This is a genomic window from Plectonema cf. radiosum LEGE 06105 (assembly GCF_015207665.1).
Taxonomy (GTDB): Bacteria; Cyanobacteriota; Cyanobacteriia; order Cyanobacteriales; family Nostocaceae; genus Rivularia; species Rivularia radiosa_A.
Genome location: NZ_JADEWL010000029.1, coordinates 1 through 56,017, shown reverse-complemented (window position 1 = coordinate 56,017; position 56,017 = coordinate 1). Strand labels below are relative to the sequence as shown.

The following is a 56,017-nucleotide window of genomic DNA, read 5'->3' as shown; positions in this document are numbered from 1 at the left end:
CCCCATCTCCTTGTCCTCAACTAATTGGCGATCGCCCAAAAAATTCGACAAAGTTTTTCATTCGTTGGGATAATTCGGAATTCATCGCTTCATGTCGATAACGCCATTCCCAGTTACCTTCTCCTTTACTAGGAATATTCATTCTGGCATTGGAACCTAATCCCAAAATATCTTGTAAAGGAAAAATCGCTACATTGGCAACAGAAGCCAAGGCTAAACGAATCATATCCCAATGTACACCGTCGGGACTTATAGAACCTAAATAGAAACATAAATTGCGTTTTTCATCGTCGGTCGCATTTTCGTACCAACCGACGGTAGTATCGTTATCGTGAGTACCAGTGTAAATCACACAATTATGATCTTCGATTTTAAAGGGTAAATAAGGATTGCTAGCATCTCCACCAAAAGCAAACTGTAAAACCTTCATACCGGGAAAATCAAATTTATCCCGCAATGCTTCTACATCTGGGGTGATAGTTCCCAAATCTTCCGCTAATACTGGTAAAGTACCAAGTTGCTTTTTAATAGTTTCAAACAACTTATCTCCAGGTGCTTTGATCCACTCACCGTTTACTGCTGTTTCTTCACCTAAAGGTACAGCCCAGTAAGCTTCAAATCCCCGGAAATGGTCGATACGAATAATATCAACATAATCGAGCATCGCTTCAAAACGCTGTACCCACCACTTGAATTTTTGCTTTTCTAATTGCTTCCAATCGTAAACTGGATTACCCCACAATTGACCAGTAGCGCTAAAGTAATCTGGTGGTACACCAGCCATCAACGCGGCTTCTCCAGTCTCCTTATCCAAACAAAAAATATCTGGATTTCCCCAAACATCGGCGCTATCGTGAGCGACATAAATCGGAATATCGCCGACAATCTGAACACCGCATTCGTTGGCGTATTTTCTCAATTCCGACCATTGATTATAAAATTCAAATTGAAGAAATTTGTGGTAAAAAACTCGGTCTTCTAATTCTTGCTTAGCTTTTTCTATGGCTTTAGGTTTACGCTTAGCGATTTGTTCATCCCAACTATTCCAGCTTGCGCCATCTGTACTATCTTTGAGCGCCATGAATAAAGTATAATCATCTAGCCAATAAGCTTTAGAATGGGAAAATTTTTCAAATGCTTGTTGCTGTTCTTTGGTGATATTCGCTTTAAAATTAGAACACGCTTTTTTCAATAAAGGTATTTTAGTTGATTCTACTTGCTCGTAATTTACATTATCCAACGGAAATTCAGGTAAGTTAGTGAAATCATCATCCGCAAGTAAATCGCGATCGCGCAATTTTTCCGGGCTAATCAACAGTGGATTACCCGCTAAAGCTGAATAGCACATATAAGGAGAATTACCAAAACCAGTTGGCCCTAAAGGTAAAATTTGCCAATACTGCTGATAACTATCTTTAAGAAAATCAATAAAACGGTAGGCTTCATCACCCAAATCCCCAATCCCAAAGCGACTGGGAAAACTAGTAGGATGAAGTAAAATACCGCTGCTTCTCGGAAAAGACATAAATAATCCTGACTATAGAAAAAGCTTATCCAATCGAATCTATCACAATGTTAGTTGTTAGTGGTTAGTGGTTAGTTGATAACTGATAGTTGTTGGTGGTTAAGAGTTAAGAGCATCAGAATGATTTCCGGAGGATATTAAGGAAGTCTAAATAAAATCTCAAATCTCAAATCTAAAATCCCAAATTTCATGAATTATCGCAATCCCGCTCCAACAGTAGATATCATCATAGAATTAATTGATAAACCACATCGACCAATAGTATTAATTGAACGTCATCATGAACCTCTCGGTTGGGCTATTCCTGGTGGTTTTGTTGATTATGGGGAAGCTGTGGAAACCGCAGCCAGAAGGGAAGCTTTGGAAGAAATTGGTTTATCCGTAGAGTTAATCGAACAGTTTCACGTATATTCCGATCCCAAACGGGATTCACGTAAGCATACGATAAGTATTGTATTTATTGCGATCGCAAAAGGTGAACCAAAAGCTGGGGATGATGCTAAAGATGCAGCGATTTTTGAATCTTGGCGGATTCCTGATAATTTATGTTTCGATCACGATCGCATTTTGCAAGATTATTGGCGATATCGGCATTATGGAATACGACCAAGGATTTAAAATTTTAGATTTTAGATTGATTATCTTTTTAGCCGGGAATTATCTTTCCCGGTAGAATGCTGGGCTTGTTCGCAAATTTTCGACATTTTATTTTTTAGTCACCTTTAATACAAAAAAAACGAGATTATACTGAGTAAATTGTATTTAAAGGTGCATGATGAACGCTGAAGAACTTTTAACAAAATATGCAGGTGGCGATCGGAAGTTTAAGAATATAAATTTGAGAGGATTGGATTTAAAAGGTGCTGATTTAAGCGGAATCGATTTACAAGGAGCAGATTTGGCTGGATGCAATTTAGATCAAGTGAACCTGAGTAAAGCAAACCTCAATTCTGCAAATTTAAGTAGAGCATCTCTATTGAAAGCCAACTTAAGTGGAATAAATGGTTGTCATGCGAATTTTACGTTAGCAGAACTTGCTGATGCTGATTTGAGTAAAGCCGAACTATGTAAGGCGGAATTTAAAAACGCTAATTTGGATAATGCTAATCTTACCAATACTCAATTAAATGATATCGAGTTCAATAAAACATCATTATTCAAAGCGAATCTTACAGGAGCGAAATTATTTAATTCAAGTTTTATTCAAGTAAACTTGGCTGAAACTGATTTAACTCAAGCAGATTTAAGCGATGCATTGCTTAAAAATACTAATCTTCAAAAATGCAAACTCAGGGGAGCAGATTTGAAACAATGCGATTTATCAGGGGCAAATTTAGCTGATGCTGATTTGGTAGGAGTATATTTAAAAGATGCAAACCTGACAAAAGCTTGCTTACAAAATGCAAACCTTCAAGGAGCCGATTTACAAAACGCTAACCTCACCAAAGCCAACTTAAATAACGCCAACCTAAGAAAAGCCGATTTAACTAATGCGAATATTTATGGGGCGACATTTGAAAATACAGACCTAACTGGTGCGATAATGCCAGATGGGGAAATATATCAAGAATCGGCAGCATCTTATTCTCAGGTAGAATCTATGACTCGTAAAGTTATTAAAACTGATAACGCACCCGCACCAGTGGGACCTTATAATCAAGCGATTATGGCATCGGGTGAAATGATTTTTGTTGCGGGACAAATTGCGATCGATCCGAGAGCGGGAAGTGTGGTTTACACTGACGATGTGACGAAGCAAACGGAACGAGTAATGGCTAATCTGGAAGCTATTTTAACGGAAGCTGGTGCGACATTTGAAAATGTTGTCAAAACCACTGTATTTTTAAAAAATATGGGTGATTTTGCGGCGGTAAATGCAGTTTACGCAAAATACTTTGATGAAGCATCCGCTCCCGCTCGCGCTTGTGTTGAAGTTTCTCGTTTACCAAAGGATGTTTTGGTTGAAATTGAATGTATCGCAATGCTTTAAAGTTTAATTTAGTTTATAGCAGTGGACATCTCGGTTAGCTAGCCCGTCAGAAGCCCCACAACTGAATCCGGTACTCCGGATCAGTGTGGGATGAAGACGGGGCGGTGACGAAACCATCTCCGACCAAAGTTGACTGCAACTCAACCAGGAAGTGAGATGGTTGAGGAATCGCCAAACTATGCGCGGACACATAGACCACTTCTCTTTCTAATGGGATGGACTTTGTTGACATTAACAACCTTGTTTGCAACACCAGGATAGTTGGCTAACTTGACTCCAGTTCCTAAGTTTTGCATTCCAACAACTCGATAAACACTGTTTTCAAACATCACGTAATCGTTGGGGTTGTAACGATAACGTTGCCTCTTAATGCGTCGTTGTCCGCGAGAAACTTTTAACCCACGATAAACTCTCAGGTTTTCTCCGTTTAAGTTTTTATTGCGGGTACGTCTACCAGAATTCAAGATAGAACCACTGACTTTTTCTCCTGTACGTTTATCGATGTATTTGGCATCATAAAACTGTTCCATCGACCTTTTGTGACGACGAATTTGCTCAATCATTAAAGGTTCTATAATGCGCTGAGTCTCACCTCCAGCAATAATGAAAGCATCATTGTGGTGAGTTTTTTCGAGCTTCAATACTAACCGCTTCAAGTCCGTTTCATAGCCAAAAGCTTGTTCTGCACCCAGTTCTTCTAATATTCGTTTGTATATAGTAGACATGAAAGTTTCTGCTTTGAATGACTTAACTTTTGGTTGCCATCCGTGCAAAATCTTTCCTTTTTTGTGATTGGGTGAACTATGGCACTTATCACAAAGAGTAATCAAGTTACTGGGTCGATTGCTTCTATCTGGCGGATTTTGCCAGTACCCGATGTGGTGAACTTGAAGAACTTTATCAGCACTCTTATTTTTACAATCAGGATTTTGACACTTGTACCCGTCCCTATGACGAATATAGTTTGTTAAGTTTCTGTATCCTAGCTGTTCTCCTTGCTGGTATTCTTCACCTTGAATGTCTGGGTTTTTAATTTTCTGAATGTCAAATTTAGCTGTCTCCACCGTTATTTTGGTAATGGGTAGCCTAGATTTAACACGCTCTACGAACCGCAAATGAGCATCTAGCTTGTGCTGAATTGATCGAGCTAACCAGCCTTTTTTACATTTGCGATTATCAAACCGTTTTGCACGATGACGCAATCTATTGCGGCGAGTTCTGCGGTATTTCTGCTTTTCAGTGATGCGCTCTGACACCCCATCTAAAAGTTCTATTTCTCCACCCATCAATTCTTCTTTCTCATTGACGGCGCTAAACCCAACGTGTTTATATCCAGCGTCAATCCCTAACGAGATAGGTTGCTTGTAACCACTGCTGCCATAAATCAACTGAATCGTAAACGGATCTCTTCCTACAATTTTGGCTTTGCCAGATTGTAAAAGAATTCGCGCTTTTCTTGGGGTTGTGGGCATTAACGGTTGTCCGTGTTTGTTGATAACTAATGCTTTCATTTTTTTTGTTTGAACTAATAATGAGTTCGACCCTTGCAGGTGGTTTCCTTTGCCAATGTTTTTCCAAGGTTTCACGCTAGTAACACTTTCCCTCTACCAGTAGAAATGTTTAATCACTAACCGCAGTGTCACGGGACTAGGAAACGGGTTGCTAGCCCTATGTCCCGGAGTGCCTATACATTCTTGGGAAACGTAGTAACCCTTGCATATCGGGCTACTCAAGCTAATGACGCGCTTCTTCTTCAGAAGCCCACACCTACCCCGAAGGGGAGGTGTGTGGAGTCGTCACGACTTACTATTTGTCATAAAGGCAACAGGGAATAGGGTTGGGGGGAACATATACAGCATATTTCATCTTTATAAGGCAAATTCGGACAGGCAGGGATGCCCATCCGACAAGAGCTTCATAGCATAAAAGTGTACCTCATTTATCTGCAAAATGCTGTAAATGTCCGAATAAAAACGCCTACAGCTATTATTGAAATAACTATTGTTTTTACGGCAACAAAATAAGGATAATTTTCCGAAATAAATCTATTTAAAATTGATTCTATAAACAAGTAGATTTGGCGAATACATTTTAAGGTGGGTGTTACTCACCTTTTTTTCGTAAATTCGATTAATTCTTGAACTTAAATCTGAGAAGATGTTTTGAAAGATAAAGTATGAAATTAGACATTTTAAAACATCCTCTGAAACTATTACCAAATATACTTAGTTAAATAGCCATCTTGAAAAGAAAAGTGGTGTGATTTGTCAGGTTTTTAGGATAAATATTTGTAAAATAAGATAAATCTGATCAAAACCCGATTTCTGTGATTGTCATCCTAGTCTCTACATAATTTACAGCTATGATTATTTGATTAATGTGAAACTTAAACACAAACATGATTGAAATGACTACTAATAATATTCAACCTTGGCAACAAAATACAATAGTACATCATAGTCAAATTTTGATGTTGAGTTTCGAGCGTTGGACTGGACATACTTTGTTAAATTGTACAGGTTCTATTGAAGAAGTAACAAAAGCATTATTTGAAGCTGATTTTGCTTTGGTATCTCATGGTATAGAAGCAGATCCAATTTTTAACTACGGTAATCGCAAAGCGTTACAACTATGGGAACTTTTTTGGGAAGATTTTACCTCAATGCCTTCACGTCAATCCGCACAGGAAGTAGTTCAAAAAGAGCGCGATCGCCTTTTAGCTGAAACTACTATTAAAGGTTTTACTCGTTATTCGGGGATTCGTATTTCCAGTAGCGGTAAGCGTTTTCACATAGAAAAAGGTATGATATGAAACCTTTTGGACACAGAAAATCAATATTTTGGTCAAGCTGCGATGTTTTCTAATTATAAATTCCTCGATTAATTTTCAACTAAAGTCGCATCAACACCATACTTTTTCAGCCTTCTTAATAACAATTGTCCTTGATGTTTATATATGGGATAGTCAAGGGTAGCGGGTAAATTATTCATTAAATTTCGCGCCATTTTTTTGTTACAGCCACAAACAAAAGCGATAATCGCAGCCGCTTTGAGTATGACATCTTGGGATGGTGCTTCTTTGACAATTAATTTACAATTGGGAAGTTGGCGATCGCCATTTTCAATTTTTTGTAAACTATCAAAATTTCCCAGAATAACAATTCTATCGCCAGCTTCTAAAGGCGATTTATCCCAGTAACTAGGCATGATTTTAGGATGGGATTGTTTATATGTTTGGTAGAGAATAGGTACGACTTCATAACCATAAGCAATTTCAAACAAGAAATATCCATTTAAGGTATCTCCTTGTTTAATCGTGTATTCTGCAACTAAAATAGTTTGCTCGTTCATCCGCAACATATTACGAATGTGTTTACCAAAAGCATTACTTACAAATATTTCGGCTGAAAGTTCATAATCATTAATTACTTTTGCGTAAGGTAAATATTCCTTAATTTCGTTGGTTTTATGATAGTCAAAAGTGCGAATAATTAAGGTACAGTTAGGATTTACTTGATAAGCTTTTAAACTAATATTGATATTGTCATCTTCATTATCGGTGACAACAACAACGCTTTTAGCATTGGCAAGATTTACTTTTTGTAAATTATCAAGAAAATTACCAATTAATAATTGCATTTGTGATAAAACATGACCTTTTACCTTTTTATCATTCATTGCAAATACTGGTTGCTGCCATTTTTGTAGAAAATCTGCAATTTTCTCTCCCAGTTGACTTAAACCAATTACCACAATATGGTTACGTTTAGGATAAATAAATAACTGCTGAAATTTTTCGTTTAATACCCATTGAGTTAACCAAGCTTGTAATACACCCATCAATAGGATACCGCTGAGCATATAGAAAAAATTTATCAATCTTTCTAATATCTCTGGTTGTAAGATTGTTTGTTTATCGTCTCTCAAATAAACAGCATCATATCCCCCCAAAAGCATCACAGCAGAGGTATATAAAGCTTTGAATGGATGGTATTCTAAAGTAATAGTTAGAATTACAACACCAATAATTAATAAAATCAACCAAGTTAAGAATACGATGCGGATAATTGGTTGATTGATTTGCTGTTTAATCCATTCTTGTAAAGCCAGAGCTTTTTGCCCGCCTTTTTTTCTAGATAAAAAATCAATGATTTTATGCTTCAAACTACTATCTTTTTCTGAGGGTAAAGAAGAAGATTCACCATATAAATTAACTAACTTATTATTAACTTCTATATAAATAACTTCATCATTGGGATGCAAGATTAAATTAGGTTTCCATTTGTGAAATAAAGTGGGAAGCTGTTTTCTCGCGGGAATATGACTGAGTATTCGACAATCTTTAGTATTAATTTGATGTAATTGACGACTCCGCCATTTATGATAGGGATGAATTTTAACTTTAAATATCCCCACCCATTCATCTTCCAATTGAAAAAAACCGCGATTTTCATCTCCTAAAGCACGAGTTGCAATTACTTGTGCTGGTAATTCTGTTGCATCACAAACTATTAAATTATTTATATTTAGCTCGTTTTTATCATGTAAATTCTTTTGGGATGAGCGTACAATTATACGAGCTTGAAGATTAAGTTTACTTATCTCATGGGCTACTTTTATATTTACTAATTCATCATCTGTAACTATCAATATCGCTCGACATTCTTTGATATTAGCTTGTTGTAAAATATCTAATTCTTGAATATCGCCAACTAAATAATTATTTTTAATAGAATTTGCTATCCCATCAACTTCCCATTTAATCCTTTCTTGTTTATCAATTGCAATTACAGATACACCAAAATTTTTGAGTAGCTTGACACAATGTTGACCTAAACTACCCAAACCACAAACTATAAAATGTGAAGATTGAGCAAATTGATTCTGTTGTTCAGATAGCGACATTTAGGAAACCTATATGATTTTTGGCTTCGAGTAATTAATAGTGATACGTGTATTTCGATTTACAATCGAACAATAATTTGATGAAATTGGATAAATGCAATAACTAACTCAAATAAAAAATATATTTTTTGTGATGATTAATTGTTACAAATACAACAATTAACTTTAAATATAGGAAGTATGCCAAAAATATTATATACAAGTATTTTTTGATAATTTGATGTTTGAACTACGCTAATAATAAAAACATTTAATAATTAAATTAATTCACCATAATTTAAATAATATTCATTTAAATGAGATTTAATCTCATATTAAAAAACCATCGCAATGGTCATATAGGACATCATATTTTGCTGTTGAGGGAATAGGGGGAATCTCCTAATGGCTACAGCTATATATGTAGTCGAAATATCATAAATAAAAAAACCCGGTCTTTTTCAAAAAAACATCCGGGTTTTTAAAATTGTTATATACCTGATAGAATTACGAAAATTATGGTTTAATTATCCTGAATAATTATCCAATATTCAAACTGGAAACTTACTGAAATCCAAAATCTTCTTCTGTTGTTATTGGTATTTCCGTTTCAGAAGGTGATTCTCCAGAAAATTCAATTTCACGATTTTCTGAAGTTTCTGAAGGCTGTTCCCCTTGATCATTACCAGGAATAACAACAGACGACTCAGAAGCATCTTCAACTGCTGTTGCTGGTTGCTGTTGATTTTGAGATGAAACAATTTCTTGCATCAACTGCTCAATGACTTCTGTTTGTTCAATGTTACCTTGTTTGCGATATTCTTTATGAGCGCGTTTAAGAACTTGTTGAGCTTTCTTCAATTCTCCTTGCTTGTAAAAAGCTACTCCCAAATTGTAATATGCAGAAGGATTATTTGGAATGCGACGAATCGCTTGAATATAAGTCTCAATCGCTTCGGGAGTTTGACCTCTAAGCGCTAATAAACCACCTAAATTATTATAGGCTGCAATATTCTGGGGATTTAACAGTAACACTTCTCGGTAAGCAGAAATCGCTTTAGCTGTATCTCCTTGTTGCTGCAAAGCTATTCCTAAATTAAAGTAAGCATTGGCATTATTCCTGTCAAGATGGATTGATTGCTCGTAAGCCGCGATCGCCTCTTCTTTTTGTCCTTGTTGATACAATACCAATCCCAGATTATATTGAGCATTAGCCATTGTCGGCTCAACTATTAATGCTTGACGGTAAGCGGTAATTGCAGCTTCATTTTGTTCTTGTTTATGCAACGCTAAACCCAAATTATAATAAGCTTCTGCTAAGTCGGGATTAAGACGAATTGCTTCTCCATACTCTTGTACCGCTGCATCCAAACGATTTTGCCGATAAAAAATATTACCTAAATAATTCCGTGCTGCACCAAGATTAGAATCGCGATTTAAAGCAGCCCGTAAAGCTGATTCAGCCCCTTGTAAATCGCCCCTATTATAACGCATAACTCCCTGCTGAAACAAGCCAGCAGCTTCTAAATCTTGAGTGAGAGCGGTTTGTGCTAAAAGCTTATTTCCCGGTAAATCCGCGATCGCAATTCCCACGAAGGTAGCACAGGAGCAAAATAGTAAAGGAACAGCAGCGCGAATAATACGCTGAATATTTGCAAATTTTTGAGACATTTTAGGCTTTCCCTGCACTTATTACTAGATGCTGTTTAAGTTAGAATGCCCATGATGGAGAGTAAAATTGAAGTTCTTTGAATAATTTTTGAGTAGTTGACACTCCCCACGTCTAAAGCCGGGGGATTCTTGAAGACTCCATAAACGAAGTTTCAATGGTGCTGGCAAAAACACCCTAGACGCTCAAAACAACTACCAGCACATTCTTGTATTGCAATTGCGCTTACTTTTTATTTTTTTTACGCTTTCCGAGTCCATCACAACGCCAATTAGGTACGCTCAACATCCTGCCATTATTTGCCCTTTAACTATTCCAAATCAAGTTGGATATGTCCGTTGCCGGGATTGCTCCGTACTAGGATGTTTCAACACGTAGATGGTTATTCTTACTTGCTTTTTCTGACTACGATTATATCACTGTGGCTAAACCCACACAATCGTTTTGAGGGATTTTTAAATCCCTACCGACTTATCCCCATGTCTGAAGCCAGGGGCTTGCGTCTCGTTCTTTGGTCAAAGGTCAAAGGTCAAAGGTCAAAGGTCAAAGGTTAACTATCAACTAACAACTAACAACTATCAACCATCAACTGTCAACTGTCAACTGTCAACTGCTTCAGGTAATATCAACATGGCATCACCGAAGGAATAAAAACGATATTGAGCTTTTATTGCTTCTTGATATACACTCAATAATCGTTTTCTCCCAATTAAAGCGCTTACCAACATTAATAAACTCGAACGTGGTAAATGAAAATTGGTAATCAAACCTTGCACTACTCGCCATTTATAACCAGGATATATAAATAAATTGGTTTCACCACAAAATGGCTGTAATTCCCCTTGTTTTGCTGCTGCTTCCAATGCACGTACTACCGTTGTTCCAACTGCAATAATTCTTCCACCTTTGGCTTTAGTAGCACGGATTTGCTCTACTGTTTCGACTGGTACTTCAATCCATTCTTTATGCATTTCGTGAGTGGTGACATCTTCTACTTCCACGGGACGAAATGTACCTACTCCCACGTGTAAGGTGACGAAAGCTCGATTAATTCCGCTTTGTTGCAATGTTTCTAATAATTCTGGAGTAAAATGCAATCCCGCTGTGGGTGCTGCAACTGCTCCAGGATGTTCTGCGTAAACTGTTTGATACTGTTGGCTTGCGGCATTACTCGCCGTAATATAAGGCGGTAAGGGTATTTCTCCAAATATATCTAATAGCTGCAATAAAGATGTTTGGGGAGGTAAATCAAATTCTAGCAATCTTCCTCCTGTGGCTTCGTCTGTCTGCAAAACTTTCGCAACTAATTTTTGACAAGCTTCTGAATTATCTTTCCTCGACTCAAAAATAATCTCGCTACCTTGTTTGAATCGCTTTCCCGGTTTAACTAATGCTAACCAACAATTGTGCTGCAATTCCTCCAACAGCAACACTTCTATTTCTGCTCCCGTAGATTTACGTCCGTATAGCCTCGCTGGTATGACCTTGGTATCATTCATTACTAGTAAATCCTGGGGACGAAGAATTACTGGTAAATCGCGAAAAATGCGATTTTGAGGTAATTTTTGTATCCCAGTATTAAGTGAATCTACGACCAATAAGCGGGAACTATCTCTGGGAACAACGGGGTTTTGAGCAATTAATTGGGGAGGTAAATCATAGTCGTATCCATCTAAGGAACGGTCTAAATTAACGTCTGTAGTAATTTGACTTGAAGGGTAAATAGCTTGAGATAAGTAGGTTTCCGACTCAGAAGAATTGGGTTTTCCCGTAAAAGGTGGTTGCTGCATTGATATTTATAGTTTTTTAAGATTAAAAATCTAAATTATAGTTTATAAAAGAAATCTACATTATTAACCCTAAGTGATATTAAGCATATGAGGAATTAGAGTATATTTAAGTAATACGGAAAATAGAAGATAAAAATTGGGTAAACCTCCCCATCTAAAAACGGGGGCTTTTACCCTACCGGAGTTGGGGGTCTATATATCAATAATAGAAATGTAGAGATGTAAAGTTGGCTTTGATCCCAAGCACTAAGATGGAATATTTGTATTACCTGGCAAATGCCAGTTTAACTTTAAGGGTAGTTCAATATTTGCACGCTAGACCCCGGATACCCGTTTCCTTCATCACCGTAATTCATCAGATAGATGGTTGGGTGGTTAGAGTCAAACTTGATTATCAGATTTCTCCTGATTTAGATGGTGATATCCGGTCTTTTTTGAACGAGTTAGGAATTCGTTACGAACCTCCAATGCGAGTACAAATGGCGCTTTGGAGTTTGGAAGCACAACAAAATCCGGTTGAAGTCATGCGTCGTTATCAAGTCGCTATTGTTTCTCACGGTAGCCCCGACAAAGAAGAAATTGAAGCATTCCGACAACAATTTGTCAGAGGATTGGGCTACTGTCCGGAAACCCTAGCATGAGAATTGTTGCTGTATGCAACTCTTATCGCTAGGTGGTTATTAATTGATAATCGGTAATTTATCTATTTGTATTTATCACGAATATTACTCATTGTCAATTGAATACTCAAATGCTGCGGCAATGTATTCTTCTAAGGTTAAATAATATCCCGATACCGATAAACTGGCTAAAGAATTTGTTCTAGTTATTTTTCTCTGACAGCAAACAATAGCCACATCAAATTGACAAAGATAGTCTGCTTTTTCAGGAAACTTTGCCAGAAACATTGCAGCAGTGCGGCAAAGTTTAACTTGTTTTTTTCGTGCGATCGCCATTCTTCCTTGAGCATCCCAACTACCCGGAGAACGGGTTTTGACTTCGACGAATGCTAAGGTAAGGGTACCCAAATTATCTTCGCTTTCGGCAATAATATCAATTTCTCCCCAACGACAGTGCCAGCGACGATGTAGAATTATCCAACCCGTAGATTTGAGCCATTGGGTTACAAAGTCTTCACCTAAAGCTCCAATATCGGGATAATGAGAGGAAGAATGGTTCGTCATGAGCAGCTAAATTATCATGATTTTTACTAAAAGCAACTGGATTAAGGTAAGTATATTTAGTTTATTGTTTTGGGGAATAGTTTGTATTTTGCCGTCACATCTAACTTCTCAGGCTTTTGCATTGGATTACGACAAAGAAATTTTAATCGAAGCTGATTTCTCCAATCGCGATTTAACGGATTCTAGTTTTACCAAAGCGAATCTTCGGGATAGCAACTTTAGTAATTCTAATTTGCAGGGTGTGAGATTTTTTGCGACTAATTTGGAGTCAGCAAATTTAAGCAATACCAACCTCAGATATGCGACTTTAGATTCAGCACGTTTAGTTAAAGCAGATTTGAGAAATGCAGTGTTAGAAGGTGCATTTGCATCCAACGCGAGATTCGACGGTGCGATTATCGATGGTGCTGATTTTACCGATGTGCTATTACGTAACGACGAGCAAGACAAATTGTGTCAATTAGCCAAAGGTACTAATCCTACCACAGGGCGCAATACTCGCGATACTTTATATTGTTCGTAATTAAGTATATGGAATCATCAGGGAATAGGGAATAATAACTAATTATCCTCAGATGATATATAAAAACCCGACTTTTCAAAACCAATATCAGAAGTCGGGTTTTTAGATTACTTATTTGTAACAGCAGACAATACTTATAAAAACCCGACTTCTCAAAACGGACATCAATTAGATTAAGATTCTCCGATAGAAAAACATCGCTGTTGATCTAATTCTTTCAAACGTTTTTTTTCAGCCATAAAAGCTTGATAATAAGATTGATATTGTTGCGGTTCGGTTTCTGGATTGGTTTGCTCCCAAAGTTCGTAAAAGTGACGGAAGCGTTTTTCTCGCAATCCTTTTTCCATGCTCAGAGTTGCTCTTAAAATTTGCAGAGGAGTGCGAATTATTTGCTGTTGGGCTGTTTCATTTAAGTGGAATAAATGAGACACTAATTCCATTTCTTCGGGGAATTCTGAATATCTATCTTGCAAAGTTGAGATTAATTCTTTTGAATAATTTGGATTAGAAATATCTCCTGATTGAATTTCGACAATTTGTTGCCATAAAAATCGGTGATGAGACAAGCTAAATTGTAAATCTCTGGCTTCTAAACTTTCAATAATCGTTTTCCGGTATTCTGGAGAATGTAAATAAATTAGTAATAATAAACCTTCCGCTTCTTCTAAAAGACTGTATTCTTTAGGAATTGGTTTGAGAGCATTCCCAGAATTATCTTTAAGTTCACGGTTTGAAGATGGAGGTGTATAACTTTTATTTTTATAACTTCCTCCTCCTTGTTTATGATGAGGAGAAATTTGAGTTAATAAATTTTCTATTCGTAATGGAGTAAGTCTGGTGTCTCCCAAACTGAGTATTTCCGCACAACGAGAAACATAATAATCTCGCGTATCAGTATTATCTATATTCTTTAATAATTTAACCATTTGCTGACAGACTTTTTGAAAATCTGTAGCTTGTTTTAAATCGCAATTTGTAGTAATTTGTTCAATCTGCCAATCTAACCATAAAGGTGCATTTACTAACAGTTGTTGATAATCTTCTGAAGTATGACTAAACAAATATTCATCAGCATCTTTCCCATCAGGAATATTGAGAATTTTGAGTTGAACTTCACCCTTATAAGCTAAATCCGCAACTTCACCGATTGCTCTTTCTGCTGCAAGAGTTCCAGCTTTATCCGCATCAAAATTGAGAATTAACTGTTTAGAATCGCTGTAACGCATGGCTAAACGTACTTGTTCAATACTTAAAGCCGTACCCAAAGAAGCAACAACATTATTAATTCCAACTGCATGAAGAGCGATAACATCAAAATAACCTTCCACCACCACAGCTTGGTCAAATTGGGAAATACCAGATTTCGCTTTATCTAATCCGAATAAAGTTCTACCTTTATGAAAAACTTCGGTTTCGGGTGAATTTAAATATTTGGGTTGTTCATCACCTAAAGTTCTACCACCAAAAGCAATTACTTTCCCGGTAATATCATGAATAGGAATCATCAAACGGTTGCGAAAAGCATCATAATAACCTCTACCTTCTGCACGAGATTTAATTAATCCTGCTTTATCTAATAACTGTACCGGATACCGCTTATCTTCAACTAAATAGCGATACAAAATATCCCAACCAACCGGAGCATAACCTAACTCAAACTTTTTAATAGTTTCATCTGTTAACTTGCGCTGTTGTTGAAGATATTCTAAAGCAACTTCCCCACTTGGTTGCCATAAAGCGTGTTGATAAAAACGCGAAGCCACCTCAAGAACTTCGTATATTTGTTTACGCTCCGATATTTGACGCTGTAATTCTTGTCGTTGTTCGGGTTCTAAAGTTTGTACAGGTACTTGATAGCGTCGTGCTAAATCTAAGACAACTTCAGCAAAAGAGCGTTTATCCAACTCCATCATGAATTTGATTACATTCCCTCCAGCTTGACAGCCAAAACAGAAATACATCTGTTTGCTAGGACTAACACTGAAACTGGGAGTTTTTTCATTGTGGAAAGGACACAATCCTAAAAAATCCTTACCACGCTTGCGTAAAACAACTCGTTCTGATATGACATCAACAATGTCAGCCCGTTGTTTGACTTCTTCAATAGTATCTTGGTGCAAGCGGGGGATTTGCATAATTTGATGGTTGTTAGTTGATGGTTGTTAGTTGTTGGTTGTTAGTTGATGGTGGTTGGTTGATGGTTGATAGTTGCCTTTTGCCTCTTGCCTCTTGCCTTTAACCTTTAACCTTTGACCTTTAACCTTTGACCTTTAACCTTTATATCCTTGTCCCCAGTACCAGAATGGTGTAAACAATCTTTTACGATAACTTTTAATCAGAGGAAATACTGAAGATGGGACGTATTTTTATTTCAGCAGGTCACGGGGGTAAGGAAACAGGAGGTATAGATCCAGGTTTTATTGCGGGTGGGACAACTGAAGCCAAGGAAATGATTTTACTACGAGATTTAATTTTAACGGAATTAAGGGCGCGTGGGTTTGAAGTTCTTTCGGTTCCAGATTCTTTGAGTGCTAGAGCGAGTATTGAGTGGATAAATTCCCGTGGTAATCGTAATGATGTAGCGGTGGAAATTCATGCCGATTCTGCTTCTAGTCCTGCTGTAAACGGCGCTAGTGTCTATTATATTGCTAATAACGAAGAACGTAAAAGCAATGCCGAAACCCTGTTGATGGGGCTGCTACGTCGGGTTCCGCAGTTAAATAGTCGGGGGGTGAAGCCGGATACTGCAACTGGGATGGGACAGTTGATATTTACTCGTCAAGTTGCGATCGCGTCTTTGTTAATGCAAGTTATTTTCCTGACCAGTGCCCAAGACCGTGCTTTATTACAAACCCGTCGTCGGGAATTTGCGGTGGGGATAGCTGATGGAATTGTAGCATGGAGTCGCGTAATTGATCCAGGTTCAACTCCGGCACCGGAACCAACTTATCCAGCAATTAATATTCAAATTAACGGTCAAAATTATTCAGAGCAAGGAATATTAGTTAACGGTAATGCCTATATTCCCATAGATTTAGTTGACCGTTTGCAAATTGACTTATCAAAAGCTACTAATGTACGTCGTCTGAGCTACCGCAGAATAGTTTATGTCAAAGCAGTAGAATTACGAGAATTTAATATATCAATCGGTTGGGATGCTGCCAGTCGTACCGTAATTTTAAAGTCAAATTTGGCAATTTGTCCTAACCAAATTAGTCAAATCATGTCTCGTGGTGCAACTTCAGAAGTACAGTTACAAATCTTTTTGAGAGACAATAATCAAGATGCTTTGGTGAAGTTTCCTGACATACCCAAACTGTATCGAGAAGAAGCTGGAATTGAGGGAGTGAATCACGATATTGCTTTTTGTCAAATGTGTTTGGAAACCGGATTTTTACGTTTTGGGGATGATATACAACCGCAACAAAATAACTTTGCCGGATTAGGAACTATCGGTGGTGGAAGCGAAACAGCATCATTTCCTAGTGCGAGAATTGGAGTCCGCGCTCATATTCAACATTTAAAAGCTTACGCTAGTTTGGAACCTTTAGCTCAGGAAGTGGTAGATCCGAGATTTCGGTTTGTGACGCGGGGTATAGCGCCGTTAGTAACGGATTTATCGGGGAGATGGGAAGCAGATTTGCAATATGGAGAGAAGATTGTGGCGTTGGTGAAACGGTTGTATGAATCGGCGGGGTTTTTGTAGATGTAATCTTCTTAGCTATAATTTTGATTAAAGCGCTGCTACACTGCGGTTGTGATGTGGTTTCGCTTTCTGAATTCAATGCAGTTTAGTATGAGAATCCCTCCAAAATTAGATGAGAGGATAAAAGAGTATGCTGACCATCATCGTATTACTAAAAGCAAGGTAATGTCAGATGTCGTTAATCATGATTTTGCTTTTTCTAGTCATTTAATTTTAAGTTATTATTTATTATAATTTGATTAAAAAAATCTCTTACTAACTTAAACATGAAGTTTAGAGAAATAGACGGACGAATAAAAATACTATTATTAATGTTTTTTGAGATATTTTTAGGAGTAATTCTCAGTTTAATTAGTTCCCGAATATCTAGTAATTTAAACAAACTAAACATTAATGTAAATCAGGCATTATTTATGCTGCTAATTCTACTATTTATAATATGTTGTGTTTTAGTATTAGTTAAATACTTGCAAAAAGTAGAACATAAAACTTCTCAAGAAGATATTCCACCTGACGAGACTGTTGTACCAGTAACTACGAATTTACAACCAATAGGAAAATTTCCACGTCGTAAAATTATTGTAAGTACTAGTTTGGTGATTACTGGTTTTGCATCTGCATTTATTGTTCAAAAAATCCTAGATAATCCTGTAATACCTCCCTTACCTGTAGCATCTCCGACTCCTCTCTCCACATCGATTCTCCCAGTTATTAAAGTAATTAAATTTGCAATTCTTCCCACATTGGATTTTAAAACTTTAGCAGAGCAGGAGAATTGGAATAACTTCATTAAAGATATGGAGAAGAAATTAGGAATTTCGGTCAATATTTTGCCTGTACAAAGTTACAAAGAAGTGATTGAAGCAATCAATAATAATGATGCTCAGATTGCTTGGTTTGGTGGTCAATCCTACATCGAAGCAGCCAAAAAAAATCAGATTGAAGCATTTGCTCAAACTGTAAATAATGATGGTAGTAGAGGTTATTACTCATATTTAATTACGAATAAAAATCAGTCAATAGTTTCACAATTAAAATCCCTGGATAAAAACCAAAGTGATAAATATATAATTGATGGAATTAAAAATGGTTTATTACTCACATTTGCTTTCAACGATAAAAATTCTACTTCTGGTTTTTTAATTCCAAATTTGTGCGTTTTTGCGAAAAATGGTATCGAACCCGAAACAGTTTTGACTAACCCACCATCTTTTCTTCGCAGTCATGAAGCAACAGCACTTGCTGTAGCGGATGAACGTGTAGATATTGCGACAAATAACAGTGAGGCTTTAGCTCGTCTGCAAAAAAGTCATCCCCAAGCTTATGAAAAAATCGAAGTTTTGTGGGAATCTCGGATTATTCCCAGTGACCCCATAGCTTATCGTAAAGATTTACCAGAAAACATTAAGAAAAATATTCAAGATTTTTTCTACAATTATCAAAATCAAACAGTTCTTAATATTATGGGATGGAGTGGATTTGAGCAAGCATCAAGTAGCAATTGGGATATAATTCGCGATTTTGATAATATTACAAATAAAATAAAAAGTGGCGCATCTAACAGCCAATTGCAAGCAGAAGCACAAAGTATTTGCTCACCGTAATCAAGCCTAGTCGTGGAATTCACGTAATCATTCATTTTGAGTGGTAGAGGTAGTGGGAGCGTCTCGCTCCCTGGTTGCTAATAGGGAGCGAGACGCTCCCACTACAAATAGATAACCGATATGAACTAATAATTATTAAATATAAATTATAAAGTTACCTACCGCTCTGACGGGCTGATTTTTTCAGCAAACCCCAATTAGAGATACACAAAGCTAGAACAGCGATGCGTTAGAAAAAGATATCCATAACGCACCCTAAATCCACAAACCTCAATCCAAAATCTAAAATCTAAAATCTAAAATCTAAAATCCTCTACTCCCAAAGTCTTCACCAAAAATGCCCACTTATCCGCAGCTTCTTCAATAATCTTTGTTGTCGGTTTACCTGCACCATGTCCAGCTTTTGTTTCAATTCTTATTAATACTGGTGCATCTCCATTATGAGCGGGATACAATTTTTTGATTTCAGGAATAGCCGCTCGCGGAATCGCACTAACCCGGGTGAATGTCACAATAACCCGTTGATACGTAACACTACAAAGCGGTTTAACATAAATATCGCTCTCCACAGTAAAATTGGGATAGGAATCATATTTTTGAAGATTTATCGTTATAGCGTCCTCGCATCGAAAATTATCGAGAAATAGATCATGTTTTATGAAAATAAAAACTATGACGAAAGAAGTACAAACAGTCAAACGCTTCTACACTCCGGAAGAATATTTAGAACTAGAAGAACAAGCAGAATTTAAGAGCGAGTACCGCGACGGAGAAATTATACCAATGACGGGTGGGACTACCAATCACAATCAAATTGCTCTAAATTTGGCTGCTTCTTTAAAAATTGCCACCAAAAAGCAAAATTGTCGGATTTATATAGCCGATGTGCGTTTATGGATACCTAAATATCGTCAGCATACTTATCCTGATGTGATGCTAATAGAGGGACAACCTGTTTACACAGGAAACAACACAACTACCGTTATGAATCCTTCATTAATTGCAGAAGTTTTATCAAAATCAACACAAAATTACGACCAAGGAAATAAGTTTTTATATTATCGTTCGATTCCAGAATTTAAAGAATATATTTTAATAGATCAATATCAATATCATGTAATGCATTACGTGAAAACTGCCAATGGTAAATGGCTTTTTGATGAAATTGAAGGGGAATCTGCCTTATTTTCGTTAGAAACTGTTGATTTTCAACTTACATTAAGTGACCTTTACGAACAAGTTGACTTTGTAGCAAATGACTCGGAGTGAATTTTGGCAGAAACCGAAAATAATTGTTTTTGTTGAGTTTATGAAAGAGTTGGTGGCTGCTTTAAAGCGAGTTTATATTGTAGATTGAACGTTGACACGGAAACCCAATTATTGCAAACCAATGCAGATGCAGGAAATATCATAAAAAGCAGATCCTTTGAATTAAGTCGAAGTAAATGATATTTTTTATCATCATTTTTCTTGAGATAATTATAAATTTTTAACGAAGCATAGATAAAATTGCTATTACGATTTTTCCGGTTTGTTAAAAGCTATGAATTTTAAGGGAACAATAAGAAAATAACTACCATGTTTTAGCCATCTCTCTTTACTTCTTTCCTCAGCGCTCTTAGCGTCTCTGTGGTTTTTTAATATTTTGGCAAGAAGAAATAAAATAACGATGCGTTAGGACAAATCTCCATAACGCACCCGGATGCGCTAAAGCGAAACTATGAACCAAATTGTACTTTTTCAATTCCCAAAGTCTTCACCAAAAAAGCCCACTTATCCGCAGCTTCTTCAATAATCTTTGTTGTCGGTTTACCTGCACCATGTCCAGCTTTTGTTTCAATTCTTATTAATACTGGTGCATCTCCATCATGAGCTGCTTGTAATGCTGCGGCAAATTTGAAACTGTGTGCGGGTACTACTCGATCATCATGATCGGCTGTAGTTATCAAAGTCGCTGGATAAGCTGTCCCCAGTTTCAAATTATGCAAAGGTGAATAAGCATAAAGAGTTTTGAAATCTTCGGGATTTTCTGAGGAACCGTATTCCGGAACCCAAGCCCAACCGATGGTAAACTTATGGAAACGCAACATATCCATTACCCCTACAGATGGTAACGCTGCACCGAATAAATCGGGACGCTGCGTCATACAACCACCTACCAATAATCCACCATTACTACCACCGGCGATCGCCAATTTCTCCGATTTAGTATAACCATTGTCTATCAACCATTCCGCTGCTGCAATAAAGTCATCGAAGACGTTTTGTTTTTTATCTTTGATTCCCGCTTGATGCCATGCTTCACCATATTCACCACCACCGCGTATATTAGGTACGGCGTAAACTCCACCCATTTCCATCCATATCAAGCTGCTAACTGAAAAGGTTGGTGTTAAAGAAACGTTAAAACCGCCGTAAGCGTAAAGAAATGTCGGATTATTTCCATCTAATTTAATTCCCTTTTTATGGGTAATAAACATTGGTATTTGAGTACCATCTTTGCTTTTGTAAAAAACCTGTTTGGTTTCGTAATTATCAGCATTAAAATCTACTTTTGGTTCTCGAAAAACCTTACTTTCACCCGTTATCATATCGTAACGGTAAATGGTTCCCGGTGCAGTAAAGCTGGTGAATTGATAAAAGGTTTCGGTGTCACTGCTTTTACCATTAAAACCACCTACAGAACCAATGCCAGGTAATTCGATTTCTCGAACAAAATTACCGTTAAGTTCAAAAATTTTGATTTGACTGCGAGCATCTTTAAGATATTCTGCAACAAATTGATTGTTGAGAGTACCTACACTTTCTAAAGTTTCTGTAGTTTCAGAAATTATTTCTTGCCAATTTTTAGAATCCGGTTTTTTCGTATCAATAGCAATAACTTTTCCTCGTGATGCATTTAAATCAGTTTGAAAATAAAAAACATTTGCGTCATTATCAATAAAACTATAAGATGATTCAAATTTATTGATTAATTCGACAACTTCACTCTTAGGATTAGTTAAATCCTGATAAAAAACTAAGTTTTTAGAATCAGTTCCCAACCAAACCGAAATAATCAAATAACGTCCATCTTCGGTAACACTACCGTTAAAACCCCACTCTTTTTGATCAGAACGTTGATAAATTAAAGTATCTTCTGACTGGGGTTGACCTAACTGATGATAATAAAGCTTTTGATAGTAATTAACATCTTCTAACTTAGTTTTTGCATTTGGTTCATCGTAACTGCTGTAGAAAAAACCTTTACTATCATTAGTCCAAGAAGCTCCAGAAAATTTAATCCATCGTAAATGGTCTTTTAAATCTTCACCCGTGTCAATATTTCTCACCTTCCATTCTTGCCAATCGGAACCAGCAACTGATATACCATAAGCTAAATATTCACCGTTTTCACTAATAGATATACCAGAAAGAGCAACAGTACCATCTTCTGAAAGTTGATTCGGATCAAGTAAAACTATTGGTTTATCGTCAAGGGTTTTCAAAGTATATAAAACACTTTGATTTTGTAACCCGTCATTCTTAAAATAAAAATAACGATTCCCCTCCTTAAAAGGAACGCCATATTTTTCATAATCCCATAATTTCGTCAAACGTTTCTTGATATCCTCTCTCTGAGGAATTTTTTCTAAAAAACCAAAAGTAACTTTGTTTTGCGCTTCCACCCAAGCTTTAGTTTCTGGAGAATCGGGATTTTCTAACCAACGGTAGGGGTCTGCAACTTTAGTACCATGGTAATTATCAACTTGTTCGCTTTTACTAGTTGCTGGATAGTTTAAATTGTGTACAGTAGTCATGTTTTTCTGGGAAGAAGATACTTTTATATAGTACAAAAATGTACAAATAATAACTATTGTCAAAAAGATAGCTAAAAATTTAGGTAGAAGCGTAAACAATTTTTTCATTCAAGCTTGGTATTGAATTTCAAATATATACAGATAGTGCGTTATCGTGCATAACGTTTTTCAATAATATACATATGAAATTGAATTTTTACGCATTTTTTGATTTATTCCAGAAAAATTTGGGAATATTTGGGTAAATTAAGGCTATATAGAATTCGTCCATTGAATGGAGATGAGTGATGTTTGAATGGTTTGATGAATTTAAAGCTAGTGTGGAAGCAGGAATCAAGTCATATTATGTCCGGTTAAACACTCCGGTATTTCTGTGAGGGCTGGTAATGGGTTTTGGATAAATGCGTAATCGTCATATAGTAAGCAATTACTCCCTTCCCGTTAAAAGATTAGCCAAAAAAAACCGCAGAGACAAGGCAGTGCGTTGCGGAGGCTCCCTCCGTTGTAGCAACTGCCGCGCAGAGAACGCAAAGGAAAGAGATAAAGAGAAATCGGTAATTTTCTAGCGGGATAGGAGTAACCGGACTTCATATCAGGTATTGAATCGAGGATTGACTGTCTTGTAGGGTGAGAAGTCGGGTTTTTACGATGATTGTTCGATACTACAGATATTGCAGCTAAAAACCCCACTTCTTAATACTACTAACAACTAACAACCAACAACTAACCACTAACAACTAACTACTAACAACCAACAACTAACCACTAACAACCAACTTTTCACCTTTGAGCATCCTCACAGCAGCTTCCAGTAAAGCTTCTTCTAAATAAGGCTTAGTAAAATACCCGCTCGCACCTAATTGAATTGCCATTTGTCTATGTTTATCGGCACCACGGGAAGTTAACATGGCAATGGGTAAATTATTCAAATCGGGGTTTTTCTGAATGCGCGATAGTAATTCTAATCCGTCACAACGGGGCATTTCGATGTCACAGAAGACAATATCGCAAGGTAAACCGGAACGCAATTTATCCCAGGCTTCTTGTCCGTCACGGGCTTGTTCTACACGATAACCAGCTTTAGTAAAGGTAAGAGAAAGTAATTCGCGCACTGTAATTGAATCATCAACAATCAGGACTGTGGGGTCAATTTTTGCATCCGCAGGTTCTACAGGTATAAGAGTATCTTTTTGCTCCCAAAGACTAACGCTACTTTGTTTCGATGTCCGACCCTCAAAGATGTCAATTAACTCCAGCACATCAACAATCGGCATAATTCGACCATCTCCGAGGATGGTAGCGCCTGCTACACCGACAGGTTTTGGTGCGGGTCCTTCAAATTGCTTAATGACAATTTCCTGCTCGCTCAAAACTTGGTCAATTTGCAGTGCAATCATCGTATTCCCCGAACGCACTGCAATTACAGAAACCATATCATCATCTCTGTTACCACCGTAAACGATACCGCGACTCAGGAGACGGTTAAATGTTAACAACTCTTTGAGAGGACGGAACGGTAGTTTTCGATCGCGCCAAAGTATATATTTCTTACCATCGGCATCTTCGCGAATGTTTTTAACCGGCATATCCATGGTATCTTCCACACCATCCATGGGGAAAGCAATTCTAGCTTTATCAGAAACACAGCATAAAGCTTTACAAATACTCAAGGTTAGCGGTAAACGAATTGTAAATTTAGTTCCCTTACCCAAACTGGAATCCGTAGTAATTGCTCCTCGGATTTCACTGATGGAAGTCCTAACTACATCCATTCCGACACCACGCCCTGCAAGTTGGTCAGCTTCATCTTTAGTGCTGAAACCGGAATGGAATAATAGTTCGTATACTTCCATTCGGGATATAGTTTTTGCTTGTTCGGCTGTAATTAAACCTACTTTGACTGCCTTTTTCTTCACTTTTTCAGCATCAATCCCAGCACCGTCATCGCTTACGGAAATCACCGTTTGATTACCTTGGTGGAAAGCGCGAATTTTGATTGTTCCTTGAGCAGGTTTACCCCTGGATTCTCTTTCTTCAGGAGTTTCAATACCGTGGACAATGGCGTTATTTAATAAATGAGTCAAAGGATCGCTCAGATACTGAAGAATCATTTTATCAACCAAAGTATCCTGACCTTCGATAATCAAATTCACTTGCTTACCGCACTTAATCGAATTATCTCGTACTCCTCGTTCCAAACGAGTTGTTACCTGAGAAAACGCTTCCATTCGCGATCGCGTTATTCCTTCTTGCAATTGTGAAGTAACTTGACGAAACTGACGCGCTACTCTTTCGTTATCTTCAACCACAAAGTCAATATCACTGGCTGACTCTCGCACCCGAACAATCAATTCAATCATTTCTTGGGATAGGGTATGAAAAGGAGTAAACCGATCCATTTCTAATTCACTGAAACCCCTATCTGTATTGAAATTATAATTACCACCACTGTTGTCTTTACGACTGGCGAGTAAAGATGCTTCCAATAACGAACGCTCGTAAAGTTCTTGCATTCTCGCACCGACATCGGAAAGATTCTGTATTTGATGGAGCAAGTTATCAAGAGATTGTCGCATTCTTTCTTGGTCTTGTTCCAATGTGTTGCGATTGACTACCAATTCCCCAACCAGGTTACTCAAGTTATCCAAATGCTTCACCGGAACCCGCATTAATTGTTCCCCTTTACTGCTGCGAGTATTTTTAGGAGAAGTGGAGTTGCTTTGACTTGTACGGGGTATGGATGTATTAGCTTGTTTAAGTAGGTTTTCTAAGTCGCTGAATTCATCATTGATAGTTAAGGTGTCTTCGGTATTTACGGATTCATCTGTGTCTTTGACTGCTGATTGTTGCTGATTGTCGAGGACAAGTAAATCTTCTAAGGCTGCAAATTCTGCATCTGGGAATTCTTGCTGTTCGAGTAAGGATTCTAAGTCAGAAAAATCATCAAATTTTAGTTCTTCTTCCTCATTTGATTCGGAATTAAAAGGTAAAAAGGTGATTTTTTCTTCTTTTGATGTTGCTTGTAAACTAATTTCGTCATCAAAAGCAATATCTTGGGAAAATAAGTCATCAATTAATTGTGCTTCGGAATTAGTTGTAATATTTTCTAAATCTTCTGATGAATCTCTATGGGGACTTACTTCTGTTATAACTTCCAAATCAAAAGATGATTCGGTGTAATCTATTTCTGAAGATGGTTGTGCAAAAGGATTATCTATATCATTATCGATTTCAAGTAAATTTAAATTATCTTGTTCCGAGAAACTTGTAAATAAATCTTCTTCTATTAAATCTTCTTCTACAGCTAATTGCTCAATATGATTATCATCGATTTCAAGTAAATTAAAATTATTATCTTGTTCCGAGAAACTTGTAAATAAATCTTCTTCTATTAAATCTTCTTCTACAGCTAATTGCTCAATATGATTATCATTGACTTCAAGTAAATTTAAATTATCTTGTTTCGAGAAAGTTGCAAGGAAATAATCTTCCACAGCAGATGATTGCTGAGCATCATGATTATCAACTTCGATTAAACTTAAATTATCTTGTTCCCCAGTTGCAAAGAAATCATCATCATCAGCATTTTCAGCACTCAGCGTTAATTCCAATAAATCATCTACAACATCCGGAGAAAATGTGGAATCTTTGGAATTATCCTCTAAATCTTCTAATTCAAAATCTACGCTGACAAATTCAGATACTTGATCATTACTAGCTTCAAGCAAATTTTCTTCTAATATCTTTGCGACATCTTCATGAGGTATGATTTCCGTTTTTTCCCAGATATTACCCAAATTTTCGATTACTTCGGCTGAAGAATCATCGAATAAATCACTATAGTCTTTTTCTTCTCTTGGTTTTTCAAATTCACCAAATAAAGTATTTAAACCGACTTGCTCAAAGTTTGGTAAATCAAATGTTTCCTCTTGTGCTGTAACATCTGCTATTTCATCTACCGCAATTTCTGGAAATAAATCGTCAAAATCAACAGTTTTCTCTGTAGATTGTTCGCGATGAGAAACAGGTTCATCAAAAAGCGAATCTAATTCATCTTCACCAGTATTGTAATCATTATTATCATCGAAACTAAGTTCGAGTAAATCATTAATTTCTTGTTCACCATCATTTGTGAATAACTCATTACCCGCAAACTCTTTGCTACCAGTATTTTTAAAATCTTCTAAATCTAATTCTGAAAAATCTTCACCAAATAACTGCATTATTGTCATTTCTTCTTTAGCAGTTGTTGGGTTATCTTGAGAACTTTCCTGTTCAAACGAGAGAAAATCTGCAAATTCGCTATCGGTATCTTTAGCTTGGTCAATATTGGCTTCTACATCGCGATCGCGTTTTTGGGATTTATCGGCTTTTGCATCAATTATTTTCTCTTGTTGCCAATTTTCATCAAGTTCGGAAGATTCTCCTTCAAATAAATCAGCCAGAGTATTTAATTCAGATACTCCTACTTCTGGACCGTGAATATTTAATTCATGAATTACTGTCGGTGCATCGCGATCGACACTATCATCAACATTATCGTCCAATTGGTCAGATAACTCAAACAAACTGTTAATATTGTCTTCTGCTTGAATGCTATCGGCTTGATTATTTTGAGATGTTAAATGCAAAGCTTCCACAGCCGCAACTTCTGAATAATTATCTGTTGGTGGGTTTACCAGTAATTCCGTGTCGGGTTCATCAAACTCTAAATTGCTGATATCCAACAATTCCACTGGAGCAGCCGGAATTAATGCTTCTAATTGCTCACTAATGACAATTTGATTTTCCCGATTTGCTAAAACTAGCTCCAACGCTTGTTTAATCTCAGTAATCGCAATTTTGGCTAAAGTTAGATAAGTATTTTCTTCAGTTGCGATCGCGCTTGTCATCGAACGACACAAATGACTCCAAGCAGACAAGTTAAATTTATCTCCTAGCTCAGCTAAATAATCAGTACATTCCCAGAGCTTTTGCCGATTTTCAGGGGTGGCTGGCTGTTTAAATAATTGCAACATCTGCCGCAGTTTATTCAATACTTCTGCTTGCAGTTGGCGATAATTATTTCCAGTAGATACTGCGGTATTTTCTAGGGTTGGTTGTGATTGATTATTCTCAGTGGCGGCAACAACCCCATTTTCACCAGTAGACTGTTGCACCAGCTTTTCTAAATGTTCGTGGAGCCAAGTAAATACAGGTTCAGCTTCAGCCATTAAAGTATTTGCAGTTTCCTCCGTCAAACCAAAAGGTCCGCTCAAATGCTCTAATAGCACTTTTAGAGTATCGGAAACCCCAAGAAACAAAGATTCTAGCTTTTGATCGATTTTGACCGGACTATCCTTAAGAACCTTGAAACAGTCTTCAAGACGGTGAGAAGTACGCTGAATGCTACTCAAACCAAGCATTGCTGCTCCTCCTTTAATCGAGTGAGCAGCCCGGAAAACTTCGTTAATTAAATCCGGGTCATTAAGAGTACTCTGGAGATTTAACAACCCCTGCTCAATAGTATTCAGGTGGTCTGTTGCTTCTTCAATAAAGTATCCTAAAATGCGTTGTTGTTGTTCCGGTAGCATAATATAACCGTCTTGGTAAGTTAGGAGTTAGGAGTTAGGAGTTAGGAGTTAGGAGTTGGGAGTTGGGAGTTGGGAGTTGGGAGTTGGGAGTTGGGAGTTGGGAGTTGGGAGTTGGGAGTTGGGAGTACCCCTGAAGACGGTGTACCAACTTAGTATTAGTTGGAAGCCTTATTCTTACGTTATATACCCAAATTTTAAACCTAAAAATTGAGCGTAAATATTATTTTTGCCTTCAAATTGTAATCGGTGCAAAGCTGAAAACCTGATTATTAGGTTAGAAAAAACTTCACTTTAACAGAGGTAGAGTTAGGAATTAGGATTTGGTAGTTAGGTGTTTTTGACCTTTAACCTTTAACCTTTAACCTTTTTATCTTGATTCAGCAGTTTCGACTCGGAAACGTTCCACAGAGGAAATCAAATCGCGGGATACACCCACTAAATGCTGTAAAGCTCCGGAAACTCTTTGGGCTTCTTGAGAAGTTTCTTGAGCGGTTAATTCTACCGATTGCATTACTTGAGCTACAGCACGAGATGTTTCCGTTTGTTCCACAGTATCTGTAGTAATAGAACGTACTAATATATCAATTCGATTGGCAACTTGGATGATATTTTCCAAGGAACGCTTAGCTTCTTCAGCCAATTTAGTACCTTTAATTACTTGTTGTGTACCTTCTTCCATTGCAGTCATTACAGAGCCGGTTTCGCTCTGAATTTGCATCACAATTTGTTCGATTTCCTTCAATGATTTAGCAGACTTATCAGCAAGTTGACGAACTTCATCGGCAACAATGGCAAACCCCCGTCCAGATTCTCCCGCACGAGCGGCTTCAATACTGGCATTGAGAGCTAATAAATTAGTTCTCGAAGCAATCTGAGAAATCAAAGCGACAATTTTAGAAATTTCCTGGGAAGATTCCGCCAATCGTTTGACTTTTCGAGTTGTTTCAGCAACAGTTTCTCTAATTTCCAAAATACCTGCTACAGTATTTTCCACAGCTTCCCCACCTTTAAGAGCAATTTCGCTAGCGTCGCGGGCTACTGCTTCGGCTTCTCTGGCTGCTTCGGCTACCCTTTGAATCGAATCAGTCATTACCTGGACAGAATTGAGCGTTACCGCCAATTCTTCCGCTTGTCGTAAAGCATCACTAGATAAGGCTCTGGCAAAAGTTTCCGAATTTGTGGCTCCTTTGGTAACTTCTCTGGCTGCAACTTTTACCTGTTGGACGATATCCCGGAGATTTTGAATCGTCAAGTTAAAAGCATCGGCAACTGCTCCGAGTACATCGGCTGTAACTTCCGCTTGTACCGTCAAATCACCTCTGGCTGCTCCTTCCACATCATCAAGCAAACGAATTACCTGACGCTGCAAATTTTCTTTTGCTTCTTCCTGCTCTTGAGCTTTCCGTGTAGCTTCATGGGTTGTTGTAAAAATCACCCGCGCCATTTCATTAAAGCCAGCAGCTAATTGCCCAAATTCATCTTCAGAATACACCGTAGCTTGTGCGTTCAAATTACCCTTACGCACACAATCAAACTGAGTTTGTAAATCTTTGGTGGTACGACGAACTTGTTTAAGAGTCAGATGTCCCATTGTTCCGGCAGTGACAAAACCGGCGATTCCAGCTGCTAAGGACATTGCCCAACCCGTATTGCGTATAGATTCCCGCTGGTTAGGAGCAGAAAAACTTGTCGCTCCGAAACTGACAACTGCTACTACTACACTGGAGGTAATCCCCACCATTCCCGCAGTTAACCATTGTTTTGTTTGTAATGGAGCATTTTCTAAAACCGCAAAAATTCCTTGATCAACATTTACTTGCGGTTCTATTTTATTGCGATCGTTTTGAGTAAAAACTGGAACCGCTTCTTGGGAACCGGAAATACTAAAGAGTTCTGCATCTCTTTGCGTTAAAGGAGCATTATCGGTTTCTATACTGTCTCCAAATTCATCATCGGAGCTACCATTACTAATTCCATTAGAAGTCGAGCTTTGTGAGTGATTACTGCTCAAATTGCCATTAGTTTGCAGCGAACCAGAATGAGGAAGTATATCAGAAAATGTCGGATTTCCCGTCGATAAATCAAAAGCTGAAATATTGCCTAAATCGTCAAATTCATCAAATTCATCTAAATATTCGATGTTATTGCGATTATTGCTACTGCTGTTATCCTTGGGTTTGATAACACTCTTGGTTTCTTCATTATTAGTTACAAAATCGTCAGTACCAAAAACTTCTTCAAATGCTTCTAAGTCAAAACTGTCATCCTGATGTTGTAAGTTTTCTGGGGATTCCGGATATTGCTTTGATTCTACTTGAGAAAAATCATCATCAAAAAACTTGCTCGGTAAGCTAAAACTTTCACTATCTTCAACCGGATTATCCTCGAAAAATAAATCTTCCTCTTGTAAACTGTTACTGGGTGGTAATTCAGATTGTACAAAGGGATTTTGCTGGGAATTCGTTTCCGGTTCTAAATGTAAAAGAATAGAATCTTCACCTAAATCTTTTGCAGTCTCTTCCTTTATATCTTGTTGCCAAAAAGAAGGTAATTCCAGTTCGGCTTTTGAAATTCCTCCATCGTTTTGATTAACATCTGCTTCTACAAATTCATTTTGAGCAAAAGGATTATCACTCAAATTATTTTCTTGTAAATTCGGTATTGCATCAAATACCTGACTACGATCATCTAAATCAAATGGACTAGTTAAAGCAGGTTCGTTGAGTAACTCTGTAACTTCTTCATTTTCATTAAAAGTAGAAAAAGCAAAGTTATTGCTATCCGAATTGCTATTAGTATCGTCATCCAAAAAATTATCAACAGGCTTCTCTTCCTTGGGGAAAAAATCCGATAAATTTATATCTTGACGGACATCATCAACTTCGTGATTTTGGACATCTGGTTGGATTTGATTTTGATAATTATTGATATTTTCCAGACCATTACGAGCAAAATCAACAATTTCTGGATTATCTGTTAAATTTAATACCGCCTCATATTCACCTTGTGCAACATCGTACTTTTGTAAAACATAATATATATGACCCCTGAGTAAATGAGTATTGGGGTCATCAGTCAAATGCTGTACTACCTGGTCAATCAGTTGAGCTGCCTGTTGATAATCTTTCTGTACATAGGCTTTATAAGCCTGCTGATATATTTGTGTATAATCTATACTTGGTGCCATTTCTTGCCTCCTTTCGGTCATCGGGCCCACCGGGCACTCCGTAAAATTGCCATTTGGTCGAGCAACCGCAGACACCGAGAGATTTCGGTATCTATGAACCATTCTCCTTTTAGAAAAGGAGCCATGGTATCCGGCACGTTGGTAGGCACTCTTAGATGCTGTACATCAAGCCAGTCCATACCTCCGATTTCTTCAACGGCCAAACCTACTATCGTGTCTTGTTCTTCGATCGCAATCACTGAAATTTCTGCCCTATCGGTATTTAATTGAGTTGTTTCTCCAAGAAACTGACCCAAGTCAGCTACCCAAATCACACGACCTCTTAAATTTAGAGTACCCAAAAGTAAAGGTGAAACATTAGGAATCGGAGTCATTCTGTCAGGACTTAATTGAATTACCTCCCGGATACCAGTTGCTGGTAATGCAAACTCCTGATGCGAGGGAATGAAAAATCGTAAATGTAATTCCCCGTCCTTACTTTCGACATTTAATTCAGGACGGAGTTGATCTTGTCCGACACCTCCTAAAAAATCCGGTTTGTGATCCATATTACTTTGCTCCTTATCCTCGCAGCAGTTGTTTGACTGTTCCGACCAATTCCGTTGGTTGAAAAGGTTTGGCAATATAAGCATCCGCCCCTTGTTTCATTCCCCAGTAACGGTCGAATTCTTCGCCTTTAGAGGAACACATGACAACCGGCACATTTTGAGTTTTCGGATCGGACTTTAACCGGCGACAAACTTCATAACCATTCATCCGGGGCATGACGATATCTAACACTACTAAATCGGGACAAATATTTTGAATTGTCTGTAGTGCCTCTAGTCCGTCCGAAGCGTGAGTGACTGACAAACCACTCGCCCTCAGCAGGTCTGTAATCATCTCCCTTTGTGCAATACTATCTTCCACAATCAGAACTGTACTCATAAATGTCTCATTACCTCCCGATGTAGATGTCCGTTAAATAAAACTTATCCAAAGCTACCCATCAATATATATCGAAAGGAATGAAGGCGTTTACTTCCTGCTTCACTCTGGGAACGTCGGCGTTATCCAGTGCATAGGCTAACACTGTCTAACTGACAGCTTTACTCAAATTGATTGCAGCGTTCAAATCGCCGTCTAAAGTAAAACCGCAATGGTCACATTCAAACACTCGTTCAGCCAAAATGAGTATTTCTTTTTTGATTCCACAACTAGAACAGGTCTTGCTAGACGGGAACCAACGGTCAACCACAACCAGGTTTGAGCCATACAGTTCACAAATGGTAGGTCAACTGTCTACGAAACTCGTAAAATCCCATATCAGCAATCGATGAAGCCAGTTTATGATTAGCTAACATCGAAGATACATTCAGGTTTTCAATCACTACTATGCCGTGGTTTTTGGCAAGTGATGTTGTTAACTTGTGAAGCGTCTCTTTAGGAATGTTGGCAATCTTTCTGTGCAGTCTACCAATTTGAATTTGGGCTTTTTTCCAGTTAGCTGAACCGATAATTTTATGGCGGTTTAACCACTGCATCCTGGACAACTTTGCTTCATATTTATTGTAAGATTTAGCACCTGTGATTATTTCACCAGTCGATAACGTCGCAAGGGTTTTCACGCCAAGGTCAACACCTACAACACTTGTATTACCATTATCCTGTTGTTCTACGTCAAATCGAAAACTAATAAACCATCTATCAGCTTGACGAGATATTGTACAGGACTTGATTAACACCTGTGGTAGTCGTTCGTAAGTTTTGAGGACACCAATAACAGGCAGTTGAATCTTGTTATGGCCTAAAATTTTGACTGTACCTTCAAGGGTGAAAGAGTCACGTTTACCTTTTTTCCTAAATTTGGCAACACCAGCAGTCTTATTGAAACAACGTTTCCAAGATTCCCTTAAAGCCATTAAAGCTTGCTGAGGTGTGGATTTAGAGCATTGGTAATACCATTGGTTTTCAGACTTCACGAATGCCACTAACCACTTGTACAAGTCAATAGCAGTGGGAAATTTTATTTTGGCATCGGGTAATCGTTTATTGTGGTCAATAATTTGCTTGGTTAAAGTCAGTCCCCAGTTCCAACTATGACGTGCTACTCCACAATGTTTGATCAACGATGTGCGAGTAAAGTGATTATTAAGTTTCAATTGGGTTTTAAAACCTAACAGCATGATGGTAACTCCGAAAAGCTATTCCCGAAAAACTTGCAGCTTATCCAGTTATTGTTGGGTAAGTAACATTTTGAATCATTTCTTTCTTTTAAGCATTTCACTCAATCACTACTTCCTGGACTTAATATGACCAAATTTAGACCAATTAACAAGTAATATTACCGTAATCATATAAAAGCTGCTTACTTAATATAAAGGTAGCCGTGGGTAGCTTTGTCCAAAAATTAACTTGCAGCTTCAAACCCCGAATTTTGCTCGATTAAAAAAATTATTTATTCACGGTTCTAGTAAGTATTTTGATAATTAGCTTAATTTCCAGTTCGTGATACTTTGCTTGAATCAACAAGTGCTGCTTTCTCCGACGTTGGCGATCGCACTGGAGGCTCGAACAAGATATTTTCTAATTAACAATAGCAATTCGGTTTGCTCGAAGGGCTTTGTCAAATAGTCTGTAGCCCCCACCATCTTTGCTCGAACTCTATCGATATAGCTACTTGTGCCGCTAAGCATGATAATCGGAACGAGTCGGAATGCGCTAGAGTGTCGCAGCATTGCACAAAGTTCGTAACCATCCAAACCGGGCATGACAATATCGCATAAAATCAAATGCGGCTGTAGTTGAAAAACGCAATTGAGCGCCTCCAAAGAATTAGTAAAGGCGATTGCATTATAGCCTTGTAGTTGTAAAATAGACTTCACACTTTCGCAAATCGCGGCTGTATCGTCAATACATACTATGGCTTGTTGGTTTTTCTGCGAGTGCTGCACGGTTTCTGGTTCATGGGTTAAAGATAGCACGGTATCTTGGGATACTATATGTATTAAACCCTGTTGTACGTAAGGATATATTGCTTTTGCTAATGTCAAAACATCTCGATTTAGGTAGCGAGCGAGTTGACGCAGGGAAGTTTTACCATCTGTCCAATGTTGTAATTTTTCGACAGTAGAAGAAGCCAAAGAGGAACGTAGACGGTGAATGTCAGTCAAAAAAGGACATTGATCTGGAGACTGAATATAGGGATATAGCTGCTTCCACTCCTGTAACTGCTTGAAAATTTTGCTCACAAGAGGCGCAATTTCCAAACTAGTCAGTTGCGGGGCTAAAGGTTGATCCGACTCAAAAATAAAATTGCCTTGACGCAAACTCAATAAATCAAAAAGAGTTTCATGTACCAACCCATATACAATGCTACGAGCCTGAATCGGATTAATAATATCTTGCTCTAATAGCCTCCATAAATAGCTGTATTCGGGTGCAGACAATGACTTATCAGAATCCTTTTTTGAAAGTGTTTCTTCTCCTTGCAGTTTAATTCGGTAGTACCGTAAGTAATCGCGAAGACGGAATACAGTACTATTACCTTCTTGAGAGTAAATTATTTGACCGTTGAGAAAAAAAACAAACCAAGTCCGGGGCAAAGATGCTTCAGTATAACCGTAACCAAACTTACTAGTGTTACACGAATCATCAGCTTCAATAAACAGTGACCCAGTTCGCTGTCCCAACTCAATCAATTGCAGGATACTGTGTACATCAATCTCACTTAAATTTCCCTGCATTTAGCAACTAGGCACTCCTTGTTATCCAGTTTACATTCTTTGTTCATTGTGTCCAATTTTTTCCAGAGTTAACAGAAATATTTGAATAATTAGCAAAAAAGCTCAAAACACTCAGACAAAAATTTTACCAACTAGATGATTTTTATTTATAACTCAGCAACAATCAAAATTGAGGATTTGCAAAAAAGATTAGCATCAACCTAGACAAGTTTCTGATTTGTTCGTGTTTTTATTCAAGTGAAACGAAATATTCCTTAATAATCCTGTTGATAGTTGGTAATAATACGGTAGCCATTGACCACTTCATAAGTAGAAAATGTACAGATACGATGGAAGTCGATTATATAAAAATCAATATGCAATGATTAACAACGCATATGACCGAAAAAATTTGAGATTTGAGATTTGAGATTTTGCGGAAAGTTTCTGATGTCAAATTGGATCTGAGCAAACTTTTGAAGAGGGATTTTGGATTAAACTATCAACTATCAAAGATTTCAAGCGCCTAGTTTCCACTAGGTCACAAATCGATTTATGTCTTACGGACGGAATGAAAGTTAATCCAAAATTCTCAAGCCCCTGAATTGATTTACGGGGACAATCTAAAATCGTCAATCCAAAATCCAAAATTGATTGACATTTACAGTTGTATTATTTCGCCGATTTGAAGTGAAATAAACCAGTAATGTCGTTATCTATCGTTTTAAGAAACATCATTCAAGTACATCAATAAGGATTTGCGGTGTGCTGTATTTAGCGGAAGTACAAAAACAAAAGGGTGGGTTACTCGGTGGTGGTGCCAAAACCGAACTAAAACTGCTGGCTTGTCAACGAAAAGACCAGAATTGGAGTACGGTAAACGAGGAAGTAATTGCGGCTGAAGAAGCCAGCAAACTAAATGATGGCGCACTTGTGCTAGCTGAACTGAATGCAACTCGTCAGGTACAGCGATTGCAAGAAGCTGGTCGTCCACTAGTAACCATTTTGCAGAATTTTTCCCGTCAATTGGAAAAATTCAAAGTCAAAGAAGAGGAAATAGACCAGTGGAAAGAATCGCTAACATTTCAAGGACAGGAATTAAGCCGCCGTGAAATGGATTTGGAAGCACGAGAAGAACAAGTGCAACAAATCGAACAAGAAGCGCAGCAGGTAGATGCAAAACTTCAAGAAGTTGAAACTTCTCGTCAGGAAATTCAACGATTACAAGAAGAAATCGAGCGCAATCGTCAAGAACTTGCGGGTGCTTGGGAGCATTTGCGCGGTGAACAGCGTCGCTTGGAAGAAGTTAGTGCTGAAGTTAACCAAGGAGCGGTTTTAGATGAGGAAAAAGCTCGGTTAATCAGTGATTTATTAGAAAAACTCTCTAGTAATATTACTCAACCCTCAAAGGTTCGCGAACATCTCAATCATGCATTCGAGATGATAGAAACTCAGCAATCTATCCTGAATCCTCATTTTCAACAACTCGAAAACCAAAAAGCCGAAGCTAACGAACATCTGGCAGAAGTTGAGCGTTTATCACAGCAACTTCAAGCAACTAATTGTTTTTTGCAGCAAACTCAAGATTCTTTATACGAAAAGACATTAGAATTGAAGTCAAATACCGCGACTCTTGAAAGCAAACAAGAACATTTGCAGATGCTACAAGAGCAATTGCACGAACGTGAAAAATTACACGAGCAGCTTAACTCGTTGAATGAAAATTATAGTAATTCTACCCAGTCTAATTTAACTCTTAATTTTGATGTAGAAATTGTAGAATCTTTATCTACAGCAGAACTCAAACAAACAGTTGAAGATTTGCAGCATAAATTAAATATTGACTCCAGCTTTGTTGAAGAACAGGAACAAGAACTCAACTACAAGCAACAAACAATAGATGAATTGCAAGAAAAGATCAACTCAGTTTCTCAAGCTGAACGTTCTGCACTAGAAGAAGAACTTTCTGATGAAAAAGACAGTTATCAGATGCTCAACGAAACTTTAGTCGGTCAGCGTCGTAGTTTGGTAGAGCGTCAGGAATTACTCACACAGCACCAAACATTACTCTCTCACAGAGAAGGAAATCAAGCAAACCAAAAAAGTCAACAATTAGATTTAAGTCCAATAGTAAATCAAATTGAACGAGAGCGACAAAAGTATTCCCAACAACTGGAACAATTACAAGCTGAAATCGAGCAAATGCGTCATAGCATTCAAGCGGCACGGGAAATAATTGACACTCAAACTGAAGAACAAGATATTAAACGTCAAGAATTGCAAACAATGGAGGAAAACTTGTCCGCCCTGCAAACTGCAAATGCTCAAATTTGGGCTAGAGTTAATCTTTATCAAGAAACTCTTCAACCAATACAGGATTCCTTGGATGGTTTGCGACACAAATTACAAGCTATTAGTGAAGCTTTGACACAATTAGAGGAAAGTGGTGATTCCCAACACCAAGCGGTTACCCAGATGCGTTCTTTTATCGATAATTTAATGGCTTAGTTATCAGTTACCAGTCCTCAACAACGGTGTATAGTGGGAGATCGGATAGCTAGCATATCAAACAAATCCATTCGTCCTCTACTACAGCTATAACACCTCCGGGAAATGGATCAGTTTGGGAGCGGTTTGGTGCTGCAATTAAAGCGACTAATTTTTCAATATGCTCGAAGTTCGGAGCGTTGGACATTATTTGTTGTAAAATTTGGCGTATCGCTCGACGTTGCAAGGCTAATGGCGCTTTTTGCAATACTTGACGATTCAAGCGTAAAAGGGTGAAAGAATTCTCTGGCTCGTCAGTTTGAACTTCAGCTTTTTGACGCAATTCATCGGCAGCTTGCTCTAAATATTCTACTTCGGCTTGTAAAAGTTCTGCTGTTTGAGCTAAATTTGACTCTACTTTTGGGTTGAATTTTTCTTGTAAATATGGTAATAATTCCTGACGAATACGATTGCGAGCATATTTCAAATCAAGGTTTGTGGAATCTAACCAAATTTGTAATTGAAAATCTTGACAAAATTTACCCGTTTGGCTACGAGTTACTTCTAAAAGCGGACGTACCAGCATAATCTGATTTAATAGCGGACGCTGCCAAGTTAAAGCCTGTAAACCATCTGCACCGCTACCGCGAATTAAATTATAAAGCAAAGTTTCCGCTCTATCGGTTGCAGTATGCCCTGTTATTATGCATTGATAATTATTTGTAAAGGCGATCGCGCTAAAAACTTGATACCGCCAATTTCGTGCTGCTGCTTCACTTTTCAACGGTTGGGAAGCTGTCTCTAAGTAAAAAGGTATACCCCATTTCTCGGCAAGTTGTTCGACATACTTAGCGTTTGCTTGCGAGTCGTCGCGCCATTTGTGGTCGCAATGAACAATACCAAGATACCAACCCCATTTAGGTTGTAAATCTAACATTAGCTGAGTTAAGCACAGAGAATCTTGTCCGCCAGAAACTGCAATTAATAATCTTTGATTACGCTTCAAGAGATGTCGCGAACGTATCGTATGATGTACGCTTGCGTGTAGGGAAGTCCACACAGGAATTTTAGATTTTAGATTTTGGATTTTGGATTTTAGATCGAACTAATTATGCAACAAAGCCTTTTGAATTATATTTTGAATTATATATTAATTAATTGTTTAAATAGAAGTCGGGTTTCTAAAAGAAACCCGACTTCTTAACCCTGACGGGGTGTATTTTTTTTGCAGCTTCATATAAAAATGGTATTAGAGCATTTTGCTGCTTAGCTAAGCAAGCTTACCAGGAAAAGAAACATCTCCCCGTTTGCTTTTCTTTGTTGTGGTAAAGCCAAAAACTATAAACCAAAGTGACTAATCAAAGCTGCAAGTTCCATTAGATAATCCCAGGTTTGAGAGCCAATCACTCCATCTACTATTAATTCTTTATCGTTTTGAAAAGACTTAACTGCTGCTTGAGTTTGATATCCAAATACACCATCAATTTTGTCAAAGTAGTAACCGTCAAAGCCTAAAATTTCTTGAACAAACGGAGAAAATTTGAGAACACTTTGAACTTTAGCAACATCATCGCAGTGACTACCGCGATATAACAAAGGTAAATCGGGACGCTGACCGATGTAAAGTGCTTCCCAGGTAACGACTCCAACAATACCATCTTGCTTTAAAAACGTGCGATACTGAAATATTTCAACTGCTAATAAAGTAATTTCGCCGAATACACCATCAATTACCAGACTTTCAACGTCGGGAACTCTCTTGATTAAGAATTTTTGCAATTGTTTGACTGAATCTCCAGTCGCACCAAATTTTAAGGTAGGTTGTTTAATTTGAACTGAACTTTGAAGCATGAATCTCTCCATATCATTCTTTTCTGTCATAGACATCAAGATGATAGTTAAAGATTCCGTAGATGAAGCGGTTACACCAACGGGTACTTTGGGCAATTGTAAGTAAATATACTTTGCTAATGGGTAATGGGTAATTGGTAATTGGTAAAGTAGGAATATTTTACTTTTAATCCCATTTATGTATGAATATGTACTTAACCACATCCGGTGGGCTTTGCTTGTTGGTTCCCCAGAATAAGCGTCTGGAGGGCGTTCACGCCGGGGGCATCTGTAAGGACATGGGTAACTATAGCGCAACCTCTGCTAACTCCTAACTCCTCACTGCTCATTCCTTCCTAATTAAGGATTGCAGTAGATACATTGAGACGGATCTGCAAACTGTTTAGCATCAGGAAATAATTTTTCTTTAACAAACCCACATTTTTTGCATTTATAAATTGCAGTTTTAGTTAAAGTAGTTGGAGTATTACACCATTCACAAGGTAATCCAGGGATACGTTTAATAATATCAAAACCTGGTGTTGAACATTTCGGACACAAACTATTAATTTTTTCTAAAAGGTTATAAGTTGCTTTCTCAATATTTTTCATTCGTGTGGGATTGCACATCGCTCGCATATCAGTTTCTAGATATACTGTATTATTGAATGATTTTGTCAAACTATGATTTACGGCTTCAACTAATGCTTTTTCTGTAGTGATTCCTTTGATTATCTCCTCAGTATTTTTGGGATTTTGATTCAACATGACAATCAAACCATGCTCAGGGAAACCGACTTTTTCGCCAAACTCAAATGCTTGTTTGATGTCTGTAATTTTTGCATGATTGTAATTAGTATCTGTAGATAATTCTTCCCCGATAATTTCTAAATTATTTTCTCGATCAATAAAAATAATCACTTCTCGATTGCATGAAATATAAGGAAAATGAGGGTGAGGAGCAAAACTACCTTCGCTAGCAATTCCCAAACTTTCACCAGTTAACAAAAGCACTTTTTCTACTTTCAATCTTGCTGCTTCTATTTGACTACCAGAACGCTTTATTTCTCTTGTAAAAGAACCAAATCTATCAGTATTAAAGTTTTGCGGTACTGTTACCTGAATGCCCAACTCTCTCTCTAAAATTGGAGCGATAACTCTCTCCTTGCGATGCATGGTAGCTAGTACCGCAACTCTATTACGAAATAATGTATGACTATCCATAAACACAGTTTATTAAGTCAACTACAAATCAATATGATACACCGGGATTTTTTATCGATGCACAATTAATAATTATTGACTGAGAATTGATAAATGCGTTTTCGGTTCCATGATACTTATTAGATTGAAGGCACTCAACATGAAAATTTTTTTCCGAGCCATGAATGTAAGCATTTTTCTGACTACTCCGTTATATAAAACTTACCCAAAGCTATCCACTGATATACATCCTTGGAATGCGGGTGTTTAATTCCTGCTTCATTCTGGAGAAGTCGGCTTTAACCAGTCCACAGGCTCTCACCGACTAACTGCCGGATGCGTACAAACTAAGATTGATTGCAGCGTTCAAATCACGGTCAATGACAAAGCCGCAATGACTACACTCAAACACTCGCTCATTCAAGGTGAGTGTTTCTTTTTTGGTTCCGCAATTAGAGCAAGTCTTAGTGGACGGGAACCATCGGTCAACTACAACCAATTTGGAACTATACAGTTCGCATTTATAGGTCAACTGTCTACGAAACTCGTAAAATCCCATGTCAGCGATTGCTTTAGCTAGCTTATGATTAGCCATCATTCCAGATACATTGAGGTCTTCAATGACTACTGTGCCGTGGTTATTGGCTAATAGCGTTGTAAGCTTATGCAAGGTATCTTTCCGGATATTGGCTATTTTTCTATGTAACCTAGCTATCTGCAATTGTGCTTTCTTCCAGTTAGCTGAACCAATTATTTTATGGCGGTTCAACCACTGCATTCTAGACAGCTTTGTTTCGTACTTTTTGTATGACTTTGCACCTGCGATGACCTCACCAGTAGATATAATGGCAAGGTTTTTAACACCAAGGTCAACGCCTACAACGTCTGTGTGTTCTGAGCTTTGTGTTTCTACCTCGAACCGAAAGCTGATAAACCATCTATCAGCTTGACGATTAATTATGACTGACTTAGGTTTGACCTGTGCTAGACGTTCATAAGTTTTGAGAACACCAATCACAGGTACTTGAATCTTGTTGTTGCTCAATATTTTAACTGTGCCTTCAAGAGTGAAAGAATCACGCTTGCCTTTTTTCTTGAATTTTGGAACTCCTGCTGTTTTGTTAAAGCAGCGTTTCCAGGATTCACGTAACGCCATTAACGCTTGTTGTGGAGTAGATTTGCTGCACTCGTAATACCATGCATTCTCAGACTTCACTAATGCTACGAGCCATTTATGTAGGTCGATAGCAGTAGGAAATTTAATTTTGGAATCGGGATTAATTTTGTTATGGTCAAGGATTTGTTTTGTCAGAGCCAGTCCCCAATTCCAGGCATGGCGAGCCACCCCACAATGTTTGATCAATGCTGTGCGTTGCAAGTTGTTAAGCTTCAATTCTGTTTTGAAGCCTAAAAGCATCACTGTACCTCCTTAACAACTTGAGTCATACCATCAATTAATTTCTTGTTTTTCTTGCTTCTAGAGCCATACAAACGTGCTGAAAAAACTGTTATGAGTTCAATCATGTCTTGTACCAGTTCTTGTTCAAACGTCACTTCCTCGCTTGACTTGTTAATGATTACCACTTCTGTCTCAAATTCCTCACACATTGCAAATACTAACTCTGCACCGAATCTTAGCAACCTGTCTTTATGAGTCAAAACAAGTCTGCTAACATCGCCTTGCATGATGCGTTTGAGAAGTTTCTGGAGTCCTTTTTTCTGATAGTTCAAGCCACTTCCTAAATCTTGGATAGTTTCAAACTGCCATCCATTAGTAGTGCTGAATGCTTCTAGCACCTGCACTTGACGCACTAAATCTTCTTTGTGGTCATAGCTTGAAACACGAGCGTAATTAATGGTTATGCGGTCATCTAGCTGGTTTAGCTCTCGTGGTGTGATGCGTTTAATATCAGCTAGAAAAAATCTTCTTTGTCCTGAAGGTGAACGCTCTGAACGAATCTTTCCTGAATCAGCCCACCTCCGTAATGTCTTTGTTGAGATGCCAAGTTCTTTAGCCGCATCTCCAATACTTAGAGTCACTTCTGAAATATTTTCCATATCAGTTGATGATATAGGCTATATCTCAATAGTTACCCATTTCGGAAAAGGTGTCAAGCTTTGTCCAAAGATATAGTTACAGTTCATCACCCTACTCCCTATTAACTTACAAGTCAACTGCTCTTCATAGCAAGAGTAATCTAAAATCCCAAATTGTCTAGGTTTGCTGTTGAGGAACTTGAGAAATTTCTGCCGACAACTTTTCCTTATCTTGACGACGTTTTTTAGCGTAAAGCTGAATAGTTATAGCCGTTGCAATAATTAACCCAAAAATCCCCCAAGCCGTAATATCGGTAGGAAGATTATTTTTAAATACTGCTAACAACACAATTAGAATTAACATGATTGTAGGTGCTTCATTCAAAGCTCGTAGCTGCTGACTACCCCATTTACATTCGTTTGCTGCTAGTTGTTTCATTAAACGCTTGCAGTAGTGATGATAGCCAATTAACAACACCACAAAAGCAAGTTTGACGTGCAACCAAGGCTGTTTTAGTACTTCCGGTTCCGTTGATAATAAACCGATCGCCATTGCGATAGTTACTAACATTCCTGGTGTGGTAATAATACTGTAGAGGCGTTTCTCCATAATTTGATACTGATTTTTCAATATCGTGCGTGCGGGTTCCGGTTCCTGTTCGGCTTCTACGTGATAGATAAACAAACGTACTAGGTAAAACAACCCAGCGAACCAAACTACAATACCGACAAGATGAAATGCTTTAAACCAGGAATAAGCCATGAATCGTGACCGTTCTAAACTTTTTTAAAAGGGGCGACATAAATATTAGGTTACGATAAAAAGACTTTAAATAACTGCCGATTAAACATTGCTCGGTGAACAAATACGAACGTTTATGTTGCCTGGAGTGACTTTGAGGTAATGTGTTTTTTTGTGTAGATGTCTAAATCACTTTTGTCTGGGAATATCCTGGATTTCTCACAAGTTAAGTGGTAAGCGTTGAGTGACGGATTGATTTTCCCACTACTCACTACCCACTACCCACTACTACTTCCTTCTTGTTTGTGACAAATGCGGGATATGTTCGCTGAGAAGTCGGGTTTTGACAACGGTTATCTTGTTTTACAGATATTTAAGTCCAAAAACCACACTTTATTAAGTTTACGAAGCGAAGGTATGATTTTTTTTGCGAATAAAAGTAATATTTCTTCATGTAAAATTAATATAAAATTTATTCAAATGATTTAATATTTTTTTAATAAATTCAGTCTTAAGAAAATGAATCTGAGATAATGCTGTCATAGTATGGAACGTAAGAGAGTACTGCTCGCGGAGGTAATATTTATCGATAGTACTCAATTAAATCAAGAAATAAAGTTAAAAAATGTTTGTGGGGTGTAAGGTCTATGCCCTTTAAAATCCTTGTAGTGGATGATGACCTGGGTACTCGTTTGTCTATTAGTGATTATCTCGAATTATCTGGCTATAAAGTAATAACAGCAAACGATGGTCAAGAAGGTTTGATGATGGTGGATAAGCATCATCCTGACTTGATTGTTACCGATATTATTATGCCGCAAATGAACGGGTATGAACTAGTGCGTCGCGTGCGGCAAAAAGTGGAATTTCGTTTGTTACCCGTAATTTTGTTAACAGCAAGAACCCAGACACAAGAAAGAATTTTGGGTTATCAATCTGGGTGCGATTTGTATTTACCCAAGCCTTTTGAACTTGAAGAGTTAGCAGCTGCGATTAATAATCTTTTACAACGAAGTCGAATTATTCAATCTGAGTATCAATTATCCTTACAAGAAAATCTCAAAAAAGCAGGGCGTAGCAGTGAAATAGGTTTTTCCGATGGTGAAACAACTAAATTATATGAATCTCTGACAAATAGGGAACAAGAAGTATTAGAACTTTTAACGCATGGACTTTCTAATGCTGAAATTGGCGATCGCCTTCATCTGAGTCCTCGAACTGTGGAAAAATACGTTAGTAGCTTGTTAAGAAAAACCGATACTAGTAACCGAGCTGAATTGGTACGTTTTGCAATGGAGCATGATTTGGTGGAGTAATAGATAGTTGATGATTGATGGTTGGTGGTTGATGGTGGTTAGTCGGTGTAGAGCGGTTAATGGGAGCGCTTTCTTCTGTAGGGTAACAAGTTGGGTTTTGAGGATGATTGTCTGTTATTTGGAGATATTTAACCTCAAAACCCGACTTCTGATTATTGTTAATTTGCGCTTGCTTGAGGAGAGGATGAATTGAGGTGATTTGTTTGATTTTGAGGTAATGGTTTCCAGTAGCTAGCAATTAAACCAACCATTAACCACCATAAAGTATTTATCTGGGGACGATACCATACAGTATCAACAAAACCCTGACCGAGCATACCCACTAAAGCGGCAATTCCTGCAATTAACCACAAACCTTGTGCATTACGTTCCAACATCAACCGTCGTAGCTGTATGAAACCAGAGTTAAACGTCACAATTAACAGCCAAATAAAACAAACAAAACCGATTAAACCAGTTTCAACGGCAACTTCTAGAAAAATTGAATAAGCACTTAAAGCAGTAAAATTAGGACGTTGGTAAAGGGGATAAACTTGATTAAATGCGTTGTTACCTGGACCAATACCGATGAGTGGATGGTCTTTAATCATTTCAATCACAGCCATCCAAACATTAATGCGGAAGTTATTACTGCTATCACCTCTACCAGCAAAAATACTTAAAACTCTTTCCCGTACTGGTGGAACAAATAATATGGCGAGAATAAATACTGTTCCTAAACTTCCTAGAAGAATTGGCATCGACCAAGTACGCCAAAAAGGAGGCATATCGATACTCCACCAATACAGTAGTAATACGAATAATACTAAAAATGATATTACTAAACCAATCCAACCGCCACGACTAAAAGTAAGAACTAAACAAGCACCATTGACAATAAACATGGTAAGTGCTAAGGCTTTAGTAAACCCGCTACGCCATGCGAAAATGGCAATGAAACTCAAAATTACCGCAGGAAGAAGATACCCAGCAAGTAAATTAGGATTACCTAAATAGCTATATACCCTCGTAGTTTTAGATAAAGATGATTCTGGATCTACCCAAGTTGCCAGTGCTTTAGCACCAAAAAACCATTGTCGTAAACCGTTGACGCTGACAATTAAAGATATATGTAGGTAAACGGTAATTAACCAAGAACGAACGCGAGCAGATTTGAGCAATCTCGCACAAAGAGCAAACAACAGTAAATATAAAGTTAGTTTTGTCCAGCCTGTAAATGCGGCTTTTTTTACTGGGGATAATGATGTTGCGACAGTCGCAATTCCCCAGTAAAGGAGAATCAGCAAATGTATCGGTGTAATTCCCGTAGCGTTAGCAGATGCGGGTTGATCAGCTAAAGTTAGCAGCAACCAAAATCCGACACAAGCTACAAGTAGTAAACCAATTAATCCGTTAGAAACAAAAGGAGCCAGAATATATACAAGGCTTAATAGCACAACTGCGATCGCGTCACCCCATTTGAGTAAAATACTAGTTTGTCGCCATTCGCTTAAAAGCCCTACTACAAGACGATGTAGATAGCTAGTAGTAATGTATTGTTTTAGGGGAAGGGAAGATAAAGTTAATTGTTGCCAAAAGAAATCCATACAAGGAAAGCCTTATTTAATTAGCATCGAGCGAAAACCTGGACTAATAATAATGTGCTTAGTCCAAAAAAGGTAACAAGGTAGATTGCATTTGAGAAAATTAATTGTCAATCTTCCCAATATTGCTGATGGGGTAATAGTTTTATATAGTTTTTTTGCTTAACTATTACCGCTTACCCATCACTCATTACAAATTACCCATAATCCGAAAATTTCCCCGCCGATACTAATTAGAAATTGTTGAGAAAGCAACCAATGCCAAAAATTAAATTCCAGAATGTATAGTCAAATTTATACATCTGCTACAGTTTCAGCACTGTCCGCCTCTATCGGTAAACAAAGTACATAGCGGTATCCCGATTCTGTTGAACCTTGAATTGTGATTTCACCACCGTGTAACTCTGCTAACTGACAGCTAAGTAATAAGCCTAGGGTTTCGCGAGACACCCCACCAGATTGCGATCGACTTTCAACTTCGGATGAATCAACAGCAGTTCCACCCGAAGAAATATTCTCGGTTGCGGGAAAAATATCGCTGCGCCTCGGTAAACTGATGACTTTTTCTGGATTTCCTAAATTAGTTTTGAAAGCTGAGGTGATATCGGATGCGAGTTCCATCGAAGATATCTCAGCAAGACGGAAATAAGGATCTACTTCAGTTATTCCTTCTCCCAACCAAGGATGAGAAACCCAAATCGTCAGGTTTAGGGCATCTTCTTTGTAAGAAACATGAATCCTCACCACACTACCTGTTGCAGAAAGCTGAATCACGCTAAAAATCAGGTGATACAAAATTTGCCGCACTTTATCTTTATCTAATGGCAAAATACGATTTCGTCCGGGTTCTATAGATAGACGAATATCTTGCTCGCGACGGGCTGCTGCTTCTTCTAAAGTATTGATAGCTTGTTGACAGAGCATTTCAATATCTACGGGTGTGAGATTTAGTTCGGTATTTGTATCATCCATTGCTCCCAACTCAGAAATCTCATTTACCAAAGAAAGCAAATATCTACCACTATGTTGAATAATCTCTAGATATTCTCTTTGCTTAGTTGTTAAAGGACCATAAATTTCTCGTCCTAAAACACTAGCCATACCCAGCACTGATGTTAAGGGGGTACGTAGTTCCATGGTTAACTGTCCTAAAAGCTGCAATTTCAATTGACTGGTAAAAACCGAGTCTTGAAAAGCTGGTGTAGTGATTTTGATTTCCGAGGTATTGGACTCTTGGAATTTGTGATTTGTTCTAGAAGAACTATTTCTGAGTGGAGGTGCTTGCAGTAATCGATTGCGTTCAAATTCACTCATGCTCCAACGAGCAATGATTTGTAAAAACTCGATGTCGCGAGTTGTGAAATTGCGTGGAATTAAATCCATCACAGCCAACGCACCCAAACAATTACCTTCTGCGTCAATCAGTGGTACTCCTAAATAAGCACGAATCCCATAGTCTTGCACTAACTTACTAGATACTAGTTCCGCTTTATCCAACTTGCGAGTATCTTGAATCACTACCATTTGCGCGTTTTCTACTACCTGGGTGCAGAAAGATTCTTGACGTGATAATTGACGAGTTTGTGCTAATTGATTCATCAGTCCCAATCGGGATAAACCCACTGCTGACTTGAACCAATGACGTTCATGATCCACAAATCCCAGAATCGAAATAGGTGCTTCGATAAAGTGAGCAGCAGTTTGAGTGGCTTCTTCAAAAACCGGGATTGTTTCTGGCTGCCGCAAACCTAGCTTCAATAAAGCTTGAAGACGTTGCTGCTCTTCATTTTCAGGGGTTGACCAACCATCTTTCGGGGCAAACATTTTATTTTGAGGCTCTACCATTACCACTGCTACCTTGATATTTCTTGGAAACTGTATTTCATCTAACCGTTATTTCGAGGTCTTTACTATTCTTAAGCATTCCCCAAATTCACCTCAGACAAACAGGTTTGAATTTTTTTTTTATCAACCGGGAAATTTATCTTACCTGTAAGTACCCGTTTTATAGATAAAATGACTTTGGTTGCCAATTTTATCTAGGCTCAAATAATTGCCATAAAACAAGTAGTCAACGGGGATTTTTTTATTTATTAAATGATTACCGTGAGTCTACTTAATTTGATGATGATGATATTTATCTTTGTAAATACACTGTTGTCATTCTTTTTGAAAAGGCTATGAATGATAATTAAATGCAACTGAAAAATCATCAGTTAAATCCAAAGAAATTCAAATATTTTGAGTAAATTCACTTATAATTATTAATCAATTTTTATTTTAATGATTTAAAAATATCACTCATCCCAAATCAAAATAACAGTCAATTATCAAATTAAATACTTATACAAGCCAAATTGCAATAATTTGGAAATATTGTATACCAATGAATTGTTTAATTTTTGAGGAAATCATCAAATAATTAAACATCATAAAAATAAGACAAAATTAGATAAAAAATAGCCAAGCACAACTTAAATAGTGAATGCAGCTTAAGATAAAATTGTTTTCATGTAATATTTACAAAAACTTTATATATTTTATTTGCTAATTTCTCAGTATTTAGTCATAAATAGAACAGGCTGTTGTCAAAAAGTTTTAATATTCATTTAAAGAGGTTGCGGATTAGATGAATCAGATAAATGTCAGAATTCCCTTTGTAGACCTAAAATTACAGCACCAATCGATTGAAATAGAAATGCGGCAAGCGATTGAAGATGTATTAGAACGGGGAGATTTTATATTAGGTAAAGCATTGCGGGATTTTGAAGCAGCATTTGCTTTTGCTTGCGGTGCAGAATACGGGGTTGGGGTTGCTTGTGGAACCGATGCGATCGCTCTTGGTTTACAAGCTTGTAATATCGGTGCTGGTGCCGAGGTGATTCTGCCTGCAAATACATTTGTTGCAACCTTAATTGGAGTATTGCGTGCCGGTGCAAAACCAGTTTTTGTTGATTGCGACCCAAACACTGCTTTAATAGATCTGGGGGCAGCAGAAAATGCGATTACATCACAAACTCAAGCAATTATTCCGGTACATTTGTACGGTCAAATGGTATCTCCGAAAGAATTATTAGACTTTGCCGAAAAGCATAATCTATTGATTTTTGAAGATGCAGCACAGGCACATTTGGCTCAAAGAGATGGATATCAAGCAGGTTCTTTAGGAATAGCAGCAGCATATAGTTTTTATCCTAGTAAAAACTTGGGTGCATTTGGTGATGGTGGAATGCTAGTGACCAAAGATAAGGAAGTAGCCCAAAAAATGGTGCGGTTACGGAATTATGGAGCATCTCAAAAATATTTTCATGTAGAATCAGGTACAAACAGTCGTTTAGACACTTTACAAGCAGCAGTACTGCATCAAAAGTTACCTCATTTAAAAGAGTGGAATGCCGATCGTTTGAGGATAGCTCAGGAGTATGATCGCGAATTAGCACCTTTACAATCTTGGGGAATTACTCCCATAGAAAATAAAAGTGCTGACGGACACGTTTATCACCTTTATGTAATCAAAGCGGAAGCTGAATGTTCTCTAGAAAGAGAACAAATTCAAGAAAAACTTGCCGATGTGGGAATTCAAACAGGAATTCATTACCCGATTCCTTGTCATCTCCAGCCTGCTTTCAGCGATTTAGGCTATGAAATCGGAGACTTTCCTCATTCTGAAAAGCTAGCCAAACAAATATTATCCTTACCAATGTATCCCGGATTAACCAGCAGCCAAATTAAAGAAGTAGCAGCAGTTATTGCATCAGCAGTAAGTGAAAGACAAGAGAAATTGCTTCATATTTAAAAGCTGATTTGAGAAAATAGGGAATAGGAAAACAAGAAATTTATCGGTAATCTGTTTAGGATTTTAGGAGTAGGTATTTTTTCCCAGGAGCCAGCTTGAGATTTGAGATTTTACTGATATTTGGCTTCAAAATGGAACTTTTTGAACATTGTGATTTCTCATTAAATACAGACATCATAAAAGCCAAAATCTAGATATAAAATCTAAAATCTTTAACAGTTGGCGTTTTTATTTAATTTTACAATTTAATTAAATCAACTCAAATTATGTTAACTCAGCGCCAAGCAAAATATTCAATTGCACCAAAATTATTTGATTTCGCAATATTAGCTATCTTGATATTGCTTTATGCTCCCTTAATATATTATTGGTTCGACGGTTGGCTAAACAAGAATATTAGTATAGAACACGAATATTTTAGTCACGGCATGATTGGTTTTCCATTTGCGGCTTATCTAGTTTGGATGAATCGGAAAAAATGGCAAAGATTAGCGAATAGAAGTCATATCTTGGGTGGCATATTGTTAGTAATCGGAGGAGTTTTTTATCTGAGCGGAGTTGGTGAATGGGTAAACCTTTCTTTTCCTGTAATATTGGCTGGATTGTGTTTGTGGTTAAAAGGAATTGCAGGTTTTAAATTACAGGGTTTTCCTTTAGTACTAATTCTGCTGGCAACACCTAACTCAGTACCATACTTAATAGCACCTTTTACTTTGCCTTTGCAAAGCTTTATTGCTGGTACTGCTGGCTTTATACTTAATCAGCTTGGTCTACCTATAGTTGTAGATGGAATTAACATATACGCAAACGGACGCATCGTAGAAGTTGCACCTTACTGTGCAGGGTTAAAAATGCTGTTTACTACGATGTACGTTGGTTTAATCCTGCTTTATTGGACTGAGACTTTATCATCTCGACGCAAAAGCATTTGGTTTTTATCAACAGCAGCGATAATCAGCGTTACCGCAAATATCATTCGCAATACTTTACTAACCTTTTTTCATGCTACGGGACAAGATGGTGCTTTTCATTGGTTGCACGACAGTTGGGGCGGGGATTTGTATTCCGCTTTGATGCTACTGACGTTAATACCAGTAATTAATTGGATCGATAGTTATTTTTCCGAAAATTCAATGGATTTACAAGATGAAATTCAGTAAAATTTCTGTTGTCAATACTGCATAATAAATAAAGTACTGTTGAAATTACTGAACTCAAAGCGTCAGGATAAAAAGTACAATTTTGTTTTTTGCAGTTAACACTTGACCAATCATTCCTTGATGGTAAAAGTCTCCGGATTGATTCACGAGGTCAATCCCAAATCCCAAATCTAAAATCCAAAATTGTTTGACTAATGATTTCCCTTTCCCGATTTTTTAAGGAACGTCAATTTTTGCAGATAGCAGCCCTTATCCTATTATTGCTGCTACTGGGGATAGGGGCATTACCTGGATATCTCCAAGGCAATTGGCGATGGAAACAACCACCACCCATTACTAACCTCCGGGAATTGAAAGAATTGCGTAAAACCGGCTTGATATTACCTGGTTGGAAAATTACTCAACAACAAGAACAGAAATTGGGTTCAGGTAAATGGTCTTTACAAGTTATGGAAAAAGAGAATGGCAAGCAAACAGCTATATTGTTGTTGTTGCCTCAAAATGGACCAAAAGAGCAACCACAGGTAGAGTGGAGTGAAATTGATAGTTGGGGAAGAATGCAATGGGGAGAGTGGCAGGTTGCTCAATCTCGGCAAGGGGAATTTACGGTTAAACAGTCACAACTAAAAGACGAAACTAAGGTAAAAGCGAAATTTTTCCGTGCATCCACCAAAAATCAAAGTTTTGCTGTATTGCAATGGTACGCTATGCCTAACAGCGGACATTTTTCACCTTTAAACTGGTTTTGGGCAGACCAGTTAGCACAGTGGCACAAGCAGCGTGTTCCGTGGGTTGCTGTTAGTTTATTTATTCCAATGGAGCCTTTTGGGCAAGTAGAAACAACTTGGCAACAAGTAAAGTCTATTGCTCAAACCGTGCAAACTAAATTATTTGATTTTAATTCTTGATTCGCAGATTTTTGAATTTGTCTGTTGAGTTAAGGGAGTAGGGAGTAGGGAGTAGAAAATTTACATGAGATTACTAACGGTAATTTTACTAGGAGAAGTATAAATAATATGTAAAAAAAGAAAATATAAAAAATATTTTTTAAGTCTTTAGTTTTTTTTAATAGACCGCTTAACGCTATTTTTATTGCTTCAAGCTGATAAAGCACAGATATTTAGAACTCGATTAGGTTATATGCGTGGATTCAACGCTTTTTGCGTCGCTAGTCTTCAAGTAAGTGTTTTTTTTGTAACAGCTTCTCAACCTGCTTTTGCTCAAATACCCCCAGAAAACAACTCTATCCAATCAATTCCCGCACCTCCAAGCGACCCGGAGTTTTTAGCTCCGCTACCTGCAAATGACGATGGAGAAATTTCGCCTGTATTTACTCGATATCTATTAGGAGCGGGTGATGGGGTAGCTATATTTGTGGAATCACCCCAAGGAGCTTACCGTTTAGGAGAAGGAGATGGAATTACTGTAATAGTGCAGCGTTTTCCAGATTTGAGCTTTCAAGCATCGATTAATCGACAGGGAACTGTTGTAGTACCCTTGGTAGGAACTGTATCGCTGCAAGGTTTAACCTTAGAACAAGCACAAGCAAAGATTCGGGCTGGCTTGAATCGTTTTGTAGTCGAACCCAGTGTTACTGTATCATTAGCTGCACAACGTCCTCCAATAAATTTTCAGACGCAAGTTGATTTAGAAGGTAACATCACAGTTCCACGACTGGGGAAAGTCTCGGTACAAGGTTTAACTTTAGAAGAAGCCCAAGAAAAAATTCGGTTGAGTTTAGAGCGAATTCAAGTAGACCCGGTAGTCACAGTTTCCTTGATATCGCCGCGACTTGTCCAAGTAAATGTTGCCGGAGAAATCACCAGACCAGGAGTTTATCCCGTAGGGACTCCACAACCGAGTGTTCTTGATGTTCTACGGATAGCTGGAGGTTCAACGATAGCAGCGGATTTACGACAAGTGCAAGTACGTCGCAAATTGATTGATGGTTCCACCGTCTCACAAAATATTGATTTGTACAGTCCTTTATTGAATGGTGGTACTTTCGCTTCATTACGCTTACAAGATGGTGATTCCATAATTATTCCCCGTCGCGAAATCGGTACAGATGATGGTTATGACCGTAATATAGTTGCACGTTCATCTTTAGCACAACCTGTAATTAGAGTCCGCGTACTCAATTATGCGAATGGCGCAATCATTACCCAAAATTTACCTAGCGGTAGCAGCTTTATTGATGCTTTGGGAAGTGTAAGTATTGGTCGTTCCGACTTAACGAACATTGCTTTAGTCCGCTTTGATCCAGAACAAGGTAGAGCCATTACCCAGAAACTAAACGGAAGAAGAGTACTTAGAGGAGATGCTTCCCAAAATGTACCATTGCAAGATAACGATGTGATTATTGTCGGTCGAAATTTGATTGGTAAAATTACCAATGTTCTTTCAAATGCTACTAGACCTTTCTTTGATATTCAATCTTTTGTGCGCTTTTTTGAAACCTTTAGTTTTTAAATCTCAATATAAATCAACTGATATAGTTCCGATCTGCCGTCAATTCTGTTTGTATCTACTTTTACCATGACTCCACCGATTGTTAAACGCTATTTAATTGCTTTCGATAAATACAAATGGATTGGATTGGCAAGTTTTGGTTTGGTTGTCGCAGGGTCAACCATATTAGCCGTACAACCAGAACCAGCACCCAAATTTACAGCCGCTGGTGCTTTAACCTATACCCGTCCACCAGTGAGTTTTTCCGCAACGGGTACTGAAATTCAGCAAAGAGGTTTGGCGTTATCGAAAGAAGTCTTACTACAAGATAAAGTCATTGAAGCTGTTGCAACCAAAGTTAATGTAAAGCCAAAAAAAATTGGTAGCAATGTTGCAGTTAGCATACCCGAAATAGCCGCTGACGGGCAGTTAAATGGTGCAATTATTAGCATTAAATACCAAGATACCGACGGTAAAAGAGCGCAACAAACAGTACTTGGTTTAATGGAAGCAATGGTGCAATTAAGCGCCGAGATTAACACCGGACGATTACAAGCAATTATCGACAAAATTGAGGAAAGACTACCTTTTGTTAACAAAGAATTACAAGAGGCTGAGAAAAAACTCGAACAATACGACAGAATAGAACGTCCCGCAATACTAGCTGCTGAAGATGGTAGTTTGCTCAACGCAATTACAGGTAGCCAAAATCAGGAAAGACTAATTAAATTGACTATTTCTGGTATTGATGCTCAAATTCGTAGCTTGCAGCAAAGATTGGGATTGAGTCCTCAGCAAGCATATACTTCTTCGGCGTTGAGCGCAGATCCAATTATTGCCAATTTACGCAGTCAAATTTATCAAGTTGAATCCCAGATGGAGGTTTTCAGAAAAGACTTGCGTCCTACTCATCCTAATATGATTCAGTTGCAGCGTCAAAAAGATGCTTATGAACGACTGTTGCAAGAACGTGCCAACGAGGTAGTTGGTGGTGGTGGTGCCCTTGCTCCTTTACCTAATGTTTCCGGTGTTCGCGCTCAAAGTAATTTAGATCCAGCCAGACAGCAGTTAGCAAATCAACTGGTTGCTTTACAAACTCAACGAGAAACTTTACAAAGGCAATCAATTGATTTAGTACAAGAAAAAGCCAAACTACAGCGAGATTATGCTCTTATACCGAATAAGCAACTAGAGCGATCGCGATTATTACAGCAGGTTGGTTTAAAAAAAGCTGTCTATGATCAGATGCAGGCCAAATTAGTCGATGCCAAAACCGCAGAAGCAGAAACTGTAAGTACTTTAGCAATCGCTCAACCACCAGTGGTTATACCAGAGGAATCAACTGCTAAGAGTATACCGATAACTTTAGGTATAGGTGGTTTCTTAGGATTATTAATTGGTGGTGGTGTAATCTTCTTGTTAGGTTCCCTTGAAGGTACTTTCAAAACCAAAGAAGATATTCGCAACGCTCTCAAGCAGCGAGAAGTTTTGCTACTTGCAGAATTACCTATAATGCCCATTGAAGACAGCGACCAAAAACTTGTTCCCGTAGTAATTTCTGCCGATTCTCCCTACATGGAATTCTTAGAAAAATTCCGTTCTAATTTGCGTCGCATCGGTGGTAAAAAAGTAAAAGTAGTGTTAATTACTAGTACTGGTAGTTTAGAAGGTAAAACAACAAGCGCTTATAACTTGGGTATTGCCTCCGCTCGCGCCGGAAAACGCACCATTATTATCGAAACAGATTTGCGATCGCCATCTCGTTGTGAATCGTTGAAGGTAAATCCCGATTCCAATGCCAATATTGAACCCCTACGCTATTATGCCAACAGCGAATGCATTCGCCTTGTTCCCGATGTAGAAAATTTATACATAGTACCAAGTCCTGGACCATTACGCCAATCAGCCGCAGTCTTAGAATCAAGCGAATTACGGCGATTAATTGAGGATGCCAGAGAAAGATTTGACTTAGTAATTTTAGATACAACACCCTTGGGTTTATCAAACGATGCGTTACTAATTCATCCTTATAGCGACGGTATGATTATGGTAACTCGACCGAATTACACTCAAGAAAATGTATTGGGTGAAGCCGTTGATGAATTAGTCGAATCTGACATGGGTTTATTAGGAGTAGTTATCAACGGTGCTGATGTCAATTTCACCTTTGAAGAACCAATTTCAGATATTGAACAAGAAGACTCAGAAGTTTTAAATCCGGAAGAGTATTCAACAGGAGTGCATCGGAATTAAAGGATGGGGAGATGGGGAGA

General features: G+C 37.8%; 38 protein-coding genes and 1 pseudogene. 15 read left to right on the top strand and 24 right to left on the bottom strand.

Going from position 1 to position 56,017, the window contains the following annotated elements:
• Nucleotides 1-16: 16 nt before the first annotated feature.
• A complete protein-coding gene (gene malQ, locus IQ247_RS11615) occupies nt 17-1,525 on the bottom strand; it encodes a 4-alpha-glucanotransferase (protein ID WP_193920067.1) in 1,509 nt (502 codons plus the stop codon).
• A gap of 189 nt (nt 1,526-1,714) precedes the next feature.
• On the opposite strand from malQ, the gene IQ247_RS11610 reads away from it, so the two are divergent.
• Together IQ247_RS11610 and IQ247_RS33385 are read left to right on the top strand one after the other, a co-directional pair.
• The gene (locus IQ247_RS11610; RefSeq protein ID WP_193920065.1) at nt 1,715-2,143 is read left to right on the top strand and encodes an NUDIX domain-containing protein; all 429 of its coding nucleotides are present in this window, start codon (nt 1,715-1,717) and stop codon (nt 2,141-2,143) included.
• Nucleotides 2,144-2,297: 154 nt separating this feature from the next.
• On the top strand, nt 2,298-3,515 hold the full coding sequence (locus IQ247_RS33385) for a Rid family detoxifying hydrolase (protein WP_322745488.1): 1,218 nt from the start codon (nt 2,298-2,300) through the stop codon (nt 3,513-3,515).
• A gap of 176 nt (nt 3,516-3,691) precedes the next feature.
• On the opposite strand, the gene iscB is transcribed toward IQ247_RS33385, so the two are convergent.
• On the bottom strand, nt 3,692-5,026 hold the full coding sequence (gene iscB, locus IQ247_RS11600; RefSeq protein ID WP_193920063.1) for an RNA-guided endonuclease IscB: 1,335 nt from the start codon (nt 5,024-5,026) through the stop codon (nt 3,692-3,694).
• A gap of 896 nt (nt 5,027-5,922) precedes the next feature.
• On the opposite strand from iscB, the gene IQ247_RS11595 reads away from it, so the two are divergent.
• A complete protein-coding gene (locus tag IQ247_RS11595) occupies nt 5,923-6,327 on the top strand; it encodes an MEKHLA domain-containing protein (RefSeq protein WP_228059660.1) in 405 nt (134 codons plus the stop codon).
• A gap of 68 nt (nt 6,328-6,395) precedes the next feature.
• On the opposite strand, the gene IQ247_RS11590 is transcribed toward IQ247_RS11595, so the two are convergent.
• From IQ247_RS11590 to queA, 3 genes are all read right to left on the bottom strand, one after another.
• Complete coding sequence (locus IQ247_RS11590; protein WP_193920061.1) at nt 6,396-8,420, bottom strand: potassium channel family protein; 2,025 nt, start codon at nt 8,418-8,420, stop codon at nt 6,396-6,398.
• A gap of 543 nt (nt 8,421-8,963) precedes the next feature.
• Nucleotides 8,964-10,070, bottom strand: coding sequence for a tetratricopeptide repeat protein (locus IQ247_RS11585; protein WP_193920059.1), 1,107 nt, complete (start codon nt 10,068-10,070; stop codon nt 8,964-8,966).
• A gap of 597 nt (nt 10,071-10,667) precedes the next feature.
• Nucleotides 10,668-11,858 carry a tRNA preQ1(34) S-adenosylmethionine ribosyltransferase-isomerase QueA gene (queA, locus tag IQ247_RS11580; RefSeq protein ID WP_193920057.1) on the bottom strand — a complete coding sequence of 397 codons (1,191 nt, stop codon included), beginning with the start codon at nt 11,856-11,858 and terminating at the stop codon, nt 10,668-10,670.
• Between the two features lie 251 nt (nt 11,859-12,109).
• Here queA and IQ247_RS11575 point away from each other — a divergent pair, with 251 nt between their 5' ends.
• Nucleotides 12,110-12,499: a hypothetical protein gene (locus tag IQ247_RS11575; protein WP_193920055.1), complete on the top strand. Its 390-nt coding sequence runs from the start codon at nt 12,110-12,112 to the stop codon at nt 12,497-12,499.
• Nucleotides 12,500-12,583: 84 nt separating this feature from the next.
• Here the strand turns inward: IQ247_RS11575 and IQ247_RS11570 are convergent, their stop codons facing one another.
• A complete protein-coding gene (locus IQ247_RS11570) occupies nt 12,584-13,042 on the bottom strand; it encodes a YraN family protein (protein ID WP_193920054.1) in 459 nt (152 codons plus the stop codon).
• Between the two features lie 16 nt (nt 13,043-13,058).
• Between IQ247_RS11570 and IQ247_RS11565 the strand changes: the two genes are divergently transcribed.
• A complete protein-coding gene (locus IQ247_RS11565) occupies nt 13,059-13,565 on the top strand; it encodes a pentapeptide repeat-containing protein (RefSeq protein ID WP_193920053.1) in 507 nt (168 codons plus the stop codon).
• A 173-nt stretch (nt 13,566-13,738) separates the two neighbouring features.
• On the opposite strand, the gene dnaG is transcribed toward IQ247_RS11565, so the two are convergent.
• Nucleotides 13,739-15,700 carry a DNA primase gene (gene dnaG, locus IQ247_RS11560; RefSeq protein WP_193920052.1) on the bottom strand — a complete coding sequence of 654 codons (1,962 nt, stop codon included), beginning with the start codon at nt 15,698-15,700 and terminating at the stop codon, nt 13,739-13,741.
• A gap of 218 nt (nt 15,701-15,918) precedes the next feature.
• On the opposite strand from dnaG, the gene tftA reads away from it, so the two are divergent.
• A complete protein-coding gene (tftA, locus tag IQ247_RS11555) occupies nt 15,919-17,271 on the top strand; it encodes a hormogonium tapered terminus morphoprotein TftA (protein ID WP_193920051.1) in 1,353 nt (450 codons plus the stop codon).
• A gap of 467 nt (nt 17,272-17,738) precedes the next feature.
• Nucleotides 17,739-18,875 carry a phosphate/phosphite/phosphonate ABC transporter substrate-binding protein gene (gene phnD, locus IQ247_RS11550; protein WP_228059659.1) on the top strand — a complete coding sequence of 379 codons (1,137 nt, stop codon included), beginning with the start codon at nt 17,739-17,741 and terminating at the stop codon, nt 18,873-18,875.
• Between the two features lie 296 nt (nt 18,876-19,171).
• On the opposite strand, the pseudogene IQ247_RS11545 reads toward phnD, so the two are convergent.
• Nucleotides 19,172-19,330: pseudogene (locus IQ247_RS11545) on the bottom strand (prolyl oligopeptidase family serine peptidase); the annotation flags it as partial.
• 202 nt (nt 19,331-19,532) lie between these two features.
• On the opposite strand from IQ247_RS11545, the gene IQ247_RS11540 reads away from it, so the two are divergent.
• Nucleotides 19,533-20,144: a Uma2 family endonuclease gene (locus IQ247_RS11540; protein WP_193920049.1), complete on the top strand. Its 612-nt coding sequence runs from the start codon at nt 19,533-19,535 to the stop codon at nt 20,142-20,144.
• Between the two features lie 449 nt (nt 20,145-20,593).
• Here IQ247_RS11540 and IQ247_RS11535 read toward each other — a convergent pair whose 3' ends face one another.
• From IQ247_RS11535 to IQ247_RS11505, 8 genes are all read right to left on the bottom strand, one after another.
• A complete protein-coding gene (locus IQ247_RS11535) occupies nt 20,594-22,675 on the bottom strand; it encodes a prolyl oligopeptidase family serine peptidase (RefSeq protein ID WP_228059658.1) in 2,082 nt (693 codons plus the stop codon).
• Between the two features lie 758 nt (nt 22,676-23,433).
• Nucleotides 23,434-28,248 (bottom strand): hybrid sensor histidine kinase/response regulator, encoded by a 4,815-nt coding sequence (locus IQ247_RS11530; RefSeq protein ID WP_193920045.1) that lies wholly within the window; start codon nt 28,246-28,248, stop codon nt 23,434-23,436.
• 367 nt (nt 28,249-28,615) lie between these two features.
• Nucleotides 28,616-31,435, bottom strand: a complete 2,820-nt coding sequence (locus IQ247_RS11525) for a methyl-accepting chemotaxis protein (protein WP_193920043.1) — start codon at nt 31,433-31,435, stop codon at nt 28,616-28,618.
• A 17-nt stretch (nt 31,436-31,452) separates the two neighbouring features.
• Nucleotides 31,453-31,983, bottom strand: coding sequence for a chemotaxis protein CheW (locus IQ247_RS11520; RefSeq protein WP_193920041.1), 531 nt, complete (start codon nt 31,981-31,983; stop codon nt 31,453-31,455).
• Nucleotides 31,984-31,996: 13 nt separating this feature from the next.
• Nucleotides 31,997-32,362, bottom strand: coding sequence for a response regulator transcription factor (locus tag IQ247_RS11515; protein ID WP_193920039.1), 366 nt, complete (start codon nt 32,360-32,362; stop codon nt 31,997-31,999).
• 148 nt (nt 32,363-32,510) lie between these two features.
• On the bottom strand, nt 32,511-32,672 hold the full coding sequence (locus IQ247_RS32530) for a zinc ribbon domain-containing protein (protein ID WP_322745486.1): 162 nt from the start codon (nt 32,670-32,672) through the stop codon (nt 32,511-32,513).
• 22 nt (nt 32,673-32,694) lie between these two features.
• Nucleotides 32,695-33,600 carry an RNA-guided endonuclease InsQ/TnpB family protein gene (locus tag IQ247_RS11510; protein WP_228059657.1) on the bottom strand — a complete coding sequence of 302 codons (906 nt, stop codon included), beginning with the start codon at nt 33,598-33,600 and terminating at the stop codon, nt 32,695-32,697.
• A 339-nt stretch (nt 33,601-33,939) separates the two neighbouring features.
• On the bottom strand, nt 33,940-35,160 hold the full coding sequence (locus IQ247_RS11505) for a response regulator (protein WP_193920037.1): 1,221 nt from the start codon (nt 35,158-35,160) through the stop codon (nt 33,940-33,942).
• A 744-nt stretch (nt 35,161-35,904) separates the two neighbouring features.
• Here IQ247_RS11505 and hmpF point away from each other — a divergent pair.
• Nucleotides 35,905-37,647, top strand: a complete 1,743-nt coding sequence (gene hmpF, locus IQ247_RS11500) for a pilus motility taxis protein HmpF (protein WP_193920035.1) — start codon at nt 35,905-35,907, stop codon at nt 37,645-37,647.
• A gap of 49 nt (nt 37,648-37,696) precedes the next feature.
• Here hmpF and tilS read toward each other — a convergent pair whose 3' ends face one another.
• The 6 genes from tilS to hemJ all read right to left on the bottom strand — a co-directional run bounded on the left by tilS (nt 37,697) and on the right by hemJ (nt 43,459).
• Nucleotides 37,697-38,692 carry a tRNA lysidine(34) synthetase TilS gene (gene tilS / locus IQ247_RS11495; protein WP_322745489.1) on the bottom strand — a complete coding sequence of 332 codons (996 nt, stop codon included), beginning with the start codon at nt 38,690-38,692 and terminating at the stop codon, nt 37,697-37,699.
• Nucleotides 38,693-38,964: 272 nt separating this feature from the next.
• Nucleotides 38,965-39,681 carry a peptidoglycan-binding domain-containing protein gene (locus IQ247_RS11490; protein ID WP_228059656.1) on the bottom strand — a complete coding sequence of 239 codons (717 nt, stop codon included), beginning with the start codon at nt 39,679-39,681 and terminating at the stop codon, nt 38,965-38,967.
• 135 nt (nt 39,682-39,816) lie between these two features.
• Nucleotides 39,817-40,680, bottom strand: a complete 864-nt coding sequence (locus IQ247_RS11485; RefSeq protein ID WP_193920025.1) for a DUF6671 family protein — start codon at nt 40,678-40,680, stop codon at nt 39,817-39,819.
• Nucleotides 40,681-40,984: 304 nt separating this feature from the next.
• Nucleotides 40,985-42,076, bottom strand: coding sequence for an RNA-guided endonuclease InsQ/TnpB family protein (locus IQ247_RS11480; RefSeq protein ID WP_193920023.1), 1,092 nt, complete (start codon nt 42,074-42,076; stop codon nt 40,985-40,987).
• Nucleotides 42,076-42,717, bottom strand: a complete 642-nt coding sequence (locus IQ247_RS11475; RefSeq protein WP_193920021.1) for an IS607 family transposase — start codon at nt 42,715-42,717, stop codon at nt 42,076-42,078. Before IQ247_RS11475 ends, IQ247_RS11480 begins: the two co-directional genes overlap by 1 nt.
• Nucleotides 42,718-42,874: 157 nt before the next feature.
• The gene (gene hemJ, locus IQ247_RS11470; protein WP_193920019.1) at nt 42,875-43,459 is read right to left on the bottom strand and encodes a protoporphyrinogen oxidase HemJ; all 585 of its coding nucleotides are present in this window, start codon (nt 43,457-43,459) and stop codon (nt 42,875-42,877) included.
• 626 nt (nt 43,460-44,085) lie between these two features.
• On the opposite strand from hemJ, the gene IQ247_RS11465 reads away from it, so the two are divergent.
• On the top strand, nt 44,086-44,754 hold the full coding sequence (locus IQ247_RS11465) for a response regulator transcription factor (protein ID WP_193920016.1): 669 nt from the start codon (nt 44,086-44,088) through the stop codon (nt 44,752-44,754).
• Nucleotides 44,755-44,912: 158 nt separating this feature from the next.
• On the opposite strand, the gene IQ247_RS11460 is transcribed toward IQ247_RS11465, so the two are convergent.
• The gene (locus tag IQ247_RS11460) at nt 44,913-46,340 is read right to left on the bottom strand and encodes an IctB family putative bicarbonate transporter (protein ID WP_193920014.1); all 1,428 of its coding nucleotides are present in this window, start codon (nt 46,338-46,340) and stop codon (nt 44,913-44,915) included.
• Nucleotides 46,341-46,631: 291 nt separating this feature from the next.
• Nucleotides 46,632-48,182, bottom strand: a complete 1,551-nt coding sequence (locus IQ247_RS11455; protein ID WP_193920012.1) for a GAF domain-containing sensor histidine kinase — start codon at nt 48,180-48,182, stop codon at nt 46,632-46,634.
• 784 nt (nt 48,183-48,966) lie between these two features.
• Here IQ247_RS11455 and IQ247_RS11450 point away from each other — a divergent pair.
• The 5 genes from IQ247_RS11450 to IQ247_RS11430 all read left to right on the top strand — a co-directional run bounded on the left by IQ247_RS11450 (nt 48,967) and on the right by IQ247_RS11430 (nt 55,997).
• Nucleotides 48,967-50,133: a DegT/DnrJ/EryC1/StrS family aminotransferase gene (locus IQ247_RS11450; protein ID WP_193920010.1), complete on the top strand. Its 1,167-nt coding sequence runs from the start codon at nt 48,967-48,969 to the stop codon at nt 50,131-50,133.
• Between the two features lie 266 nt (nt 50,134-50,399).
• Nucleotides 50,400-51,293 carry a cyanoexosortase B gene (gene crtB / locus IQ247_RS11445; RefSeq protein WP_193920008.1) on the top strand — a complete coding sequence of 298 codons (894 nt, stop codon included), beginning with the start codon at nt 50,400-50,402 and terminating at the stop codon, nt 51,291-51,293.
• A 194-nt stretch (nt 51,294-51,487) separates the two neighbouring features.
• Entirely contained in the window at nt 51,488-52,201 is a 714-nt protein-coding gene (locus IQ247_RS11440) for a cyanoexosortase B system-associated protein (protein ID WP_193920006.1), read from the top strand.
• A 232-nt stretch (nt 52,202-52,433) separates the two neighbouring features.
• The gene (locus IQ247_RS11435; protein ID WP_193920004.1) at nt 52,434-53,765 is read left to right on the top strand and encodes a polysaccharide biosynthesis/export family protein; all 1,332 of its coding nucleotides are present in this window, start codon (nt 52,434-52,436) and stop codon (nt 53,763-53,765) included.
• 66 nt (nt 53,766-53,831) lie between these two features.
• The gene (locus tag IQ247_RS11430) at nt 53,832-55,997 is read left to right on the top strand and encodes a GumC family protein (protein ID WP_193920002.1); all 2,166 of its coding nucleotides are present in this window, start codon (nt 53,832-53,834) and stop codon (nt 55,995-55,997) included.
• Nucleotides 55,998-56,017: the final 20 nt, after the last annotated feature.

Excerpts from the sequence above, each read along its gene's own strand:
- malQ (WP_193920067.1), bottom strand. The coding sequence starts at position 1,525 with ATGTCTTTTCCGAGAAGCAGCGGTATTTTACTTCATCCTACTAGTTTT.
- IQ247_RS11610 (WP_193920065.1), top strand. The coding sequence starts at position 1,715 with ATGAATTATCGCAATCCCGCTCCAACAGTAGATATCATCATAGAATTA.
- IQ247_RS33385 (WP_322745488.1), top strand. The coding sequence starts at position 2,298 with ATGATGAACGCTGAAGAACTTTTAACAAAATATGCAGGTGGCGATCGG.
- iscB (WP_193920063.1), bottom strand. The coding sequence starts at position 5,026 with ATGAAAGCATTAGTTATCAACAAACACGGACAACCGTTAATGCCCACA.
- IQ247_RS11595 (WP_228059660.1), top strand. The coding sequence starts at position 5,923 with ATGACTACTAATAATATTCAACCTTGGCAACAAAATACAATAGTACAT.
- IQ247_RS11590 (WP_193920061.1), bottom strand. The coding sequence starts at position 8,420 with ATGTCGCTATCTGAACAACAGAATCAATTTGCTCAATCTTCACATTTT.
- IQ247_RS11585 (WP_193920059.1), bottom strand. The coding sequence starts at position 10,070 with ATGTCTCAAAAATTTGCAAATATTCAGCGTATTATTCGCGCTGCTGTT.
- queA (WP_193920057.1), bottom strand. The coding sequence starts at position 11,858 with ATGCAGCAACCACCTTTTACGGGAAAACCCAATTCTTCTGAGTCGGAA.
- IQ247_RS11575 (WP_193920055.1), top strand. The coding sequence starts at position 12,110 with ATGGAATATTTGTATTACCTGGCAAATGCCAGTTTAACTTTAAGGGTA.
- IQ247_RS11570 (WP_193920054.1), bottom strand. The coding sequence starts at position 13,042 with ATGACGAACCATTCTTCCTCTCATTATCCCGATATTGGAGCTTTAGGT.
- IQ247_RS11565 (WP_193920053.1), top strand. The coding sequence starts at position 13,059 with ATGATTTTTACTAAAAGCAACTGGATTAAGGTAAGTATATTTAGTTTA.
- dnaG (WP_193920052.1), bottom strand. The coding sequence starts at position 15,700 with ATGCAAATCCCCCGCTTGCACCAAGATACTATTGAAGAAGTCAAACAA.
- tftA (WP_193920051.1), top strand. The coding sequence starts at position 15,919 with ATGGGACGTATTTTTATTTCAGCAGGTCACGGGGGTAAGGAAACAGGA.
- IQ247_RS11540 (WP_193920049.1), top strand. The coding sequence starts at position 19,533 with ATGAAAATAAAAACTATGACGAAAGAAGTACAAACAGTCAAACGCTTC.
- IQ247_RS11535 (WP_228059658.1), bottom strand. The coding sequence starts at position 22,675 with ATGACTACTGTACACAATTTAAACTATCCAGCAACTAGTAAAAGCGAA.
- IQ247_RS11530 (WP_193920045.1), bottom strand. The coding sequence starts at position 28,248 with ATGCTACCGGAACAACAACAACGCATTTTAGGATACTTTATTGAAGAA.
- IQ247_RS11525 (WP_193920043.1), bottom strand. The coding sequence starts at position 31,435 with ATGGCACCAAGTATAGATTATACACAAATATATCAGCAGGCTTATAAA.
- IQ247_RS11520 (WP_193920041.1), bottom strand. The coding sequence starts at position 31,983 with ATGGATCACAAACCGGATTTTTTAGGAGGTGTCGGACAAGATCAACTC.
- IQ247_RS11515 (WP_193920039.1), bottom strand. The coding sequence starts at position 32,362 with ATGAGTACAGTTCTGATTGTGGAAGATAGTATTGCACAAAGGGAGATG.
- IQ247_RS11510 (WP_228059657.1), bottom strand. The coding sequence starts at position 33,600 with ATGCTGTTAGGTTTTAAAACCCAATTGAAACTTAATAATCACTTTACT.
- IQ247_RS11505 (WP_193920037.1), bottom strand. The coding sequence starts at position 35,160 with ATGCAGGGAAATTTAAGTGAGATTGATGTACACAGTATCCTGCAATTG.
- IQ247_RS11490 (WP_228059656.1), bottom strand. The coding sequence starts at position 39,681 with ATGTGGTTAAGTACATATTCATACATAAATGGGATTAAAAGTAAAATA.
- IQ247_RS11485 (WP_193920025.1), bottom strand. The coding sequence starts at position 40,680 with ATGGATAGTCATACATTATTTCGTAATAGAGTTGCGGTACTAGCTACC.
- IQ247_RS11480 (WP_193920023.1), bottom strand. The coding sequence starts at position 42,076 with ATGCTTTTAGGCTTCAAAACAGAATTGAAGCTTAACAACTTGCAACGC.
- IQ247_RS11475 (WP_193920021.1), bottom strand. The coding sequence starts at position 42,717 with ATGGAAAATATTTCAGAAGTGACTCTAAGTATTGGAGATGCGGCTAAA.
- hemJ (WP_193920019.1), bottom strand. The coding sequence starts at position 43,459 with ATGGCTTATTCCTGGTTTAAAGCATTTCATCTTGTCGGTATTGTAGTT.
- IQ247_RS11465 (WP_193920016.1), top strand. The coding sequence starts at position 44,086 with ATGCCCTTTAAAATCCTTGTAGTGGATGATGACCTGGGTACTCGTTTG.
- IQ247_RS11460 (WP_193920014.1), bottom strand. The coding sequence starts at position 46,340 with ATGGATTTCTTTTGGCAACAATTAACTTTATCTTCCCTTCCCCTAAAA.
- IQ247_RS11455 (WP_193920012.1), bottom strand. The coding sequence starts at position 48,182 with ATGGTAGAGCCTCAAAATAAAATGTTTGCCCCGAAAGATGGTTGGTCA.
- IQ247_RS11450 (WP_193920010.1), top strand. The coding sequence starts at position 48,967 with ATGAATCAGATAAATGTCAGAATTCCCTTTGTAGACCTAAAATTACAG.
- crtB (WP_193920008.1), top strand. The coding sequence starts at position 50,400 with ATGTTAACTCAGCGCCAAGCAAAATATTCAATTGCACCAAAATTATTT.
- IQ247_RS11440 (WP_193920006.1), top strand. The coding sequence starts at position 51,488 with ATGATTTCCCTTTCCCGATTTTTTAAGGAACGTCAATTTTTGCAGATA.
- IQ247_RS11435 (WP_193920004.1), top strand. The coding sequence starts at position 52,434 with ATGCGTGGATTCAACGCTTTTTGCGTCGCTAGTCTTCAAGTAAGTGTT.
- IQ247_RS11430 (WP_193920002.1), top strand. The coding sequence starts at position 53,832 with ATGACTCCACCGATTGTTAAACGCTATTTAATTGCTTTCGATAAATAC.